Here is a 57,671-nt window from a genome sequence, read left to right on the forward strand (position 1 = left end):
GGGCCACCATGGCAGCGCCCTGGATGGCCTGGGAAAGCCCCATGCGGCGATCTCCAAGAATGAGATCGCCACACCCTCAACCATGGCGGTAGGTCCTCGCAAGGCCCACCTATCTGATCGGCATTGCCACTAGGTCCAGCGAACGGGCGGACGACTCACAAGCCCCGGCGTCCTGCTTGGGAAAGCTGGCGAGGACACGCTGGAGCGCGGCGTGGGCCGCCAGGACAGCGGGCCCATCCAACGTCGCGAGCGGGCGCAAGTCCGTGGGCCACTGGATGCCTGCGTCCGAAGCTCCGGCCACGACGCCCCCATCCGGCTTTGCAGGAGGCCCTGCATCGGGCTGAGAGGGCGTGCTTCCACCATCCGCCACGAGCGACACCAGCAGCAGGACGTGATGAGGCTTCAGCAAATGGCACCTCGCCAGTGGGAACGTTGCCTCATCAGCCCTACAGCCTGACCGCCCGCCCACCAGCCCGGCAAGTGCGCCCGGCCAGTCACGTCCTCCAGACCCAACTTCCCAGGTCAGGAGGCCCGCATGGCGGTCAAGAAGCAGTCCCGGTCCACGACGACAGGTCCACGGCGCGCCCCGCGTGCACAGAGCGCCCGCACCGCGCACGCCGCTCCGTCAGACACGGACAAGCTCCCGTTCGACATCGAAGAGGTCCTCCGCCGCGTGCGCCACGAGGTCCGCTCCTTCGCGGACGCCGCCATGTTCGAGCTCGCCGCGAAAGGCCACGGCTCCCTCTTCGAACAGCTCATCGCGTGCATCCTCTCCATCCGCACGCTCGATGAAATCAGCCTCCCCGCGTCCCTCCGCCTCCTCGGCCGCGCGCACACGCCCGAAGCCCTCTCGCGCCTCACCCCGGCGGAAATCGACGCCCTCATCCGCCCCGTCACCTTCCACGAAGGCAAGGCCCACCAGGTCCACGCCATCGCCGTGCGCACGCGTGACGAGTTCCAGGGCCAGCTCCCCGCGGATCCGGACGTGCTCCAGTCCTTCAAGGGCGTGGGCCCCAAGTGCGCGCACCTGGCGCTCGGCATCGCTTGCGGCCACGAGGTCATCAGCGTGGACATCCACGTCCACCGCGTCACCAACCGCTGGGGCTACGTGAAGGCCTCCACTCCGGAACGCACCCTCGCCGCGCTCGAAGCCGTGCTCCCTCGCCCCTACTGGGTGGAGCTCAACCGGCTCCTCGTCCCCTTCGGCAAACACGTGTGCACCGGCTCCCGCCCGAAGTGCTCCACCTGCCCCGTGCTCCCCTACTGCCGGCAGGAAGGCGTCACCTCCCACCGCTGACGACTACCGGTCGTGCCCCGCCCACTGCGTCGCCCTCCGCGCGAACCTCCGCCAGGGGTTCGTCCGGCCGCCGTTCTCCAGCGAAATCTCCTTCGAGTGCCGCACGTCCTTCTCCCAGCACGCCTCCAACTTCGCGGCGATCTCCCGGTCGTCGAACACCAGCGACCCTTCGCTCAACTTGTTGAGCGACAGCGAATCCAGGTTCGTGGAGCCCACGACGCACAGCCAGTCATCCACCAGCATCGTCTTCGAGTGCAGCATCGCCGGCTGGTACTCCCAGATGCGCACCCCCGCCGCCAGCAGCCGCTCGTACGTGGACCGCTGCGACGCTCTCACCACCGGCACGTCGTGGTTCGGGCCCGGGCCCATCACCCGCACGTCCACCCCCTGCCGGACCTTCACCTCCAGTTGCTCCAGGATGTCGTTGGGCGGCGTGAAGTACGCGTTGGCGATCCACAGCCGCTTCGTCGCCGCGGCCACCAGCAACCGCACCATCCGCTCCGCCTCGGTGATGCCCAGCCGACCGGCGCTGTCGATGAACGCCGCGCACCCGCCTCCGTCCGCCTTCAACTCCGGGAAGCACTCGCGCGGCAGGAACCCTCCGCCCGACTCAATCCAGTGCTTGGAGAACGTCACCTGGATGCGCCGCACCTCCGGCCCCTCCACCCGGATGTGCGTGTCGCGCCAGTTGTCCTCCTTCAGCCCGTCCCCTTCCCACACCTTCCAGATGCCGAAGCCGCCCGTGTACGCGACGCGCCCGTCCACCACGACGATCTTCTGGTGCGATCGGCTCAACAGCCGCCCCAGCACCTTGCCCGCCAGCAGCCGGTAGTAGTGCACCTCCACGCCCGCGTCCGTCAGCCGCTTTTCAATCTGCTGATCAAAGTCCTTGTCCCCGGTCGTCTCCTCGCTGCCCACCGGATCCACCACCACGCGGCACTGCACACCCGCGCGCGAGCGTTCAATCAACGCCTCCACGAACCGGTCCGACAGCTCGCACGGCCGCCAGATGTAGACGAGCATGTGCACGCTGTGCTTCGCCGCGCGGATGTCCTCCAACATCCGGTCGAAGACCTGGCTGTTCTCCAACAGGTGCATCCGGTGCCCGGGCGACAGCCCCACGCCCGTGGACTGGTAGAGCGCGAACGAGAAGCCCTCGGGTCCCGGTGGAAGTTCGAACGGGCCCTGCATCTCGTGCTTGCGCGTCTCGTCGCCGCCGTCGAACCCATGCGCCCCCGGCTGGGGCAGCAACTCGTCCATCAGCTCGCTCATGGTCCTGGCAACGTAGGGACGCCTGCCCTCCCCCGGGAGTCACCGCCCACCTCCTGCACCGGCCGGTGAACAGGACCCCATTCCGTCGTTGCCGGAGCCTTTCAGCGTGGCGACACTGCCCGGGTTCCGTTCCCTCGCCTGGAGAGTCCGCATGCTCGACGCCCCATCCCGCCCCTCCGCCCGGGAGCTGCTGTCCCTGTCCAGCCTCGCCCCGCTGGTCCCCATGCTGTACGTCGCCTGGACGGACGGCGAGCTGACGGGCGACGAACTCCGCGCCCTGGGCTCCGCCGCCCGCGCCCAGCCCTGGTTGGACCTCAAGTCCAGCTCCGTCCTGGCCCTGTGGGTGGATCCGCTGCGTCCGCCCCCGCCCCGCGAGCTGGCCCTCGTGCGCGAACACATCCGCGCCACCGCGGAGAAGCTGGCCACCAGCCAGCAGCAGAACCTGGCGGAGCTGGGCGTGCAGCTGGCCCAGGCGCTCGCGGGTGAAGCGCCCCTGAGCATCCCGCCCGCGGAGCTGGCCAAGGCCCTGGCCTCCATCGAGGCCACCCTGGGCGTGGACGGCAAGGAGGCGGTGCGCTCGCTGGTGCCCAGGGCGTCGCGCGTCCCGCACGCGGAGCCCCGCTCGCACACGTCGTCCTTCGACCCGGCGGCGATGACGGCCGTGCTGGACCGCACCTACGCGAACGTGCGCCAGCAGGTGCGCGGTTGGCTGGAGGACGCGGACTTCCGCTACAAGGAAGGGCTCGGCACCACCGCCTACCGCGACCAGGTCTTCGACTGGCTCAAGCACCTGGCCAATGACGGCCTGGGACAGCTCGCCTTCCCCAAGGGCCGCGAGGGCGGCGGCGACCTGGGCGCGTTCATCGCCGCGTTCGAGACGATGGCCTTCTTCGACCTGAGCCTCGTCATCAAGGCGGGTGTGCACTTCGGCCTGTTCGGCTCCAGCATCCTGTTCCTGGGCACCAAGCGGCACCATCAGCAGTACCTGCCCCGGGTCGCCTCGCTGGAGCTGCCCGGCTGCTTCGCGATGAGCGAGCTGGGCCACGGCTCCAACGTGCGCGACTGCGAGACGGTGGCCCGCTACGACGCGGCCACGGGCGAGTTCGTCATCCACACGCCGTCGGAGACCGCGCGCAAGGAATGGATTGGCAACGCCGCCCGCCACGCGCGCATCGCCACCGTGTTCGCGCAGCTGGAGGTGGACGGAGAACGGCTGGGCGTGCACGCGCTGCTCGTCCCGCTGCGCGATGAGCACGGCAAGGTGCTGCCGAACATCCGCATCGAGGACTGCGGCGAGAAGATGGGCCTCAACGGCGTGGACAACGGCCGGCTGTGGTTCGACCACGTGCGCGTGCCGCGAGACAACCTGCTCGACCGCTACGGACAGGTGACGGAGGCCGGCGAGTACACCTCCTCCATCACCGGTGACTCCAAGCGCTTCTTCACCATGCTGGGCGCGCTGGTGGCGGGCCGCGTGAGCGTGGCGTGCGCGTCCCTGTCCGCGACCAAGAGCGCGCTGACCATCGCCGTGCGCTACGGCGACCTGCGCCGCCAGTTCGGCCCCCAGGGCGCTCCTGAGGTCCGCCTGCTGGACCACCAGGTGCACCAGCTGCGGCTGCTGCCGCTCGTCGCCAAGGCGTACGCGGTGGACTTCGCGCTGGAGTACCTGGTGGACCGCTACGTCCACCGCACGGAGGACGACGCGCGCGAAATCGAGGCGCTCGCCGCGGGCCTCAAGGCCTACGCGTCGTGGAACGCCACCGCCACCATCCAGGAGTGCCGAGAGGCGTGCGGTGGCCAGGGCTACCTCACCGCGAACCGGTTCGCGTCACTCAAGGCGGACACGGACGTGTTCACGACCTTCGAGGGCGACAACACCGTGCTCATGCAGCTGGTCGCCAAGGGCCTGCTCACGGGCTACCGCCAGCGCTTCGAGGACGACCGCGTCTTCGCCGTATTGCGCCTCATCGTGGACCAGGCCGCCACGGTGTTCACGGACCGCAACCCCATCGCCGGCCGGCGCACGGACACGGACCACCTGCGCGACAGTGACTTCCAGCTGCGCGCCCTGCGCTTCCGCGAGGAGGCCCTGCTCGCGTCGGTGTCCAAGCGCATCCGCAAGCGGCTCACCGCGGGCGTGGAGGCCTTCGAGGCCTTCAACCAGGTGCAGGCGCACCTGCTGGCCCTGGCGCACGCGAGCGTGGAGCGCATCGTGCTGGAGCAGTTCCTGCGCGGCGTGGCGGACGTGAAGGACGAAGCGCTCAAGCCGGTGCTGGGGCGCATGGCGGACCTCTTCGGCCTGTCCTGCCTGGAGTCCGCCAGCGGCTGGTTCCTGGAGCACGGCTGGCTCACGGCCCCCAAGGCCCAGGCCATCCGCAAGGAGCGCGTGAAGCTGTGCGAGGAGCTGCGGCCGGATGCCGTGGGGCTGGTGGACGCGTTCGGGATTCCCGACACCTGCCTGGCGGCGCCCATCGGCCTGGGGCGGCTGGCGCCCGGCGGTGAACGGTTCGACGACACGGCGGCTGACAGCGCCCGTGCGGGCCCGGCAGATTCCCGCGCGTCATGAGGACCTGTGCGTCGTGGGTGGTGTTGGGGCTCGTGGGGCTCACCGGTTGCGCGACGGTGTCCCCGGCGGAACGGGCCCGTCAGATGGGCGAATCCAACAAGGAACGCGCCCGCCTGTTCACCGAGGAGATCTACAACCAGAAGCGCCTGGAGCGCCTCCCGGAGTACATCGCGGCCGACTACGTGGACCGCTCCGAGGGCGCCCCCCAGGACCTCCGCGGCCCGGAGGTGGTGCGCACCCAGGCGGAAGCCGGGTTCACCCTCTTCCCGGACCTGAGGTTCGAACTGCTCCACGTGATGGCGGAGGACGACTGGGTGATGGTGCGCTGGCGCGCGACGGGCACGGACACCCAGGGCCCACCCACCGCGGATGGCAAGTCCCGCCCGCTCACGTTCCACGGGGACTCGCTGTACCGGCTGCGTGAGGGCCGGCTGGTGGAGTCGTGGGACCTCACGGACCGGCTGGATCCGCTGCTCCAGCGCGGGTTCAAGGTCGTGCCGCCCGAATCCTGAAGCGTCCCGACCCGGGACACGCCAAACGGCCACGGGTCGGGCTCGACGCCGCTGGAGTCAGGAAAAACCGGGGCGTAGCGGGATGTCTCCCCATTGACACCTACGCACCGGACCCATCAGGGTCCGGGGATGAGGATGAACGCGGGACCCATGCGGGCCGCGGACAAGGCCCGACAGAAGGCCTTCCGCACGGCCTTTCCCTCCCACGGCCAGCGGCCGTCCTGGGGCGGCAGGTTGTTGCGCCTGTTCGGATGGGGCCTGCTCCTGCTGGGTGCGTTCCTGCTGGTCGTCGTCATCGACGGCTGGCGTTCGTTCGGCGAGGTGCCGGAAGGAGCGCGGCTGGAGCGGATGAAGCGCTCGCCGCAGTGGCTGGACGGAAGCTTCGAGAACCCGCAGCCCATCCTGAACAACTGGGAGCGGACGCTGTCGGACCTGTTCCACTCGAGCCCGGATAGCTCGCCCCGGATGCCGGTGGTGGTGGACCGCATCGACCCGAAGCGCTTCGCCACGCCGCCCGAGGACGGACTGCGCGTCACCTGGCTGGGGCACTCGTCCACGCTGGTGGAGGTGGACGGGCACCGCGTGCTCACCGACCCCGTGTGGGGCGAGCGCACGTCACCGCTGGGGTGGATTGGCCCGAAGCGCTGGTTCCCCGCGCCCATCGCGCTGAACGAACTGCCGCCCATCGACGCGGTGGTCATCTCCCACGATCACTATGATCACCTGGACTTCGCCACCATCGACGCGATGAAGGACTGGGACACCACGTTCGTGGTGCCGCTGGGCGTGGGCGCGCACCTGGAATACTGGGGCGTGCCGGCCAACCGCATCGTGGAGCTGGACTGGTGGGAGCGCACGAAGGTGAAGGGGCTGGACATCGTGTGCACGCCCGCGCGGCATGCGTCGGGCCGGTTCCTCCAGCAGAACAAGACGCTGTGGGCGGGCTGGGCGCTGGTGGGCTCCAAGCACCGCGTCTACTACTCCGGCGACACGGGCCTGTTCCCCGCCATGGAGGAGATTGGCGCGAAGCTGGGGCCGTTCGATTTGACGATGATTGAAACGGGCCAGTACGGCGCGGGCTGGCCGGACTGGCACCTGGGGCCGGAGCAGGCGGTGCTGGCCCACCGGCTGGTGCAGGGCCGGTTGATGCTGCCGGTGCACTGGGGGCTGGTGACGCTGGCGTACCACGGCTGGACGGAGCCGGTGGAGCGCTCGCTCGCGGCCGCGAAGCACGACGGCGTGGGCATCACCACGCCCCGGCCCGGGCAGGACTTCCTCGCGCTGACGCCGCCGCCCGTGGAGCGCTGGTGGCCCGACCGTCCGTGGAAGACGGCGGAGGAGGCCCCCATCGTGGCCAGCCAGATTCCGCCCAAGCTGCGGGAAGGACACCCGGCGCTGCCGTTGCTCCCGGTGCCCGCGGCCGTGAGTCCGCAAGCCGCGAAGCAGGCGACCCCGAAGACACCAGCAGCGCCGAGCGTGAATCCTCCCGCGCCGCCCGCGGCTCCGCAGGGCGCGAGTCCGACCGCCGCGACTCCGCCAGCCGCTCCGCCGAGCGCGGCTCCACCGTCGCCGGCTCCGCAAGGCGCGGGGACGCAGCCCGCAGTCCCAGCGACGGTGGTCACTCCTGTCCCCAGTCCACAGGGCACGGGAGCCGCGGTCGCGATTCCGCATGAGTGATGTACGGCGGGCCGCGCTGCACGGGGCCTTCAAGGCCACGGGCTACGTCGTGCGCCCGCATCCGCTCGTCGGAGACCGCAAGCACGTGCTGCGCGTGGATGCCTTGCATCCGGAGCTCGACGCCGCGCTCACCGCGCACCGCTTCACCACCTGGGCCTTCCTCACCGCGTGGAACCCGCGCGCGCACGCGCGTCCGCTCCGCACCAACGCGCGCCTCCAGCAACGGCTGCTCGCACTGCTCGAAGCCCGGGGCCACCCGAGCGTGTCCGCCGTGGGCGTGGCGGAGGACCGCCGCTGGTTCGAGGAGAGCCTCTTCGTCCCCGGCCTGTCCCGCGACGAAGCCCTGCGCTTCGGCCGCCTGTTCGACCAGGAGGCCGTGCTCTGGGGCGCGGTGGGCGGCGCCGCGGAGTTGGTGATGTGCCGGGAGCCCGCGCACTCCTGAGCCCGCGACAGGTGTCGGGCAGGTCACATCCGACGGGACGACACGCATTCGGGACCCGTCCCTCACCTCCACGCCACGAGACGATGCCAGGGTCCCCGCGCCTCGCCGGGCCCACCGCCTCCCTGTCCCAGGAGCCGTCTCGATATGCAGCCTTCTGTCCCCCGCACGCGTGATGTCGCGCGTCCCAGCGTCTTCCTCCTCGCCGGCGCTTTCGTCACCGGCCTGCTGCTCGCCTTCCACGGCGGCTGCGGCAACAACGAGTGCACCAACGCCTTCGACTGCCAGGAGCAGAACCCCGCGCCGGAAGGCCAGGGCTGGACCTGCGTGGACCACGTCTGCCAGGCCGTCACCTTCCCGCCCCCGGCCAACAACACCGACGCGGGCACCGGCGACACCGACGCGGGCACCGACGACGGCGGCACCACCGTCGCCGTGAAGATCATCGCCTTCAACGACTTCCACGGGCAGCTGGAGCCCGCGGCCGGCACCGGCGGACAGATTCACCAGGCCCTGCTGGCGGATGGCGGCGTGGACACCACCACCCGAGTGAACGCGGGCGGCGCCGTGTACCTCGGCCGCTACATCGCGGACCTGCGCACGAAGAACCCGAACTCCATCGTGGTGTCCGCGGGTGACCTCATCGGCGCCACGCCGCTGCTCTCCGCGCTCTTCCACGACGAGCCCACCATCGAGGCCATGAACGACATCGGCCTGGACATCAGCGCCGTGGGCAACCACGAGTTCGACGAGGGCGGCACGGAGCTCTTGCGTATGCAGTCCGGAGGCTGCCACCCGGTGGACGGCTGCCAGGACGGCACCGGCTTCACCGGCGCGAAGTTCAAGATCCTCGCGGCCAACGTCGCCACCGGCCCCACCAGCACGCTCCTCCCGCGTTACGACGTGCGCACCTTCGAGGGCGTGAAGGTGGCCTTCATCGGCATGACCCTGGAGGGCACGCCGAACATCGTCACCCCCACGGGCATCCGCGGCCTGGAGTTCAAGGACGAGGTGGAGACGGTCAACGCGCTCGTCCCGGAGCTCAAGGCGCAGGGCGTGAACGCCATGGTCGTCATCGTGCACGAGGGCGGCACGCCCGGCGTCGACTCGCTCTACAACGAGTGCAAGGGCATCACCGGCCCCATCGTGGAGATCGCGTCGAAGCTGGACCCGGCCGTGAGCGTCATCGTCAGCGGCCACACCCACCAGGCCTACAACTGCACGCTGAGCGGCAAGCTCGTCACCAGCGCCGCGTCGGTGGGCCGGCTCGTCACGGACATCGACCTGACGCTGGACGCGGCCACGGGCCAGGTCGTGAAGGCCCAGGCCCAGAACGTCATCGTCACCCGCACCGTGACGCCCGACCCGGAGGTCGCGGAGCTCATCACCCGCTACAAGGGCCTCACCACGCCGCTGGAGAACCGCGTCATCGGCTACATCGACCAGACGCTCATTCGCGGCAACATCCAGCTGGACCCCACCGGCCAGTCCACCATGGGCTTCGTCATCGCGGACGCGCAGCTGGAGGCCACCCAGGGCGCGACCGTGGGCGGCGCCCAGATTGCCTTCATGAACCCGGGTGGCGTGCGTGCGGACCTGCTGCGCGACCCGGCCGACCCCAACGACAAGGGCGCCGTCACCTACGGCGAGGCCTTCACCGTGCAGCCCTTCGGCAACAGCCTGGTCACCCTGACGCTGACCGGCGCGCAGATTGAGCGCCTGATGGAGCAGCAGTTCCAGCTCGCCAGCCCCCGCATCCTCCACCCCTCCGCGGGCTTCACGTATGCGTTCAGCGCGTCCGCGCCCGCGGGCGCCAAAATCGACCCCGCCAGCCTCCAGCTCAACGGCGTGGCCATCGACCCGGCGGCCAGCTACCGCGTCACCGTGAACAGCTTCCTCGCCCCCGGCGGCGACGGCTTCACCGTCCTCGCGGAGGGCACGAACCCGCTGGGCGGCGCGGTGGACTCGGATGCGCTGGAGGCCTACCTCACCGCGAAGAGCTCGGAGGCCACACCGCTCCCGGCCCCGGCGCTCGACCGCGTCACGCGTCTGCCGTAGCCATCACTGGGGGCCCGAGCCGCCCGTCGCGGGGCTCGATTCGCTGGGCAGGGAGGTCCTGGGGAGGGGCAGCAAGGAGGGGTTGATGTCGATGAGCCTCGACCCCGTCACGCGCTGCGCCAGCTCGTCGAAGTCCACCTCCAGGAACTTCCCGGAGCCCTCCTCCGGGAGCGCGAAGCGGACCCGCCAGTAGTTGGGGCGGATCCGCACCGCCTCGCCCGCTTCCGCCAGCACCATGCCGCTCTGCCGGGCGTACTCCGCGCCCGCGTCGACGACATTGCGCTCCCCCAACTCCTCCTGGACCGGCTGGGAGCTGGGGGGCACGGGAAGGCGGCCCGTGGGACCGGTGGCACAACCCACACCCGCCAGGAAGGCAGGCAGCAGAGCAGCGGCAAGGAGGCGGGGCAGCATGCCCCAACATTGGGCACCCCCCCGTCAAGCTGCACCGAGGGACGGCTTGCGAAGCCGCCACCCATCGAATGCCTGCCCGGAGCAGCGGCACGGGGCCTGCTCCTCCGGTCCCGCTGGAATGGAAGCTACTTGGGCGCCGGCACGCCCGAGGCGCGCTCCACGACCTCGTCGATGAGGCCGTACTGCCGGGCCTCCTCGGCGCTCATGAAGTAGTCGCGCTCGGTGTCCTTCTCGATGCGCTCGATGGTGTGGCCCGTGTGCTTCACGAACAGGCCATTGAGGTACGTGCGCAGACGGAGGATCTCCTTCGCCTGGATGTCGATGTCCGTCGCCTGACCCTGCGCGCCACCCAGCGGCTGGTGGATCATGATGCGGCTGTTGGGCAGGGCGTAGCGCTTGCCCTTGGAGCCCGCCAGCAGGAGCAGCGCGCCCGCGGAGGCCGCCTGGCCCACGCAGATGGTGGACACGGGGCACTTGACGTACTGCATCGTGTCATACATCGCGAGCGCCGCCGTGACGGAGCCACCGGGCGAGTTGATGTAGAGGTTGATGCCCTTGTCCGGGTCCTCGGACTCCAGGAACAGCAGCTGGGCGACGATGAGGTTGGCCACATCGTCGTTGATGGGCGTGCCCAGGAGGATGATGCGGTCCTTGAGCAGACGGCTGTAGAGGTCGTACGCCCGCTCGCCGCGGTGCGTGGTCTCAATGACGAAGGGGACGTTCATGGCCCCCGTACCCTAATCGTCCCCCTTCCCGCGCGCTCCCCCCTTCTTGCTGGAGCGTGCGCTGTCCCACGCTTTGACCCGAAGTGAAGCGGCTGCCCTTGTTGCCGGCGGGCAGCGCCCCAACACATCCCTCGCCGACATGCACCCACCGTCCGTGCGTCCGGCGTCTCTGTTGGGGGATGTCATGCGTTGGAAGCAGTCGTTGAGCACGTTGGCCGTCTTTCTCTTCTCGCTGGGCACGAGCACGGGCTGCGGGTCTCCGGCTCCCGCGTCCGGAGCCGAGCCGCTCCCCGCCGAGGAGGGCCCGAACGAGCCCCTCCCGCAGCCCGGCGATCCGCCGGTGAAGGAGGAGCCCGGCCCGGTGGTGCAGCAGCCGCCGCCGGTGAAGGAGGAGCCCGGCCCCGTCGAAGAGGAGCCCGGCCCCGTCGAAGAGGAGCCCGAGCCCGTCGAGGAGGTCATCGCCTCGCCGTTCCTGGTGAAGGACGTCACGCCCGGGCTCCTGGCCGCGCTCCCCGCCGCGCGGACGGAAGGGTACGTCCCGCTGGGGAACCGCTGGTTCTTCAGCGTGGACGACGGCGTCCACGGCAAGGAGCTCTGGAGCACGGACGGGACGCGGGAGGGCACGGCGATGGTGACCGACCTGCTGCCCGGCGCCGAAGGCTCCAACCCCGAGTCCCTCGTGCGCATGGGAGACCGGCTCTACTTCACCGCCCGGATGCTGCCGGGCCTGTACGCGCTGTGGAGCTCGGACGGCACCGCCGCGGGCACCCGGCGGGTGACCCTGCTGGGCAGCCACGCCCAGAACGTCGCCGTGGGCGATGGCGTCTTCATCTTCAAGGCGAAGGCCGAGGCCGGCTCCTCGTGGTGGAGCAACTCGTACAGCCTGTGGCGCTCGGACGGCACGCCCCGGGGGACCTGGCAGCTGGGGGAGTACGGCTTCTCGGACCGGGTCACCGCGATTGCCCCGGTCTGGGAGGGCGGCACGCTCGACTTCATCGTCCGGCTGTTCGACGGGGGCGCCCAGCTGTGGCGGACGGATGGCACGGCCCAGGGCACGCACCAGGTGATGGGCATGAGCGCCCCCTGGGAGCCCACGCTCATGACGCGGGTGGGCAGCCGCTACGTCTTCTGGGCACGCGGCAGTGAGACGGGCCCCTTCACCCTGTGGAGCACGGACGGGACGCAGGAGGGGACGGTCTCCCTGAAGTCCGTGCGCTGGAGCAGCTCCACGGAGGAGCAGCCGATGGAGCCCCTCACCGTCATCGGGGACACGGTCTACTTCCGGGGCTGGGACGCCGAAGCGGGCCAGGAGCCGTGGAAGACGGACGGCACCCCCGAGGGCACCGTCCGCATCGCGGACCTGCGGCCCGGCGCCGCCGACAGCCACCCCGTCTTCACCGCCACGTTCGCGGGCAGCGCCTGGTTCACCGCGCTCGAGGGGACGGACACCGTGCTCTTCAAGACGGACGGCACCCCGGAGGGCACCGTGCGCGTGACGCCCCCGGGCGCGCGGCTGGACGCCGAGGCGAAGCCCCAGGCCACGCCCTCGGGCGTCTTCTTCTCCGCCTTCAGCACCACCGGGGGAAACCAGGTGTGGCGCACGGATGGCACCGCCGGTGGCACGCTCCCGGTGAGCGCCGCGGATCCGCGGGGCCTGCCCTGGCTGGCCGGCTGGGGCGGGGACCGGATGTTCTTCACGTCCGCGGAGGGCGTGCTCCACGCGACGCGGGGGACGCCCGGCACGACGGACACCCTGGCGCCGCTGACCGCTGGCCAGGCGGGCTCCTTCGACGCGAGCTCCGAGGTCGTGGACGTGGACGGCACGCTCTTCTTCACCGTGCCCGTCCCCCAGGGCGCCGGTCCGTCCGGACGGGCGCTGTGGCGCTCGGACGGGACGGCCGGGGGAACGCAGCGGGTGGAGCACACCTCCGAGCACGAGCCCACGCACCTGACGCCGCTCAACGGCGGCCTGCTGTTCCTCGACGGGCGCGACCACACCTCGCTCTGGTGGTTGGACCGCGCGGGCAGTGAGTCGCGGCGGGTGGGAGACCTGGGGGGCAACGGCCCCCGGCTCGTCTCCACGGGGAAGCACGTCTGGTTCGTGCGTGGGCAGCACCCGGACCTGCAGGAGCTGTGGCGCACGGACGGCACGGTGGAAGGCACCCTGCGCGTGGTGGACCGCATCGGACGGGGCATCTACAGCGACATCCCGCCCGTGCTCCGGGCGGTGGGGGACACGCTCTACTTCACGACGGTCCAGGACGTCTGGACGCCGATGAACGACACGCTGTGGAAGTCGGACGGGACGCGCGAGGGCACGGTGCGCGTCCACTCCTTCGTGAACACCATCGGCTGGGATTCCATCCGGAACATCTGGCCCGCGGGCTCGCGCGTCTACTTCCACCTGATGGGGGACCCCTGGACCCACCAGGTGTGGGTCACGGAGGGAACGCCGGAGACGACGCGCTTCGTGGCGGAGCTGCCCTTCAGCAGCGTCCCCGGCTCCGAATCCGCGGTGCTGGGCGACACGCTGTTCCTGTCGCTTGGCGCGAATGTCCCGAAGCTCTGGAAGACGGACGGGCAGACCTCCGGGGTCGTGCGCGAGTTCAGCAAGGGCCCCACCACCGGGGGGCCTACGTCCCTCATCGCCCAGAACGGCCAGCTGCTGTTCTGGGCATCGGATGGCTCGAACGGCTATGCGCTGTGGAAGAGTGACGGCACGACGGCGGGCACGACGCCGGTGGAGAGCGCCCCACCGCCCGACGCCGCCGTTCGCGTCACGTCCCCCAGTCCCCTGGTGTCGCTGCGCCCGGGCGGACCGCTCCTCTTCACCGCGTCGGACAGCGACGCCGGCCTGGAGCTGTGGAGGACGGACGGCACGGCCCGGGGCACGAAGCGGCTGGTGGACAGGGTCCCCGGGACCCGGTCCTCGGCGCCCGCGCACCTGACGGTCGCGGGTGACCACCTCTTCTTCTCCGCGTGGACGCCCGAGTCCGGGCGCGAGCTGTGGGCCCTGCCGCGCCAGGCCCCCGAGGCTCCGGCTTCGCGATAGGCCCCGACCCCGGACGTGGAAGTGAAGCGAGGCCCCCGGCCCGGCGTGCCATCCGCGCCAGGCCGGGGGCCTCCTGCGTCGCGCACGAAGCCGCCACCGTGCGCTGCCTCACGTTTGCGCGAGCCCGGAGGAGTCGGAGAAAGCCTACCGATTCGCCGGAGTGTGTCTGTCAAACGCTCCGGCGGATTTGATAGGGATTGCCCCCGCCACGCTGGACCGGACACTCCAGGCCCAGCACAGAGGGGGATGCATGACGTTGAAGTCCGTGAAGCTGTTGCTGGCGGGAGTACTGGCCCTGGGGATGGCCTGCGGCGGGAAGAGCACGCCGGAAGGCCCGCGGGACGCGTACCCCGTCTGGGATGGACAGACGGGCGACCGTCCTGGAAAGAGGACGAGCGCGCCCCGCGACCTGATGGACCTGGGCACCACCCTCCTGTTCACCCAGGACGACGGCGTCCACGGCCGCGAGCTCTGGACGACGGACGGCTCCGCGCAGGGGACCGCGATGATGGTGGACCTGCTGCCCGGACTCCCGGGCTCCGAGCCAGACACCTTCACGAGGGCGGACGACGGCAGCATCTACTTCGTGGCCCGGACGACCTACGCCTCCGACACCGTGATTCCCCGAGGCGCGGACACCTTCGCGCTGTTCCGCACCCGGGGAACCTCTGAGAGCACCACCCTGTTGCTGGCGCTGCCCCACCGCCCGGGCTTCCTCGTCACCGCGAGCGGCGGCGTCTACCTGTCTGCGCCGGACTTCACGGACTCCGGCGAGGACGCGGCGTCGCTCTGGTTCAGCGACGGCACGCCCGGGGGCAGCCGGAAGGTGGCGCTACCACCCGACGCCCGCCTCTCCCTGAAGGACTCGAGCGCCGCGACGTTGGGCAACGCGGTGCTGGTCACCGCCCGGACCTCCGTTGGGGGCTGGCAGCTGGTGAGGGCGGACGGAACGATGGAGGGGACGCGGCGGCTGGCGCTCCTGCCCCCCTATGGGAACGTAGAGACTCCCCGGCGGCTCACGACGCTGGGCGGCCAGGTGATCTTCTGGGCGCAGGCCCTGGGAGGCCTTGGCAGGAGGGTCCTCTGGCACTCGGACGGAACGGAGGAGGGCACCGTCCCGTTCGCGGACATCGCCCCGGACCGCGACCAGGACAGCTTCTTCGTGCGGGACGGCATGGCGTTCTTCAGCGGAGAGGATCCGCTGACCGGCAGCGAGCCCTGGCGGACGGATGGCACGACGCAGGGCACCGCCCTCATCGCCGACCTGATCCCCGGCACCGCGGGCTCCCACCCCACCACGTTCACGCGCCAGGGCTTCTACGTCTACTTCACCGCGCGCACGGAGGTCGGGACGCGCCTGTTCCGCACCCTCGGGGCCGAGGAGAACACGACGCGCGTGAACGTCTGGGACGACGGCGCACAGCAGACGCCGCAGCCCACCGGGGGACGGATGGTCGCCACCGTGGACGCCCTGTTCTTCCTCGCCACCACTCAGGCGGACACGTCGCTCCGGCTGTGGCGCGTGGGAGCGACCACCGCCGGGGCGACGGCCGTGTCGGGGCCGCTCTCCGTGCCCATGAGCCTGGAGATACCGGCGCGAGGCGTCCTCTATCTCAGCAGCCTGGAGGACGGGCTCTGGACGCACAATGGCATGACAGGCCCCGCGACCCAGGTCGTGCCGCCATCTCCCCTGCCCGCGGATTCCTGGGAGGGAGCCACGGAAGCGGTGGACCTGGGAGGCACGCTGTACTTCACCCAGCGCGACCCCACCCGGATGGACACCTGGCGGCTGTGGAAGAGCGATGGCACGGCGGCGGGAACGGTCCAGGCGAAGACTCCCGTCGCGGGCGAGTTCAACCACGTGCCGCTGTCACCGGAGATGCTCACCGTCGTGAACGGGCAGCTCCTGTTCGCAGCCATGTCTCCGGAGCTCCAGGTGCCCTACTCCCTCTGGAGCTACGACCCGGCGTCCGGGAACGCCACGCGGCTCGTGACCTCGCTGGGCCGCTGGGTCACGGCGACGGATCCGCTGCTGTTCACCTCCCACCCCGTCAAGGTGGGACGCCAGGCGTACTTCATGGTCGCCGGGAAGGACGGTGGCAGCCCGGACGAGCTGTGGAAGACGGACGGCACCGAGGCGGGCACCGTGCGGCTGAAGGCCGGCCTCGCGCCCTACTTCGCGACGAACTTCATGCCCGTGGGCTCGCGGCTCTTCTTCTCGGTGAGCACGAGCATGAGTCGCGCGGAACTGTGGACCAGCGACGGCACCGAAGCGGGCACCGTGCGGCTCACGGCCCCGGAGTTCACTTCGCTCATCTTCGGAGGTGCCGCCATGGGTGACCGCCTCTTCTTCTGGACCGGGCAGGGCAGCGAGACGCTGGTGCTCTGGAAGAGCGACGGCACGCCCGAGGGCACGGTGCCCGTGGGCGCCATGCCCGGCGCCCAGCCGACCCCGGCGGATCCCGGCGTGGCCCTGGGGGACGCGTTCTATTTCCCCTGCGGCTTCGGCCAGGGCGTGCCCCAGCTGTGCCGGACGGACGGACAGGTCATGAACGCGATGACGGGCACGTTCGGGCCGGAAGGCACGCCCCTGAGGCCCAACCACCTGACGGTGCAGGACGACCACCTGCTCTTCTGGGCCGCGACCCCCACGAACGGCTACGCCCTGTGGCGCGCGGAGCCGGGAGGCGCCCCCACGCTGCTGATGCAGGCGCGGGCGGGGATGAGCGCGGTGGCCACGCCGGGCCCGCTCGTGCGGAGCAGGCCCGGAGGCCCCTTCCTCTTCGCCGCGTCGGACGGCACCTCCGGCCTGGAGCTGTGGAAGACGGACGGCACGCCCGGGGGCACGGTGCGCGCCGCGGACATCGCGCCGGGGCTCCTGTCCTCCGCACCCGGTTGGCCCATGGTGCCCTCCGGGGACCGCGTCTACTTCCCGGCCTGGACGCCCACCGAAGGCCGGGAGCTGTGGGCCCTGCCCATGCCGTGAGGCGAAGGGCCTAGAGGTTGCCGGTCATCTTCTCCGGCCGGACCCACTGGTCGAACTGCTCGGCGGTGACGAGCCCCAGCTCCACCGCCACCTCCTTCAGCGTCTTGCCCTGCTTGTGGGCCGTCTTGGCGATCTTCGCCGCGTTGTCGTAGCCGATGTGCGGGTTGAGCGCGGTGACGAGCATCAGGCTGCGCTGGAGGTTCTCCTGGAGGCGCGGGAGGTTGGGCTCGATGCCCACCGCGCAGTTCAGGCGGAAGCTGCGCATGCCGTCCGCGAGCAGGCGGCAGCTCTGCAGGAAGTTCTGGATGATGAGCGGCTTGAAGACGTTGAGCTCGAAGTTGCCGGACGCGCCGCCCAGGGAGATGGCCACGTCGTTGCCCATCACCTGGGCGGACAGCATGGTGAGCGCCTCGCTCTGCGTGGGGTTCACCTTGCCCGGCATGATGGAGCTGCCCGGCTCGTTCTCCGGGATGTTGATTTCCCCAATGCCCGAGCGTGGCCCCGAAGACAGCCAGCGGATGTCATTGGCCACCTTGAACAGCACCGCCGCCAGGCCCTTGAGCGCGCCGTGTCCCTGCACCAGCGCGTCGTTGGCGGCCAGCGCCTCGAACTTGTTGGGCGCGGTGACGAAGGCGTGGCCGGTGAGCTTCGCGATTTCCGCCGCCACGCGCTCGGCGTAGCCCGGGGGCGCGTTGAGGCCGGTGCCCACGGCGGTGCCGCCCAGGGCCAGCTCCAGCATGTGCGGCAGCGCGGACTCGATGTGGCCCTTCGCGCGGTCCAGCTGCGCCACGTAGCCGCTGAACTCCTGGCCCAGGGTGAGCGGGGTCGCGTCCTGCAGGTGCGTGCGGCCAATCTTCACGATGGACTGGAACGCCTGGGACTTCTGGGCGAGCACGTCGCGCAGGGCGACCAACTCCGGCAGCACGTGCTTCACCACGGCCTCCACGGCGGCCACGTTCATCGCGGTGGGGAACACGTCGTTGGAGCTCTGGCCCTTGTTGACGTCGTCGTTGGCGTGGACCTTGCGGCCCTCACCGCGCTCGCCGCCCAAGAGCTCCGAGGCGCGGTTGGCCAGCACCTCGTTGCAGTTCATGTTCGTCTGGGTGCCGCTGCCCGTCTGCCACACCAACAGGGGGAACTCCTCGTCGTGCTGGCCGGCGAGCACTTCATCCGCGGCCTTCACGATGGACTGGGCCTTCTCCTTGGAGAGGGAGCCGTTCTCCTGGTTCACGAGCGCGGCGGCCTTCTTCACCAGCACCAGCGCGTGCACGAGCGCCGTCGGCATGCGCTCGGAAGAGATGGCGAAGTTCTGGCGGCTGCGCTGGGTCTGCGCGCCCCAGAGCCGGTCGGCAGGGACTTCGATGGGACCAAAGGTGTCCTTCTCGATGCGAACATTCTTCGTGCTCACGGTGCGGCCTCCGCGCAAAAGGAACGATGTCCCGCGCGATTAACACCGCCGGACCGTCACGGCAGGGCAGAGTGACGACCCTGGCATGAGTGTCACTTCGTGAGCACCGCGGGCACCATCCGAGCCCTCTTCCTGGCCCAGGAGCGAGGCACGCCCATGCGCCGCGTCCCGGAGGCGCGGGCCGTGGAGCAGCACGGCTTCGAGGGCGACCGCCACCAGCGCAGGGCGGTGGGCCACAAGCGTCAGCTCCTGCTCCTGGACGAAGCGCAGCGCGCGGCGCTGGACGTGCCCGAAGGCGCGCTCAAGGAGAACGTGCTGGTGGAAGGGCTGCCCCTGGACGCGCTGCCACCAGGACAGCGCCTGGCGCTGGGAGCCGAAGTCGTGGTGGAGCTGACCGAGCCCTGCGTGCCCTGCTGGAAGCTGGACGCCCTGCGCCCCGGATTGCTGAAGGACAGCTGGGGCCGCAGGGGTCAGCTCGCTCGGGTGCTGAAGGCAGGCACCGTGCATGAAGGCGACACCGTGCGCTTGCTGGACGTGAACCCGGACGCCCCGCGCATCATCCGGCCGAAGCTGCCCTGAGCCATCACCGGCTCCAGAGTCGGCCCAGATTCAAGGGCACCGCGTCGAAGGGAACGGCATTCACGGTTCCACTGCCCAGATGCACCCCGTGCAGGCGCCACTGCCCGTCCTGGAGGCGGTGGATCTCCAACCCCATCGCCAGCGGGTCGATGAACCACAGCCACTCCACGCCCGCGCGTGCATAGACGCGCATCTTCGGACCCCGGTCCCACCGGTAGGTGGACGGTGACAACACCTCGCCAATCCAATCAGGAGCCAGGGAGAAGACAGGCGTGTTTGGAATGCGAGGCATCCGCTCGCGGCGCCATCCCGCGAGGTCTGGCACCAGCGCATCCCCCGTTCCCGCGAAGCGCAGCTCCGGTTCATACAGGATGACCCATCCACCGGGCCCATTGCTGCCCTCGTCGAACGGCCCATCCAGCCACCCTCCGAGCTTCGTCGCCGCCCTCGCGTGGGGAGACGCCGGCCTGGGACTGACGACCAGCTCGCCTTCGATGATCTCCCCCACCTTCGTCGGCGGCACGTCCTCCAGGACGGCGTACGACACCGACTTCCCCTTCCCACTCCCGTTTCCATCGCCCATGCGCGCAAGGATGCCCCCTACCCCTGACATCCTCAAGCCAGGGCCGACCCACACCTGAACGGGGAGGCAGGAAGACAGGCCCGTGCAGTGCTGCCTGCCCTGAACCCGATGAAAACAAGCTTAGTTTGAATTAAAAAATTCACACATACCCGGGGTGACGGCGCCATTGAGTCCGTGACACACTTTTCTCAATCGTTCTCACGGCTCCTGGGGATGCCTGCATGTCCATTCATTGGCTGGGTTTGGCGCTGGCAGCCTGGGGGCACCTGCCTCCGGACGGCGTCGCGCAGCTCCAGAAGGTGGATGGCGTGATGCCCCACCTGCGGCGTCTGGCGGAGGACCCGGAAGTGGTGCGCGCCCTCCGCGCCCAGAACGCTCACCGCACGCCGCTTGCCACCATCCAGCAGCTGGACGCGGAATGGATGGCGACCCCGGGCCTCACGCCCCACAAGCAGCGCGTGCTGGACGGCCCCTGCACGGGCGCGCTCCGCCGCCTGCGGGAGCGCCTGGGCCCGGCGATGGCGGAGGCCTTCGCCATGGATGATCAAGGCGCGCTCGTCTGCGCCAGCCGGCGCACGTCCGACTACTGGCAGGGCGACGAGGCCAAGTGGCGCCTCACCTACGCCCAGGGCCGCGGCGGCCCCGCGCTGAGGGAAGCCCCCTTCTTCGACGAGTCCACCCAGGCCTACGTCATCCAGGTGTCCCTCCCCGTCCGCGATGGCGCCCAGGTCATCGGCGCGCTCACCGTGGGCCTGTCCCTGCTCGACCTGTGACACCGACCGGTCCCGTTCCCAACCTGGATTCTCCTGCATGCGACTGCTGTCCGGATTGAAGTTGCGGGGCCGCCTCACGCTGTGGATCTGCCTGCTGCTCGTCGCGGCTCTCGTCCCCGCCGTCGGTGCTGGCGTCCACACCATCCGGCGCAACCTGGAGCAGCAGGTGCACGGCGTCCTCCAGGTGGAAGCGGACGGCCTGCAGGACCTCATCGAAGCCTCGCTGCACGAGCGCGAAGCGAACGCCCGCGCGTGGACCGAGGACGCCATCGTGCGCGGCGCGCTCCTCTTCGACACCTACGCCAAGAGCGACGCGGTGCTCGCCTCGCTGAACAGCCGGCACACCAGCTTCGCCGGACTGGTGCTGTTCACCCCCGACGGGCGCGCCGTCTCCGTGAGCCGGCCGGAGCTGCTCCAGGCCTTCGCCGGCCGCGAACAGGAGGTGCGCGCCGCGCCCTGGTTCCAGACCGCGCTGGAGGACCGGCTGGACCCCGCCGTCCTCACGGGCGCCCTCACGAAGAAGGACCCCTTCCTCGACCGTCCCGTGATGCCCCTGGCCCTGCCCGTGCTCAGCCCCATCTCCGGCACGCGGGTGGGCGTGCTCCTGGCCGCGTATGACTGGGGCCAGGTGGAGAAGGTGGTCGAGGGTGCGCTCCAGCGGGCCCAGGACCGGGGCCAGAAGAGCTTCACCCTGGAGGTCCTCGCCCCGGACGGCGCCAGCCTCTTCAGCGCCCGCGCGGAAGGCACGCCGAACCTCATGAACCCCGTGCGGGCCGAGGTCCACAACGGCACCACCCAGCGCTTCGCCGCCGGCCAGGACTGGCGCTTCGTGGCGGCGATGGAGTCGGACGAGGCCTTCCTGCCCCTGCGGCGCTTCCTGCAACTCAGCCTGCTCGCGGGGAGCGCGCTCCTGGGGGTGGCCGTCCTGGCCGCCTGGGCCCTGGCGCGAGGGGTGACGCGGCCCATCGCCACATTGAGCGCGCTGGTGTCCCGCGTGGTGCGCGAGGGCGACCTCACCCAGAAGGTGGAAGCCCACGGCCACCAGGACGAAGTGGGCGAGCTGGCCTCCGCCTTCTCCCGGATGATGGACCACCTGCACGAGTCCACCACCAGCCTCCAGCAGGCCACCCGCGTCCTGGGGCAGACGGTGAGCGAGCTCACCGAAGCCACCGAGCAGCAGGAGCGCAACCTCACCCGGCAGGGCACCGCCATCCACGAGACGCAGGTCACCGCGAAGGAGATTCAACAGACCTCGCAGCTGGCCGCGGAGCGCTCGCAGGCCGTGCTCGCGCTGGTGGCGCGGGCGCGTGAAGCCGGCGGCGCCGGACAGACGGCGCTCGGCGCCAGCCTGGACGGCTTCGAACAGCTGCGCGACCACGGCGCGCGCCTGGCGGAAGGCATCTCCTCCCTCAACGAGCGCACGCGCCAGATTGGCGGCATCACCCAGACGGTGAAGGACCTGGCGGACCAGTCCAACATGCTCGCCCTCAACGCGGCCATCGAAGCGTCGCGCTCCGGCGAGCACGGCAAGGGCTTTGGCGTGGTGGCGCGCGAAATCCGCAGCCTCGCGGACCAGTCCATCCAGGCCACCGGCCGGGTGCGCGACATCCTGGACGCCATCCGCGGCGGCATCCACGACACCGTGGCGCTGTCAGAAGAGGGCCAGCGCCGCTCCGAGGCGGGCCTGGCCCAGGTGCGCGAGAGCGGTCAGAGCCTGCGTGCGCTGACGGACATCATCCAGGACAACGCGTCCGCGGCCCAGCAGATCGCCGCCGCCGTCATCCAGCAGAACGCCGGCATCGCGCAGATTTTCGCCGCCGTCACGGACCTGTCCCGGATGATGGACGACACCCTCCAGGCCATGCACGGCACCCAGCGCATGACGCACGCCCTGCGCGGCGTGGCCGAGCGCATGGAGTCCGTGGCCGGCGTCTGGCGCGTCTAGCAGCGAAACGCGCCAGGGCACGGCAGCCACGTCAGACGCGCTTCTCCCAGCGGGGCGTGTCGTCGTCCACCGGCGTGTTCGCGACCTTGGACACCCAGTCCAGCGTCCCCTGCAGCGGGGCCCGGCCAAACGCCTTCGCCGGGATGAACGCCCAGAGCAGCAGGTAGAGCGCGGCGCTCATCCCCGCGGACGCGAACAGCATCAGCACGAACGCCACCCGCACCAGCGAAACGTCCACGCCCAGCTCGCGCGCCAGCGACGCGCAGACGCCCAGCAGCGCCCGCCCCTCGCCCCGGTGCATGGGCACCGTGCGCGCACGGCAGTGCGGGCAGCGCTGCGCCTCCCCGGACAGCTCCTTCGAACAGGCCCTGCAGCGTGTCGTGACGTCCATGAGGTGACCTCCCAGTCAGGCCCCCGCTTGGCACGATGGGGGTCCCATACCTACCTACGGAACCCACCGCCCGTGATTGCACCCGCCCCTCCGATGTCGTGATTCCGGGGGGTTCTGGCCGGCTGCGTCAGTGGATTTACAAATTTAATCCAGGCGATGTTGACAGCCTTACAGGCAAGCAGCTTCTAATTCACCAAGGCTTCCCTTCCCTAGACGGCAGGGACATCTTTCAGCCCGTTGGACCTCTTTTACAACGCATCTCGTCAGGAGCCGACATGGACGCGCGCACCTCCCAGAATCCCCCGGCCTTCGGCCCCGGCGTGACCGTGGAGGGCCCCTGGCACCCGGATTACGCGGAGGTGCTGACGCAGGAGGCCATGGCCTTCGTGGCGAAGCTGGTCCGCACTTTCGGTGAACGGCGGGAAGCACTGCTGGAGCGGCGCAAGAAGGTGGCGCAGGACTGGCGCAAGGGCGAGCGCCCACACTTCCTCCCGGAGACGGCGGACATCCGCAAGGGCGACTGGACCGTGTCCCCGGTGCCCGCGGACCTGCAGGACCGGCGCGTGGAAATCACCGGTCCGGTGGACCGCAAGATGATCATCAACGCGCTCAACTCCGGCGCCAGCGTCTTCATGGCGGACTTCGAGGACGCCAACAGCCCCACCTGGGACAACGTGGTGCGCGGCCAGCTGAACCTGCGCGACGCCGTGCGCAAGTCCATCTCCTTCTCCGCGGAGAACGGGAAGCACTACGCGCTGAATGAGAAGCACGCCGTGCTGTTCGTGCGCCCGCGCGGCTGGCACCTGCCGGAGCGCCACGTGCGCATCGACGGCAAGCCCATCTCCGGCTCGCTCTTCGACTTCGGCCTGTTCTTCTTCCACAACGCGCGCGAGCAGCTGAAGCGCGGCACGGGCCCCTACTTCTACCTGCCCAAGATGCAGAGCCACCTGGAGGCCCGGCTGTGGAACGACGTGTTCCACCTGGCCCAGAGCGAGCTGGACATCCCGCGCGGCACCATCAAGGCCACGGTCCTCATCGAGACGCTGCCCGCCGCGTTCGAGATGGACGAAATCCTCTACGAGCTGCGCGAGCACTCGGCCGGCCTCAACTGCGGCCGCTGGGACTACATCTTCAGCTTCATCAAGACGCTCCAGTCGGACGCGTCCGTGGTGCTGCCCGACCGCGGGCAGGTGACCATGGACAAGGGCTTCCTCAACGCCTACTCGCAGCTGCTCATCCAGACCTGTCACCGCCGGGGTGCGCACGCCATGGGCGGCATGGCCGCCTTCATCCCCATCAAGGGAGACGCCGCCGCCAACGACGCGGTGATGGCCAAGGTCCGCGCGGACAAGCTGCGTGAGGCGAAGAACGGCCACGACGGCACCTGGGTCGCGCACCCCGGTCTCGTCCCGTTGGCGAAGGAGATCTTCGACGCGCAGATGCAGGGCCCCAACCAGGTGGCCAACAAGCGCGAGGACGTGCGCATCACCGAAGCGGACCTGCTCAAGCTGCCCTCCGGCACGCGCACGGAGGAAGGCCTGCGCCACAACATCCGCGTGGGCATCCAGTACACCGCCGCGTGGCTGGGCGGCCTGGGCTGCGTGCCGCTCTACAACCTGATGGAGGACGCGGCCACGGCGGAAATCTCCCGCGCCCAGGTGTGGCAGTGGATCCACCACGAGGCCACGCTGGAGGACGGCCGCCAGGTGACGCCGGAGCTGTTCGGCAAGCTGCTCGCGGAGGAGATGGCGCGCATGGACCGCGAGGGCGCCACCGAGCGCTACGGCCAGGCGCACATGGAGAAGTCCCGCGCCCTCTTCGAGCAGCTGTCCACCGCGCCCGCCTTCGAGGACTTCCTCACGCTGCCGGCCTACGAGGCCCTCGACCCGCGGTCCTGACGCTTTTCCAAACGCAGCACCGAAGTCTTTTCAACCCTTCACTGTAGCCCGAGGAGTCCTGGCATGTACGACGCGACGCAGACCACTTCCGATGCCTCCCCTCACGCGAAGCTCCACGCGCAGCGCTTCGAGGGAATCAAGCGCACCTACACGGACAAGGACGTGGAGAAGCTGCGCGGCTCCATCCGCGTGAGCCACACGCTGGCGGAGATGGGCGCCCGCCGCCTCTGGGAGCTGCTCCACACGGACGAGTACATCAACGCGCTCGGCGCCCTCACCGGCAACCAGGCGGTGCAGATGGTGCGCGCGGGCCTCAAGGCCATCTACCTGTCCGGCTGGCAGGTCGCCGCGGACGCGAACTCTGCGGGCCAGATGTACCCGGACCAGAGCCTCTACCCGGTGGACTCCGTCCCCTCCGTGGTGAAGAAGATCAACAACGCCCTGCGCCGCGCGGACCAGATCGACCACGCGGAAGGCCGCAAGGACCGCAACTGGTTCGCGCCCATCATCGCGGACGCGGAGGCCGGCTTCGGCGGTCCGCTCAACGCCTATGAGCTGATGAAGGGGATGATCGAAGCGGGCGCCGCGGGCGTGCACTTCGAGGACCAGCTGGCCAGCGAGAAGAAGTGCGGCCACATGGGCGGCAAGGTGCTGGTGCCCACCAGCCACTTCGTGCGCACGCTGACCGCGGCGCGCCTGGCGGCGGACGTGATGGGCGTGTCCACGCTGCTCGTCGCCCGCACGGACGCGGACAGCGCCAAGCTCCTGATGAGCGACGCGGACGAGTACGACCACGCCTTCATCGACAAGGCGGCGGGCCGCACGGCCGAGGGCTTCTACCGCATCAAGGGCGGCCTGGAGTGCGCCATCGCGCGCGGCCTGGCCTACGCGCCGTACGCGGACCTGGTGTGGTGCGAGACCAGCACCCCGGACCTGGCGCAGGCCAAGGCCTTCGCCGAGGGCATCCACAAGAAGTTCCCCAACAAGATGCTCGCGTACAACTGCTCGCCGTCCTTCAACTGGAAGAAGAACCTGGACGACAGCACCATCGCGAAGTTCCAGCGGGAGCTGGGCGCCATGGGCTACAAGTTCCAGTTCGTCACCCTGGCGGGCTTCCACGCGCTGAACTTCTCCATGTACGAGCTGGCCCGTCAGTACAAGGACCGCGGCATGGCGGCCTACAGCGAGATGCAGCAGTCGGAGTTCGGCGCGGAGAAGAACGGCTACACCGCCACGCGCCACCAGCGCGAGGTGGGCACCGGCTACTTCGACCAGGTCGCCGAGGTGATTTCCGGCGGCAGCGCCAGCACCCTGGCCCTGCACGAGTCCACCGAGGCCCACCAGTTCTAGGCCTGGCGGATCAGGCTCGGACGCCCTGAAAAGGCACTGAAGGCCGTGGCGTTCCAGGGAAAATTCCCTGGGATTCCGCGGCCTTCGGCGTTCGCGAGGCGAAAGAGGCAACTTCCCCGGGGCTGGGGCGATAATGCAGGGAACGAACTTGAAGCCCCACAGGCACGCCTTCGGGTGCGCCGCGCAGACCGGGGCCTTTTGACGGGAGCCGCCATGAACCGCATCACGTCTCTCTCCGGTCCTCGGGTGCAGCCGACCGCGACGAACACCGCCTCCTCCGTGTCGGGCAGCCGCTTCGGCTCGCTGATGTCGGGTGCGGCCGCGCAGCCGAAGATGGGCGCGCAGCTGACGGGCGGTTCGGTGGTGTCGACGGCGCTGGCGCAGATGGGGGCCACGCCGCACGGCGGGCTGATGAACGCCTACACCGCGGGCGCCACCTCCACGCCGGTGAACGTCACGGGCAATCAGACCCAGCAGCAGCAGCAGGCCGCGGCCTCGCAGACGGGTGCGGAGCCCAAGAGCGAGGAGATGCAGGCCATCGAGGACCTGGCCGTCATGTCCGCGGTGTCCATGTCCCAGTCCATCCTGCACATGGGCGGAATGAAGCTGACCCTGGACCGCGAGTAGTCCCCGCGTTCCAAGGCCGTCCTTCACAGCATCTGCTTCACGTGAGCCCTGGGGGAGACCTCAGGGCTTTTTCTTGTCGCTGTCGTCGCTGTACTGGTCGCGGATGCCGTCGTGCCGGTTCTTCGTGTCGTTCCAGGGCTGATCCACGTCGGAGCGCTGCCCGCCGTTCTGCCCGGTGACGTCGTTGAGCTCCTCGGCGCGGCCTTCGGCGGGCACCCGGTCGCCGTGCTCCTCCGGGTCCTTCTGCTTGCTGGGGTCCAGCGGGATGCCGGCGCTCTTCTTGAGGTATTCGTCCTTGGGGTCCATGCCGTCATTCCTCCCTTGAGTCCTCAAGGTGGTGACGGAAGCGCCGTACCGGGAGCGGCCGGGCGGACAGGCCTCCCCTTCCTCAGTTGAGGTACTTCGGCTTCGCGGGCGCGGAGGGCGGCTGGGCCTTCATCATCTCCAGGCCCTGGCGGGTGAGGACGAAGCGGACGACGCCGGAGCCGCGCTCGGTCTCGATTTCGGCCTCGAAGGCGGGCCCGGCGATGCCGCCCAGGGACACGTCCTTGCGCAGGTTGTTCACGCGGCCGGAGAGCAGATCGCCGGCCACCTCTCGCGAACCCTCGCCGCGCGTGTACAGCTCGAAGGCGGCCTCGTGCAGCGTCATGGCCAGCGCCGGGGTGAGGGGCTGGGAGCTGAAGAGCACGGAGATGAGGAGCCAATAGGGCGTCTGTTCAGCCATCGCGGAGGGCAGTGTAGCGCCCGCGGCTAGCGGGCGCGCGGCTGTCTGCGAGCGGCGATGCCTTCCGCGAGCACACCCTGCGCCCTCCAGTGGCCATACAGGCGGCCCTGGGACGCGAGGAAGTCCAGCCGCTGCCGGGTGCGCTCGTCCATGCGGCCGGGGGCTGCGTCGCGGTACGGCGTGCCGGGCAGCGGCATGAAGGTGTGGCCGTGCACACGGGCGCCCAGGTCGGACAACCGCTGCATGAGGTCCAGCGTGGCGTCCACGTCCGCGGGCTCCTCGCCGGGCAGGCCCAGGATGAAGTCCACGTTGGGCACGAAGCCGCCCTCCACCGCGAGCCGCGCGGCGCGCACCACGGTCTCCACGTCGTGGCCGCGCCGGGTGGCCTGGAGGATGCGCTCGGAGCCGGACTGACCGCCGATGATGAGGTTGTCGTTGGCCACGTAGCGCTTGAGCAGCGCCAGGGACTCCGGCGTGACGTGCTCCGGGCGCACCTCCGAGGGGAAGGTGCCGTAGTAGATGCGCCCGTCAGGGGCCATGGCCTCCGTCACGGCGGCGAGCAGTTCCTCCACTGCGGCCAGGTTCACGGTCTCGTTGGGGGTGCCGTAGGACAGGGACGTGGGGGTGATGAAGCGCAGGTCGCGCCGTCCCGCGCGGCGCAGCTCGCGGGCCCAGTGGGCGATGTTGGCCACGGTGCGGTGCCGGAAGCGCGCCTTGGACATGAAGGGCGTCTGGCAGAAGCGGCAGGCGTAGATGCAGCCGCGGGTGATTTCGATGGCGCCGAACTTCACGTTCTTCGCGGCGAACGGAGGGAAGTCGTCCAGGCGCACGCCCTCGCCGTGGCCGTGCTGCACGAGCTTGCCGTCCTTGAGGTGCGCGGTGCCGTGCGTGGTGCGTGGGTCCTCGCCCTTGAGGACGCGGGACAGCAGGGCGCGCAGGATGTGTTCGCCCTCGCCCACGGCGATGAGGTCGAAGCCGGCCTGGAGTGTCTGGAGCGTTTCGGCGGTGGCGTGCACCCCGCCCGCGATGCAGAGGACGTCGCGGCCCTCCAGCCGTTCGCGCACCCAGTTCAGCTCCTCCACGGAGGGGCCAAAGCTGGCGGAGTAGAAGGACCACGCGGCGACGACGGTGTCGCCCGCGTCCGCGCGCTCGCGCACGGTGGTCAGCAGGTCCTCGCGGTTGCGAGGGAAGTGCATCGACACGTCCGCGAGCGCGGGGTCCGCCTCCACGGCGCCGGCGAGCACGGTGAAGGCGTACTTGCCGGGGTACTGGTAGCTCAGGACGAGCGAGACCTTGCGAGGCGTCTGCGACATGACGACCGCGGATGATGCCACAGCGCGGTCAGAGGAAGCGGCGCTCCCACTGCCGGACCTCGGCTTCGGGGAAGAGGCCCCATTCGCCCTGGTGCACGTAGAGCCAGGGTTCCAGCACGCGGGCCAGCTCGCGGTACGCGGGCAGTGTGTCACCGGCCTCCAGGTCCCCAGCTTCGGGGACGGGGCCCAGGGACACCACGGCGCGGTCCGGGGACAGGGATTCGACCTTGGTTGAAGGTGAGTGCAACCGGGACCGAAGTGCTTCCGCTCCGCCCAGCTCGTTGAGCACGGGCGGGCCCAGGAAGTTGAGCCACGCGGGGGGGCGGAGCTTCGTGCCCAGGTACAGGGACAGGCTGCCCAACCGGTTCAGGTCGAAGCCCGGGTGACGCCGGGTCACTTCACGCAGGCGCGACGTAAGGGTCCGGGGCCAGGCGCCCACTTCAAGCGAGAGCCCAGCGTGCCCTGAGCTCCATGGCAGCTCACTCCCCAGGTCGATGGCGAATGAGCGGATCCACTCCGGCCCGCGTTCGTCCAGGAACTCGATGGGCAGCCTGAACTCCAGAGCGCAGGTACTCTCCCGCTCCTCATTCTCGAAGCCAGCCACCGCTTTGCTCCGCCCCTGGTATTTGAAAGCGACGCCGGTCACGGAGTCGGGGCGCTCGATCAGCTCGACCAGTGCAGAGGTTGCCAGCAGCCGCTGCCGGACGACAGCCTCGCCTGCGGCGTCCACCGGCTGCCAGTCCCCCGAGGAGTCCACGTACCAGCCAGGCTGGCGCGGGCTGATGGCCTGACGGTAACGCTCCAGTGCTCGCAACACGGCCGGGGCCATCAACTCGTGGGGCTGCCGCATGTAGAACGCGATGCTGAGCCCCTCCCGCACAAGGGCCACCCACTGGCCGTCGATGTCGATGTCTTCACGAATCCTTGGGACTCGCCCGCTCATGGCGTAACTCCAAAGTTGGGAGACACCAGCTGGGGTGCCCCCTCACTCTTGAGTATCTGCTGATAGATCTCGCCCTGATCCTTTGAAGCGAAGGGGTGCCCGTCAGGATAGGGATCCCATCTAGGAAAGTTGCCTACCGGGCACGGGAACTTGAAGTCGTAGACGGCTTGGACATTCAGCGGGTTCCCCAAGGCGTGCAGCACCACATCCGGCGCGATGGTCCCCGTCAGCAGGAAGAACTGTCCTGCGGCCAGCCAGCGCGCCACCTCCTCCGGATCCAACCAACGCGTCCGGCCCGTCTTCGTATCGCGCAGGTAGCGCGGCTCCAGGCTGAACCGTCCCGCGTCCGTGCCGCCCAGTTCCTGCTGCACGCACGCCAGAGCCGCCTCGTGCTTCGCATTCCCCAATTGCACGGCGCGCGTCATCTCACGGCCGTTCGCGTCCACCACCCTCTCCTCACAGATCGCGCGAGTCGTCCGCCCTCCGGGCCCCAACATCCGTTCGTTCACGTCGAAGTTCGCCCGCTTCGCGCACTCCACCAGCACGCGCTCCACGCGGGCCACCTCCGCCGCTTCCCACAGGCGCATCACCGCCGCGGCCTGACCTGCCCGGGCCGCCGCGCGGGTCAGCCACGGCAGGATGGCGTCCTGTCCCACCTGGGCGGCGCACGCCGAATTGCGCAGACCCCCCGCCGTCGCGGAGTCCACCGCTATCTGGGAGTAGCTCCGGTGCCTGCGCATCTCCGGGCCCGCGCACGCGGTCCACAGCAAGAGGCAGCACAGCCACCACATCCAACGGGGAGGAGTCATGCCGAGCCTCCTCGCATGGATGCGCGGGCTCCTTCAACCCGACTCCCGCCCCGGACACACCGGAGCGGGAGGGTCCTTCACCTACGGATTCAGCTCCGGCGACGGCGAGCCCACATCAGGCCCAGCAGGCCCAGCAGCGAGAACGCGGCCAACGAACCACCGCTCGCGGAGCAGCCGCCGTGGAAGTTGGCGTCGCCCTCGCTCTCGTCCAGCGGAGACGGCTTCACGCCCGTGTTCGTGCCCGCGTCCACGGAAGTGCCCGCGTCCACCACGGGGTCCGGATCCACGGGCGAGCCCGCATCCACCACCGGATCCGGATCCACCGGGCTGCCCGCGTCGAACACCGGGTCCGGGTCCTGCGGCGAGCCCGCGTCCACGGTCGTGCCCGCGTCCACCGGCGTGCCGGCATCGACCACGGGGTCCGGATCCGGCTGCACCACCGGGAACACGTCCGCGCGGGTCGTCGCCTGGATCATGCCGTCGTGGTAGACGACGCCCACCGGCTTGATGGTGTCGTCCCGGTACAGGCCCAGCTTCAGGTAGTTGTTCTGGCCAGCGAACATCGTCTTGGCCTGGGTCTTCTTCAGCACCTGGACGCCGTTGTGCCACAGCTCCACGTAGCCCACGGACGCGTCCGGGGACCACTTCACGTGGAAGATGAACTCCTGCCACGCGCCGCGCTTGAGCGCCGTGCTCCACACCGTGCCGCTGTCGTTCAGCGTCAGGCGGATGACCTCGCCCTTCACGAAGAACTCCACCGGCGGCGACCCGCAGCACCCGTCGTGGTGCCACTGCGTGAAGAGCTGCCACGCGTCCACGCTGGGGAAGTCGTTCGCGAACATCACCTTCCAGCGGTACCAGTACTCCGAGCCCACCTTCTCGTTGCTCAGATAGACGAGCTCGTTGCGGTTGCCGCTGGAGTTGATGGGATCATCGCCCTGCTTCACCGTGGCCTTGAGCGCGTACTTGCCCTCCGACACCGGGCTCGTCACCACCTGGAGCCGGTCCGAACTCACCATCTGTTCCTTGCTGTATTGGGAACGGTTTCCCGTCTCGAAATCGCCCCGCCAGACGATTTCCGCCGCAGCGAGGCTCGGGAGCAGAACAACCACGAGCCAGAGGTGCAGTGCTTTCAATGCTGAATCCTTGGGGGAGGGGGAAGACTGGGTGCTTTGATGTCAAACTTCGACAAAGGTTGGCAGCAATCATTCCCTGTCTTCATTCCCTCGCCAAACCATTCCCAGACGCCTGACAACACAGCATGCAACCAGGCAGGCCCTCTCCTGGATTGAGACATGTTTCACGTCGGGGGCGGGCCGCCCGTACCCACCGAGCGGACGGCGGAGCGATGTCCTGAACGCAACGCGTCATTGACAGGGGAGCATCCAGGGGGCTGACGGGACGGGGGCGTGGTGTAAGGTCACGGGCCCTTCCGGCGCTCCCTTCCCGGGGCGCTCATCCGTGTGCCCCATGCTCGTACTGCGAGACGTCCAGAAAACCGATTTGCCCGGCCTGAAGCGTCTTGCCGCGGTGCTGAACACGGTCAACCTGCCGAACAACGAAGAGACGCTCGAGGCCATCATCGACAAGTCGGTGAAGAGCTTCGCCGGCAAGGTGAAGGACCCGTTCGAGCGCGAGTACCTCTTCGTGCTGGAGGACGTGCGCAACAGCCTCATCATCGGCACGTCGATGATCATCGCCCAGCACGGCACGTACGACGCGCCACACATCTACTATGAGGTGAGCGAGCGCGAGCACTACTCGGCCTCGCTGGAGCGGCACCTGCGGCACAAGGTGCTGTCCATCGCGTACAACTACGAGGGCCCCACGGAGATTGGCGGCCTGGTGGTGGACCCGCCCTACCGCGCGACGCCGGACAAGCCCGGCAAGCAGCTGTCCTTCGTGCGCTTCCTCTTCATCTCCATGCACCGGCGGCTGTTCCGGCCGCGCGTGCTGGCGGAGCTCCTGCCGCCGCTGCTCCCGGACGGGCGCAGCCTCCTGTGGGAGGCCTGCGGGAAGAAGTTCACCGGGCTCACCTACCTGGAGGCCGACCGGCTGAGCCGCCAGAACAAGGAGTTCATCAAGGAGCTGTTCCCCGCGTCGGACATCTACGCGTCGCTCTTCCCGGACCGCGTGCAGAAGGTGCTGGGCGAAGTGGGCCCGGCCACGCGCGGCGTGCAGCGGATGCTGGAGCGGGTGGGCTTCCGGTACGTGGAGCGCATCGACCCGTTCGACGGCGGACCGCACTTCGAAGCGAATACGGAGGACATCTCCCTGGTGCGCCGCTACCGCACGATGAAGCTGGCGGAAGAGGACTTCGAATTGGTGGGAGACGACGTGCTGGTCGCCGTCGAGCGCGAATCCGGCCGCAACCGCTTCCGCTCCGTGCGCTGCCAGGCCCGGCTGGACAACACCGTCATCCACCTGCCCGCTCGCGCCAAGGAGATCCTGGAAGTGAAGCCCGGCGCGAAGCTGTCCGTCATTCCGTTCGAGTAGCGCGCACCACGCGGAAGGCTCCGCGCAGAAGCGACAGCCAGCGCTCCCCGGCCTCCAGGGCGGGGCCCTCTGGCGGCACCAGCGCCAGCGCCAGGTGCGTGTCCGGGCGCACGGGGTCCAGGGACGTGGGGTCCAAATCCAGCGTCCCGCCGCCCCGCAGCGCCACCCGCACCCAGGCGTGCGGCCGGGCGGGGCCGCCGTCCACCACCAACAGCCCGTGCACCAGCCCCACCCGCTGGCCCTTCTCGCGCGCCAGGGACGCGTAGCGCAGGGCGTGGGCCAGGCAGCCTCCGGCCTCGCCCTCCCCGCCCCGGTTCCAGTCCGCCTCCGAGGGCCCCTTGTCCGGGAAGGCGGCGTGCACCTTCGCGGACAGGGCCCGCGCCGCCGCGGACGTCCACTCCGTCATGCCCTCAAGGCGCCGGGGGACGGCCGGCGCGCGTGGCCCGTCCCTCCGAGCCGGGACGAGCGCCAGGGACCCCGGGGCGTCTCCCTCCACCGGCAGGCCGTCCGAGAAGAGCTCCGGTGGCGGCTTCAGCCGTTCCCCGGGGGTGGCCCGGGTAAAGCGCGAGTCCCCCAACTCCAGCACCTGGAGCCAGCCCTCCCGGTCATAGGTGGCCCGGAAGGCAACCCCCAGCATCGTGCCCTCGGCGCGCGTGGGGCCGCGGGACGTGACGCAGTGAGGACCGATGCGCGTGGGGGAGGACAACTCCTCACGGGCCTCCACGCACCCTTCGGGCGGAGGGCCCCGCCATACCCAGAGCGCCTGGGGCATCACGTCGCGCTCGCGGTCGGTGTCCGTGATGTGCCCCCTGCCGTCCACGTGGATGACGGCCGAGCGCCCCAGCACGCCCGCACGGCCCGAGCGCAGGTGCAGGTGCTCGCTGTCATACGTGAAGCTCCCCGGCTCCAGCGTCAGGGTGACCGTACCCACCGGCACGCCGCGCCACGCGAAGATGAACCGGGCCCGCGACGCCTCCGTGCGGACCGGCGCCGGGTTTCCGGCCTCGGGGCCCGTGCTGGCGGGGTTTACAGGGAGCGCCAGCATGGCGATGGCGATGAGGGCCTTCATGTCTCATGAAGCATGCGTCGAAATTGGGACCGGCGCGAGAAGGCGGGTTAGCGTCCACCCCGTCCATGGGCGCCAAACGATACCTCTTCTCGTTCGGGCTGGTGGCAGCCCTGGTCTCCGCACTCATCCTGGGCTTCGTGTTGTTCTGGGTGACGGGCAAGCCGGATGACACGGCTGGGTGGGCGGTGCTGCTGCTCGGCGTGCCGTTCCTCTGGCTCATCGGCAGCTACCTGTCGTGGTTCCGCTTCGCGGCCATGCGGCGGCGCGAGCGGCGCGACCTGATGTCCCGGCTGGCGGAAGGCGACCTCACCACGCCCATCCACACCGGCTTCGAGGGCCAGGAGGACCTGCGCCGCCTCATCCTGTCCCTGCGCCGGGCCATGTCCCAGGTGCAGCGCGTGACGAGCAACCTGCACCGCACCGGCAACGGCGTGAGCGAGCAGGCCCGCATGCTGCTGGAGGCCGCGCGCCGTCAGGGAGGCGCCGTGGAGCGCACGCTCACCGCAGTGGGCGGCAACGGCACCAGCCTCCAGGTGGCCATCAAGCGCGTGCAGCACATTGAAACCTTCGCGCACGAGACGACGGGCGCCCTGCTGGAGATGACCGAGCGGCTGCACCAGGTGGTGGACGGACTGGAGACCGTCAACGACTTCAGCCAGCGCACCAGCGGTCTCACCCAGGCGATGACGGAGCGGCTGACCCACATCGCCGCGTCCGGCGACGAGCTGGGCCGCTTCGCTTCGGAGGCGGAGGACTTCGTCGCGCTGGTGGAGGGCGGCATCGACGCCGTGCGCCGCCGCGCCACGGAGACCAACAGCATGGCCATCGCCGTCACCGCCACCGCCCAGCGCGGCGAGGCGCTGGTGGGCGACAGCGTGCAGGGCATGTACCGGGTGGAGGAGACGGTGCGCAAGGCGGCCGAGCTGATGGAGATGCTCGGCACGCGGTCGCTGGAGATTGGCCGCATCGTGGACGTCATCCAGGAGATCGCCGACCAGACGAACCTCCTGGCCCTCAACGCCGCCATCATCGCCGCGCAGGCGGGCGAGCACGGCCGTCCCTTCGGCGTGGTGGCCAACGAAATCCGCAGCCTCGCCGAGCGCACCACCCGCTCCACGCGCGAGATTGGCACCATGGTCACCGGCATCCGCGACGCGGTGGAGACCGCCGTGGCGCTGGTGCAGGAGGGCCGCGAGCAGGCCACCGCGGGCGTGGCCCTGGGCGACCGCGCCTCCGAGGCCCTGAGCGAGATCCGCTCCATCACCCAGCGCACCTTCGCCGCCGTGGAGGCCACGGTGATGGAGACGCAGCGGCTGGAGGCGCAGGGCGCCACCGTCGTGGAGGCCAGCAAGCGCGTGGCCCGGCGCGTGGAGGACATCACGCGCATGGCCATCGAACAGTCCGGCAACGCGCGGGACCTGGTGCGCCAGATTCAGGAGATGTCGCGCGTGGGCCAGAGCGCCGGCCAGAAGGCCGAGGCCCAGGCTCGCACCGGCCGCGACCTGTCCGAAGCGGTGATGCGCCTGAGCGCGGCCATCGAGGAACTTCGCGCCGCGCACCAGGTGCTCACCCGGGGCGACGCGTCCATCCGTGAGGAAGTCGCGCAGGTGCGCGAGGACGCGCGCCGGGTCATCCGCATTGGCGACGGGTTGGACCGCACGGTGGACCAGCTGGGCCACGAGACGGCGAGCCTGGAGGCGGAGGTGTTCCGCTTCCAGCTGCCCCGGGCCCGCGTGGGCGGCACGCTGAGGGTGGGCCTGCATCAGTCGGGCTCGCTGCGCGCGCGGCAGACGGTGGATCCGCTGTTCGCCGTGGAGAACCAGATGGCGGAGCTGACGGCGTGCCTCTTCTCCTGCCTGGTGCGGCTGGAGGACGGCATGCTGGTGCCCGACCTGGCCGAGCGCTGGGACGCGGATCCTTCCGCTCGCCGCTACCGCTTCTACCTGCGCCGGGGCGTCACCTTCCACGACGGCGCCCTGCTCACCGCGCAGGACGTGAAGCGCCACCTGGAGCGGCTGATGGATCCGGCGCTGCGCTCGCCAGACCGCAGCCTGCTGGAGGACGTGGAGGGCGCGCGCGAGTACGCCAGCGGAATGGCTCGCGAGGTGACGGGCATCGAGGTCCTGGACGAAGGCACGCTGGAGATTCGCCTGCGCGAGCCCAAGGCGTTCTTCCTCCAGCTCATGGCGCTGACCGCCACGGCGGTGGCGAAGCTGGACCCGACGGGGAAGCTGGTGGGCACGGGGCCGTTCCGCGTCGTGGGCATGCAGGCGGACCGGATGGTGCTGGAGCGCAACGCCACCTACTGGCGCGGCGGGCTTCCGCTGCTGGACCGGTTGGAGTTCGTCCTCACGGAGACGCGTCCGCAGGCGGTGCGGCAGTTGTTGGACGGGCAGGTGGACCTCGTGTCGTTCCTGCACGTGGAGCACACGGAGGCGCATGGGCTGGACGCGCATCAGGTGGTGACCAGCACCACGCCCTCCACGGCGTTCCTGGGCCTCAACCTGAACGAGGCGCCGTACAACGACGTGCGCGTGCGGCGGGCGCTGCGCGCGGGCATGGACATCCCGAGCGTGGTGGAGCAGTTCCACCCGGGCGCGCGCGCGGCCCGCACCTTCACGCCGCCGGAGCTGCTGGACGGGGCACAGGAGCTGGGGCCCACGCCGGTGCCGGACCTGACGCTGGCGGAGCGCCTCCTGCGCGAAGCGGGCGTGCGGCGGTTGCAGCTCACCCTGCACCACGCGGTGGGCCGCGACACGTCCGCCGAGGACGCGGTGCTCTTCCGTCCGCTGATCCAGGCGGGGCTGCTGGAGCTGCGCCACGAGCAGATGCCGCCGGAGGAGTACCTGGCGCGCCTGCGCGAGGGGAAGGTCCCGGCGTTCCGCACGCTGTGGCTGGCGGACTTCCCGGACCCCGACGCCTTCCTGCACTTCCTGCTCAACTCCAGCGCGCAGACGGTGTACCCGCTGGGCTACCGCAACCCGGAGCTGGACCGGCTCACGGCGGAGGCGCGCGTGTCCATCGACCCGGAGCTGCGCTCGCAGCTCTACAAGCGCGCGGAGATGCTGGCGCGCGAGGACTGCCCGCTCATCCCGCTGTACCACGACCGCACGCACGCGGTGGCGGTGGCCTCCGTGCAGAACCTGCGGCTGCACCAGACACCGCCGCAGGTGCGCTTCGAGGACCTCTGGGTGGACCCGGCCGCGGGCGGTTAGGGCACGGCGCGGCGTGTGCCTGCGGGGCTGCCATTGCGCTGGGGCCAGCCTCGGGATTCGGCGCGTCCGCCGAGAGGATAGGACTCCAGCATCCAGACGCCGTCACGGCGCAGGGCCACGTGCAGCAGGTCTCCGGCGAACACCGCGCCCGCCACCTCCACGCGGCCTGGCAGCGAGCACTGATTGAGCTTGTTGCCGAAGGCGATCCATTCGAGCCACGCCTGGCGCTGACCGTTCGGCAGCTCCGCGTCCGCGAGCACGCCCACGGTGTTCTGCTCCAGCAGCGCGGCTTCGTGGAATGCACCAGGCAGCAGCGGCGAGGGCAACACGTCCACCTCCGAGAGGAACTGGCCGTCGTCGGAGCTGAAGGAGCGCAGCACCGTGCGCAGCTCCGCGCCGGTGCAGGGAGTTCCGTCCGTGTGGTCGCACGCGAACGCGAACGCATGCCCGGTCGCGCCTCCGGGGGACATGAGCACGGGCTCGGCCAGGGGCGACAGCGTGCGTGTGCCCGCGTCCCAATCCAGCGCGGTGAGCACACCTCCATCCGTGTCCACGAAGGCCTGCGTGCCTACGAGCAACCGTCCCGATGCGAGCGCCAGTGACGACGCTCCACCTGGGACACTTGCATCGAGCGGTTCGAGGCTCAGTGATGCGATGCCTCCGTCCTCGAGCGCATCACCGAACGCCATGAGTGTCCCGCCGTCCGTGACCGGAGCAGCCGGTGCCTGGTCCGTGAAGGCCAGTCGGCCATCCCACGGCGTGTAGAGGTACGCGCCGCGCGCGTCGTCCACGGCGAGCCTCGCCGCTCCGCCGCCGTCCTCCTCCGGCCCCATCGCCAGCGGCACGCCCGCGTCCGCGCTCAGCAACACCAGCCGGGAGCGCAGCGGCTCCGTGCCCGCGTCGTCGCTCCACGTCACGTACGTCAGCACGTCCCCTTCCTTCGTGAGCGCCACCCTGCCCGCTCCCGTTGTGCCGGGCACGACCTCCGGGGTTCCTCCATCCAGCGCCGCATCGGCGAACGCCAGCGACGTGCGCCAGCGCAGCTCGCCCACGCCTCGCGGCGCGTATGCCTCCAGCGCTTCCGGCGCGAGCACCACCACGCCCGCGTCCGACGCCGCGAGCAGCGTCCTCGCGCCCTCGTCCTCATAGGGCGACTCGTAGCGCAGCAGTCCGCTCTCCGTGTACGCGGCGAGCCAGCAGCCCGCGTCCTCACCGCACACCGACGCGTAGACCGTCCCATCGTCCACCAGCAGCACCGGTCCGCCGTCCTCCGCGACGGGCATCCCGCCCAGCTCCGCGCTGAAGATGGACTCCAGGTCTCCCGCGTCCGGGCGCATGCACTCGCCCGCGCTGCATTTGCCTTCATCCTGGCATGGCGTGGCCGGCGCGCAGACGAAGCCGTCCGGCGGCGTCACCGACCGGCATGTGCCGCCAAGGCAGACCCGCGCCGCCTTGCAGCTCACCGCGCCGCAGGGGCTGAAGTCCGCCACGTCCACCTCCTTGCAGCCCGAGTTGCGGTCGCATACGCCCACCTTGCAGGGGTTGCTCGGCACCGGGCACGCGACGTTCGCCGTCACGCAGCCCTGCGTTGGCGAACAACTGTCCACCGTGCACGGGTTGTCGTCATTGCACGTGCGCGGCTGCCCCGCGCAGACGCCCGCCTGGCAGCGGCCGTTCTCCTGACAGCGGCTGCTGGGGATGCATGACGCTCCGTCCGCCTGCGGGGACTCGATGCACAGGCCGGAGTCCAGGTCGAAGCGCGAGTCATGGCACTCGCTCCGCGGGATGCACGCCAGCGGACGCACGCCCACGCCGGTGAGCTTCACCTTCGCCGTGGTGCGCCCCGCGGTGAGCACCAGCTCCCCCTCCACCGGCGTGCTGCCCGCGGAGAACAGGATGTCCACGGTGCCCGTGCCGCTGCCCGCCACGACAATCTGGGACACGACGACGAAGAAGGGCGCGTCCGTCACCGCGTCCACCGTGACGCCCGCGCGGCCGGTGGCCACCAGCGTCAGTGAACGGCGCACCTGCGTGCCCTCCAGCACCCGGCCGAAGTCCACGACCTCGACCTGCGACCGGAAGCTGGCGCTCGCACCGCCCACGTTGGGGTCGTCGCCACAGCGGCAGCCTCCCACCAGGGCGAGCAACAGGAGCAGCCACCAGCGAGCACGGATGCGGGACATGCCCCCGACTCAACCGCGCCACCCCGGGCCCGCGCAACGTGCGCCCCACCCTGGCGGGTCGTCCCCGCACATTTTCATGCCCGACCGGGCTCGCTACGGTTCCACGGCCGACTCACGCCGTCGCGTCAGCGCCCGCACACCGAACGCCAGCGCCGCCACCACGAGCAGCCCGATGACCGCGTACTGGTAGCGCGACACCAGCACCGTCAGCCGCTCCAGGTTGCCGCCCACCGCCATGCCCAGCGCCAGGATGAGTCCGCTGTGCGCCAGCGCGGAGATGGAGCCCAGCACCAGCGCGTTGAAGCGCGGCATGCGCGCCGCTCCCGCCGCGATGAAGATGACGCCCCGGATGCCCGGCAGGAACCGGTTCACCAGCAGCAGCCACGGCCCCGCGTGCCGCATCCGCGCCTGCACCTGCTCCAGCCGCGCGTGCGTGAGCCCGAAGAAGGAGCGCCCCGGCTGCTCCTCGAAGCGCTTCGCCAGCCACTGGCCCACCGCGTAGTTGATGAACGCGCCCACCACGCTGCCCGCCGTCACCACCGCGAGCACCAGCCACCACGGCTTCACCCCGCGCACGGCGTAGACGCCGCCCATGAGCACGATGGTGTCCCCAGGGAACGGCGGCACCACGTACTCCAGCATCGCCGCCACGCCGAGCACCAGGAACCCGAACGGCCCCAGCGCCCCAATCAGCTTGTCGACGTGCTCGATCCACATCCGTGCGGTGCCCTCCAGACCCGGAAGCCCTCCGCGCGAGACTTAAGTCGTCTCCCCTCCCGGCGGAACCCGTGGTCTCCACCAGCCGCGCGGCGGTGAACATGCGCGGAAGCGGACGTCAGGCCTGCCGGGGCGAAGCCGCGGGCGTCGGAAGCACCGTGCCGCCGTACTGGCTCGCCGCCAGCGTGCCGCACGCCGCGCCAATCTCCTTGCCGCCCGAATAGCGCCGCGCGATGGGCGCCTTCAGAATCTGCAGGTGGTCCCGGAACGCGCTCAACTCCTCCGCCGTGGGCGGCAGGTACTTGCCCGTCGGATCCGTCACGTCGATGAGGTCCACCTTGATGGGGATGCCCTCGAACGCCGCCTTCAGCGCCTCCGCGTCCTCGCGCTCCAGGTTGAAGCCCTGGATGGCCACGTAGGCAATCATCGCCCGCTCGCGCCGCGCCTCGCTGTACTCGCGGATGGCTTGAATCAACTCCGGCAGCGGGTGCGTCTTCTCGATGGGGAGCACCTTCGCGCGCTTCTCCGGGATGGCGCTCGTCACGCTGAACGCCAGGCGGAACGGGTGCCCTTCCTTCGTATAGCGGCGAATCGCGGGCACGTGCCCCGCCGTGGAGAACGTGATGGCCGTGCCGGAGATGGAGAACCCCGCCGGGTGCGACAGGATCTGCGCCGCGCGGATGGTCTCCTTGTAGTTCAGCAGCGGCTCGCCCATCCCCATGAACACCACGCCGCCCACGCGCCGGTCCGCCTCCGCGCGCACCTGCATCACCTGATCCAGGATCTCCCAGGTCTGGAGATTCCGCTGGAAGCCCAGCTTGCCCGTCATGCAGAAGTCGCACGCCAGCGCACAGCCCACCTGGCTGGACACACAGACGACGTACTTCTCCTCGAAGATGGGGATGCGCACCGCCTCGATGCGGCCGCCCAGCGGCGACTCGAAGAGGTACTTCACGAAGCCGTCTTCCGCCTGCCGCCGCTCCACAACCTTGAGGGACGGCATCTCCGCCTGGGCGCGGAGCAGGTCCGCGACCCTGCGCGGCACCTGGGGCGCCAGCGCGACGGCATCCACCGTGGGACGGGCGTGGGCGAAGACGCCCGCGAACACCTTGCGCACCGCGGTCGCGGACGGCTGGGCCGGCGCGAGCGCTGCTTCCAGCTCCGGCAGCGACAGTTGTTTCAGGTTCACGAGCAGGACTTGATCTTCGAGCGCAGGAACTCGGTCAGCTTCGCTGACACTTCCCGAGGCATCTTCAGCGCCATGGCGCGCTTGCACAGGCCGGGAGTCGCCCGATAGGTGCTGAGGAATTCCTCGCAGGGCTTACAGCCCGACAGGTGCTCCTGCAGGTGCCGCGCCTCCTCCTCGGGCATTTCGCCCTCAAGGAACTCAAGCAGGAGGTTGATGGAATCTTTGCAGGTATACATCCGAACCTCGGCTGGCTGCGGCTCCCCTCGTTCCTGTTCGAAGATGCCGAGGCGCCCTGGGGGTTTCACACCCCGCGATTGTCCCGGTTGTAGAACAGGTCGATGGCTTCTCGCAGCGCGAGCCGTGCCCGGTGCAGGCGGCTCTTGATGGCGGGGATGGAATCCCCCGTCACCTCTGCGATCTGTTCGTAGCTGAGGCCATCCACGTCTTTCAAGAGGAAGACTTCCCGGTAGCCCTCCGGCAACCGGTCGGCCGCCTGCTGGATGGCCTGCCCCAGCTCCGCGTCCAGCGCCTTCTCCTCGGCGTCCCGGCTCCAGTCCGAGACGGGGTAGTCCGCCAGGGTGCCCCGCTCCGTGAATTCAGGGGTCTGGAGCTCGGACTCGGCCGCCTGGGCCACCCGCCGGTGACGCAGGCGCATGAGGGCGTGGTTGGCCGCGATGCGGTGCACCCAGGACCCGAAGGCCGCCTCGCCCCGGAAGTCCTTCAGGTGTTGGTAGGCGGACAGGAAGGTGTCCTGGGTGATTTCCGCCGCGTCCGCTTCCGAGCGCGTCATCCGCAGCGCCAGGCCGTACACCCGGTCCTGGTGCAGGCCCACGAGGGCCTCGAAGGCGGACACGTCACCGTCCTGGGCCCGCATCAGGAGCCGCCGGTCTTCTTCCTGCCGGTCTTCTTCCTGGGGAGCCTCGTGGGACATGACGTTTCCCACCCAACCAGTCGAAAGGTTCCGCGTCAAGGCCGACGGCGAGGCCGCCGGGAGACGAAGCGGCTGACGTGTCCACTGTCCCGGTCCCACAGCCGGAAGGGTTCAGCGGCCCACGCCCCGGCGTACTCCACGCCAATACGAGGCCCCCGCTCCACCCGCGCGTCCGGCACCGGCGTCCCCAGCGACAGGTACAGCCCCTCCGAGTCCAGCTTCAGGCCGTTATGGTTCAGGTTCACCCCCATCACCCGGCACAGCTTCCCCGGCCCGTCCGTCCGCTCGCCGGGCGGGATGCCCTCCACCGGCTCCACACCCCGCACCAGCACCGCCGCGGCCACCCCGGGCGCGTCCGTCACCACGTTGAAGCAGTGGTGCATTCCATAGATGAGGTAGACGTACGAGCGCCCCGCCGGCCCGAACATCACCTCCGTGCGCGACGTGCGGCCCTTGGACGAATGACACGCCAGGTCGTGCTCGCCCAGGTAGGCCTCCACCTCCACGATGCGGCCCACGCGCCGGCCCCGGACGCCGTCCACCACCAGCAGGGTGCCCAGCAGGTCGCGCGCTACCTCCAGGGTGGGCCGCGCGTAGAAGGACAGAGGAAGGGGGCTCATGGGCGAGGGGCTTGTCCGGGCGCGGAGGATGATGGCGGAAGGCCTCATGCACAACCCTCCGAAGGGGCTGGTTTCCTTCCGCCGGCCCTGTGCGGATCCAGGCCCGACTGTTGCGTTTCAAACCATCCCTGAAGTACGAATCCACCGACACGCTCAGCGAAACGGGGAGCCATCCCCCTCGCGGGCATCGGGCCTTGGAGAGGGGCGAGCCAGTCCTGGAAGCGCCAAGCCACCCGACCCATCGGGCGTCCCCGGCCGCTTCCTGCCCCCTGGGGATACCGCCCCCCCACCGCAAAGGACTCCCCGCAACCATGAAACAGGCGAACCTCCTCCTCGCGACCCTCCTCTCGCTAGGCTTCGGCGACGCGCTCGCGGCGACGCCGGCCCCCAAGGTCGAACCCGCCGCTCCAGCGGAGGCCGTGCCCTCCGGCGCGCCGACCTGGTGCGACGGCGTGACGGAGAAGCTCTCCTCCACGCCCGACTCCCTCGAGCTGGCGTCGGGGTACTTCAACGGGATGACGCTGGGGGAGATGCGCGACCTGGTGCTCTACAGCTGCGAGAGCCCTGGCGACGAAGGGCGCCGCGCGTGGGTCCAGGCGGTGCGGCAGAGCCTGAGCAACCAGCATGGCCTCACGCTCGCCGACAACGAGCGGCTGATGAAGCTGGCCGCGAAGACGTATGGACAGGGCGGGCGCTACCAGGCGCCCAGCATGAATGACAACCCCGTCTGCCAGAAGCTGGCCCCCATCACGACCGGCCCCGAGAACCTGCGCCTGATTCGCTCGCTCGAGCGCATCGGCGTGGGCTGCGGCGACTGGAACACGCAGGAGAATCGCTCGGTGCTCGGCTCGCAGCATCGCCGCGAGGAGCCCGCGGTCTGGGTGGTTGACTACGAGGGTGGCTTCGACAGCGAGCTCGCGAAGGCCGTCTTCGTGAAGTCCCAGATGACCAACTTCCGCGCCCTGGGCGAGTCCACGCGAAAGGACCTGCGCTACTACCGCAACTGGGTCAACGCGTCCGGCGTCACCCTGGATGACGCGGCGTTCCGGCGGCAGCTCGCGGCCATGGACCTGCCCGAGGAGGCGGAGATGCGGGCGGTGCTGACCTTCCGCGGCGCCATGGCGGAGTTCGCGGAGCGCCAGCGCTTCATCGAGGACGCCGCGAAGAAGGACAAGGCGGTGGCCGCCATGTTCTTCAAGGGCCCCGAGGCCGCCCGCGCGCAGTGGGCCAGGGAGGCCGCCGCGAACAAGGCCGTCTTCGAGTCGGTGCTGGCCCTGGAGGCGAAGCGGACGGACACGCCCGGAGGGATGACCGGCTGCGCCAGTCAATTGTTCCCGGCCTTCCAGGGCTGGGCGCGAGACCACGCCAAGGCGAACCCCTCCACCTCCGTGCAGGAGATGACGATGGGGGGCTATCTCGGCTCCTCGCTCGCGTACGGCCTCACCCTGTGTGGCCTCAACGACAAGGAGGCGCCCGTGATGGAGCGGGTCTTCGAGTACTACCTGAGTCGGACCCTGGTGCAGCGCGGTCCCATCTCCGCCTCGGTCCAGGGCATGGTCAATGGCGCCAACGAGAGCCGCGGCACGAGCGGCCTCACGGACCTGGCGAGCCCCGCCGTGCAGCTCCCGAGCCTGGGGATGAGCGTGCACACCGAGGACTCGCCGATGGACCCGACCCGGCTGCCCAGCGGCGTCGTGGCGAAGGTGACGCCCAAGGGAAACCAGGTGCTCATCACGTTCAAGAAGGAGACGCGCAAGGAGCCGGTGTACGAGTGCTTCGACACGAAGGAGATCTGGTACGTCACGCCCGGAGGCAACGTGCGGTACCGGAGGGCCTGCAAGAAGGTGAGTGATCAGACGGTGACCGGGGCTCCCGCGCCGCTCACCGTGCCGCGCTTCGCTGCCGGGGGCATCAAGCCGGGCAACCTGATGCGGTTCTGGAAGTACACCAACGGCGAGAGCGCAGGCAGCGGCTGGCCGGTGGAGGTGTTCGCCGACGGCAGCCGCAAGCGCCGGGTGAACCTGCTCGGCGCACAGCTCTGAGGCGTTCGCGCCACCCCGTCCTGAGTCCCTGGCGGGGTGGTGCTTCGAGCAGTACCGCGAGGTGGACAGAGCCCCCCAGGAGACGAGCAGAGAAGCCCCCTCCATGACCGAAGAGACCGACTCCACGCCCAACGGTGTCCCTCCCGCCTGCACGCCGAAGGAGGCGCCGCTGTTCGTTGGCCCGGAGGGTGTGTTCGGGCTCTTCGCCGGGTACTTCCCGTTCCTGTACGGCCTCGTCCCCCTCATCGGCCTGCTCGAAGGGAACGTGAGCGCCGGGGAGCTCGCCCTGGGCTGCGTCGCGCTCGGGGTCGGCGGGTACGGCATCGTCTGGGATCGCAAACGGGTCCGTCGTTCGAAGCGATTGCGCGCCGCCATCGACGCCGCCATCCCGGACGAAGACCGCATCGCGGAGGACCAGGTTCTGCCCACGCTCGCCCGCGCCTTCTCGGGGGCTGTCGTGCCAGCGACGCCGCAAGGCCTGATGGACTCGCTCCGAAATCCGGAACAGGGGCGCGCGCCCGAGCGCCACGAGCGAGTGTGCGTCACCAGGGATGGCGTCGAGCTCACCATCTACTTCAAGAGCTTCCAGGCCTCATCCGGCGAGTTCGATGACCGGGGGCCTGGGATGATTCATCTCCTGGCCTACTGGCGGGTCCAGGCCCGGGTCGCGACGGAAGTGGAGTTCCGCCTGTCGCCGCGCGAGATGGCGGAACCGTTCTCCTTTCGCTGGGACCCGGTCTGGGAGCCCGGCCCGCGAACGTTCGAGGCGCTCTTCCAAGTCGAGGACCCCTCGGGATGGGTGCGGACGCAGCTCCCCGCGGAGGTCCGCGCGCTGCTGCTCCAACGAACGGCGTTCGTCGTGCGGTGCACCCACGGCCGCGTGGAGTGCATGTGGCCCCAGACCGTCGTCGGCGTGACGCGCTCCCGCTTCGAGGACGCCGCGCGCATCGTCTCCATGATTGCGCGCCAGTTGGGGGCCGACACGGCCAGCCAGCGCGACGTGGGGACATGACACACCCGGTCACGCCCCAGCGAGTCCGGGGCGGGGCTCACGGCAGGGGGGACGCCGCCGAGGTCGGCCTGGACTTCGCCCCCCTTCCGAAAGGCGCCGCGCCCCGTCCAACTTTCACCAGACAACCTCCGCGAGCCAGACAAGCAGGCACGGGTGAACACCCGGGCGACGGCAGTTCACACCGGCCCGGGGCTGGGGCAGATTGTGCCGCACCATGTCCACTCCTGGCCGGCTCTCCGGTCTCCTGCTGCCCCTCTTCTCCCTGCGTTCGCGAACGGACTTCGGCATCGGTGACTTCGGTGCCATGGACGGCCTCTTCTCCTGGATGAAGGCCGCGCGTCAGCGCATGCTGATGGTGCTGCCGCTGCTCCCCACCGCGCCCGGCGACCCCAGCCCGTACGCCACGCGGTCCGCGTTCGGTCTCAACCCGCTGTTCATCGACCTGGACCAGGTGCCGGAGTTCCAGGCCACCGGCGGCGAGGGCTCGCTCAGCGACGCGCAGAAGCAGCAGCTGGCGGAGGCCCGCGCCGCGGCGCGCGTGCGCTACGACCTGGTGTTCCCGCTGAAGGACGCCGCGTTCGCGCGCGCCTTCGACCACTTCGAGAAGCACGAGTGGGCCCCGCGCACGCCGCGCGCCCAGGAGTTCCAGAAGTGGCGCGAGGCGCAGGGCGAGTGGCTGGAGAGCTACGCCCTCTTCACCGCCATCAGCGAGAAGGAAGACCGCCGTCCCTGGTGGCAGTGGCCCGAAGGGCTGCGCACGCGCCAGCCGGACGCGCTGCTCGCCATCCAGAAGGAAGGCATGGAGCGCCGCGTGCGCTACCACGCCTGGCTCCAGTGGCTGGCCGAAGCGCAGTGGAACCAGGTCCGCGCGCAGGCGAAGGCGAAGGACGTGCTGCTGTGCGGGGATGAGCCCTTCATCATCGGCCAGGACAGCTCCGACTGCTGGGCCCACCCGGACATCCTGCGCCGCGACGCGCGCCTGGGCGTGCCTCCGGACGACTTCTCCGCCACGGGCCAGGACTGGGGCCTGCCCTACTTCGACTTCGCCGCGATGGAGAAGGACGACTACGCGTGGCTGAAGAAGCGCGCGGCCAAGGCGGCCAGCTACTACGACCTGCGCCGCGTGGACCACGCGGTGGGCTACTTCCGCCAGTGGATCCGCGACGAGAAGAACCCCACCGGCTACTTCGTCCCCGGGGACGAGCCCACCTGGCGCCGCCAGGGTGAGAAGCACTTCCGGCTCCTGTCGGAGGGCGCGGGCATCGTCGCCGAGGACCTGGGCGTGATTCCCCCGTTCGTGCGTCAAATCCTCGCGGACCTGAAGCTGCCCGGCTACCGGGTGCTGCGCTGGGAGCGCGACGACAACACCTACCGCGACCCGCACCAGTTCCCCGTCGTGTCGCTGGTCACCACCGGCACGCACGACACGGAGCCGCAGGCGGAGTGGTGGGAGCAGGCGCGCGACGACGAGCGCCAGAACGCCGCGCGCGCGTGGCCTGAGTTCCAGGGCGTGGCGGTGACGCGCGAGTTCACCCCGGACATCCACCGCGCCACGCTGGCCGCCGCGCTCAACGCGGGCTCGGACCTGTGCGTGCTGCCGTGGCAGGACGTGCTGGGCACCCGCGACCGCATCAACCTGCCCGGCACCATGGGCGACGCCAACTGGGCCTACCGCATCGCGCAGGACACGGATGCGCTGCTCACGGAGCCGCAGACGAAGGACGCCGCGGAGCGCCTGGCGTGGCTCACCGCCTCGTCGCGCCGGTAGCCTGAAGCATCCGCCCCCGGGGACCGCTGCCCCGGGGTTCGAGGACGACGGCCGCCTACTGCTGGCCGTTTTCCTCGATGCACTTCACCTGGCCAGGGAAGCCGTCGAACACGGCGCAGCGGCGGCCCGCCTTCGCGCACTCCAACCGGTCGCAGATGTTGTCCACGACGCACAGGGGCGGCGAGCGGCCGAACTCCAGGAACAGCTCCGCGCAGAAGCGGAGCGGATCCGCGCATCCGACCGAGCCACAGTAGGGCGTGTCGGCGAGGTTCTCTCCCTCCTTGAGTTGGACCACTTCGTCTTCGCTCACGCCGCAGCCGGTGACCAGCACCAGCGTGGCCGACAGCAAGAGTGCGATTCGCCGGACCATAGGGACCCGAATCTGACGCACCCCGGGCCCGGTTGCACGCGCCACGGCGGGGCGCGGGGGCTGGCGGACACTGACCCCGTCCCCGAGGTCGCGGAATGCGACATTCGCCGCACAAAGAAACATTGCGAAACGCGTCAGGGGCTGGCCTTCCAGTAAGAAACGTGACGTGGCCGACGTCCGACTCCTCCGATTCCGCTCCGCCGTGCCCCTCGCGCTGACCGTGCTGCTGACGGCGTGCGCCACCACCTCCACTCAGCCCACCGGCCCGAAGGTGAAGTCCCTGGACATCGAGGGGACGAAGAAGGTGGACGACGGGGACATCAAGGACCGCATCCTCACGTCCTCCACGCCCTGGTACGCGTTCTGGCCCTTCGGCAAGGTGCACTACTTCGACACCAACGCGTGGCAGGCGGACCTGCGCCGCATCGAGCGCTTCTACCAGGCGGAGGGCTTCTACCAGGCGCAGGTGGAGTCCAACGAGGTCATCCCGGACGGCGACAAGGCCGTGCGCCTCAAGGTGGTGGTCAACGAGGGCGCGCCCACCCTCATCGACCGCATCGAAACGCACGGCCTGGAGCCCCTGCTCCAGGGGAAGGACCAGCCCTCGCTGCGCGAGCGGGAGCGCATCCTGGAGGAGCTGCCGGTGAAGACCGGCGACGTGTTCCGCGAGGAGACGTGGGCGGCCACCAAGGACCTGGTGCTGCAGCGGCTCAAGAACCTGGGGTACGCGGAGGCCGAGGTGGGCGGCGAGGTGCGCGTGGACGTGGCCACGCAGAAGGCCGTGGTGGACCTGCAGATCGCCCCGGGCCTGCGCTACCGCTTCGGCAACATCTTCATCGCCACGGACGCGAACCCGCAGGTACCGCCCCGCCGCATCATCGAGCAGGCGCAGGGCGCGGTCATCAAGGGCGCCTACTTCAGTGAAGCGGCGCTGGCGGAGGCGCAGGCTCGCGTCTTCCGCATGGGCGTCTTCGGCGCGGTGAAGGTGAACCGGGGCGCGCCGGACCGGCAGAACGCCACGGTGCCGGTGGTGGTGGACGTGCGCGAGTCGCCCTTCCACTCGCTGCGGCTGGGCGGCGGTATCGGCGTGGATGCCGCGCGGCAGGAAGGCCGCGTCCTGGGCGAGTGGACCAACCGCAACTTCCGCGGCGGCCTGCGAAGGCTCACCCTGCGCGGACGCCTGGGCTACGCGTTCATCCCCAACGTGCTGGCGAGCCTGCGCAACGACGAAGGCTCCGCTGAGGCCCCCATCTTCAGCTTCACCACGGAGTTCGAGCAGCCGCGCTTCCTCTTCCGCGACGTGGCCCTGCAGGCCTCCGTCACCGCGGAGAAGGGCCTCCAGCAGGCCTATTCGTTCTACGGCGGCTACCTCAAGACGGGCGTCATCTGGACGCCCCACCCGTCCTTCTCCGTCTTCCCCTCATACAACCTGCAGCTCTACCGGCTGACGGGGCAGGTGAGCCTGGACGAGAGCGTCCCGCCCATCATCCTGGGCTGCCCGAACACGGCGGGGCGGTGCGACCAGGCGCTGAGCTTCCTGGAGGTAGCGTTCGCCTGGGACCGGCGCGACGACCGCACCGAGCCGCGCGACGGCTACTACCTGGGCTTCTCCATCCAGAAGGGCGGCGGCCCCTTCTTCGGGCAGTACGACTACGTCCGGCTGTTGCCGGACCTGCGCTACTACCACTCCCTTGGAGACAAGAAGGACCTGACGCTCGCGGTGAAGCTGCGCGCGGGCACGCTGAACCCGGCGGGCGGCGGCCAGAGCTCCATCGTCACCCGCTTCTTCTCCGGCGGCGCCACCGCGATGCGCGGCTTCAACGGCCAGCGGCTGTCCCCCATGACGCCGCTCGCGCCCACCTACAAGAAGGACGACGACGGCAACGTCCTGCTGGACGCGAACGGCAACCCCATCCTGGATTCCTGGGACACGGTGCCCGTGGGCGGCAACAGCCTCTTCGAGAGCGCCGTGGAGCTGCGCTACATGCTCACGGACAGCCTGATGCTCGCCATCTTCTATGACTCCGGCCTCGTGGGCACGGAGGCGCTGTTCGGCAAGAACGCCCCCAAGCTGTTCGGTCCCGAGCACTACCACGCGCTGGGCGCCGGCCTGCGCTACCTCACGGTGGTGGGCCCCATCCGACTGGACATCGCCAGGCGCTTGAACATCGGGCGGGGATTGCCCGTCAGCGATCCCGGATACATCTATCCGTCCTCTGGTGGATGCCTGGGCTTCGGACGCAAGTTCGACAAGACCTCGACGTCCGCCGAGGCAGCGTACGCGGGTGCCCCGGAAGGGCTCTGCGCGGTCCATATCTCCATCGGAGAGGCGTTTTGAGCGAACCCACGACCCCCGCCTCCACCGCCCCGCCCCACCGGCGCAAGCGCTGGGGACGGCGGCTCCTGTGGGGCCTGCTCGGCTTCCTGGGACTCATCGTCCTGCTGGTGGCGGGCGTGCTCGTGTACGCCACCAGTCCCGGGGGTTCCGCCCGCATCGCCCGCTTTGGCGTGGACCTGGCGAACAAGCAGTTCGCCGGCCGGCTGGAGCTGGGCGGGTTCGACCTGGACCTCAACGGCGCGGTCCTCACCGGCATCAAGCTCTACACACCGGAAGGCGACCTGGCGGCGGAGATCGCCCGCGTGGAGGCGCGGCTGAACCTGTCTCCATTGCTGGGCCAGCATGTGGACCTGACGAAGGTCCGCATCGAGACGCCCCGCCTGTACCTGGTGCAGGACGAGCGCGGCCTCAACCTGATGCGCGCGCTGGAGCCCCGGGAGCCCAAGCCCGAGGAGCCGCCCACTGAGAGCAAGAGCGCCCTGCGCATCCACCTCAAGGACTTCGAGCTGAGCCACGGCTACGTGGACTTCCGGCAGGAGCTGCCCGACGGCGGCGAGCGACAGGTTCGCCTGGAGGAGCTCGGCGCGAAGGGTGAAGGCCACTACGCGCTGGCGGACATGGACTTCGCCGCGGACCTGCAAGCCACCGGCGGCCTCACCCTTCCGCTCAAGGGCCCGGTGCGACTGGTGTTGAAGGGACAGGGCAAGGACGTGGTGCGCCAGGTGGACGCGCAGCTGGGGCTCGCGGGCATCGAGGCGGACCTGGGCGCGAAGCAGAGTGGTGAGACAGCCGCGGCCGTTGAGCTGCGCCGGCTGGCCGTTCCTCCCGAGCCGGTGAAGGCCTTCGTGCCCGCGTATCCGTTGGTGGTGCCCATCGAGGCGAAGGGCACCGCGTCCATGGACGGAGACCTCGCGAAGGCCCAGCTGGGCGCGTCCGCGGGCAAGGCCACGCTGGACCTCACGGGCGACGTGAACCTCAAGACGTTCCGCACCTCGGAGACCACCGTGAAGGCGCGCGGGGTCAACCTGGCGGAGCTGATGGAGAACGGCATCCCCACCAACATCGCCGCGGACCTCATCGCGCACGGCGGTGGCGACAGCGTGGAGACGCTGGACGGCGACGTGGCCCTCACGGTGACCCCGTCCGAGTTCCGGGGGCAGTCGGTGGGCCCCATCGAAATGAAGGCCAGCGCCAAGGACGGCCGCTACAACGTGGCCAACCTGCGCGTGATGATGCCGGGCGCGGCGTTCGTCGCGTCTGGCGAAGGCACCTCGAAGGCGCTGGAGGCTCGCGGCAGCCTGTCCGCGGGCAACCTGAAGCTCCTGTCTCAGGCGCTCGACAAGCTGCTGCCCGGCGGCACCGTGCCGCCCATGTCCGGCAGCGGTTCGCTGGAGCTCCAGGTGAAGGGGCCGCCGCGCTCGCCGGGGGTGAAGGCGGACGGCAACTTCGTGGCGCTGAACTACGGCGACATCGCCATCCAGGACCTGTCGCTGAAGGCGAGCGTGCCGGACGTCACCCGTCCGCTCACCACCGACGCCACCGTCCTGGTGAGCGAGCTGAAGACCGGGGGCAAGACGTTCCGCGACCTGTCGCTGGCGCTCACCACCGGCGAGAACCGCGAGCTGAAGGCCAGCGTGCGCGTGGACGGCGACGCGAAGCTCGCGCTGGGCGTGGAGGGCACGGTGGACGAGGACAACGAGGGGCTGGCCATGCGCGCCTTCTCGCTGTCCTGGCCGGAGGCCACCTGGACGCTCCAGCAGCCCACGCACCTGGCCTTCGGTGGCGGGCGCATCGCGCTGGCTCCGCCGCTGGCGCTCGCGTCGGGGCCGCAGACCTTGAAGATCGCCGCGGTGAAGGACGGCGAGCGCGTGGACGCGCGCATCGACCTGGGCGCCTTCGACTTGTCGAAGCTGCCGCGCATCGCGGTGCCGGAGGACCTGGGCCTGGGCGGCACGCTGTCCGGACATGTCGCGGCGAAGGGCCGGATGGCGCGGCCGGACGCGGACGTGGACCTCACCCTCGCGGATGGCAAGGCGCGCGGCTACGAGGGCCTGGGGCTCCAGGTGAAGGCGCGATACGTGAAGGACCGCGCCACCGGCACGCTGGGCGCGGAGCTGAACGCGGCGCGCGTGTCCTCGAAGTTCGACGTGCCCGTGCAGGGTGTGCTGCGCCGGCGCAACGAGCCGCTGTCCCTGACGGTGAACCTGGAGAAGCTGGACGTCGCGGAGGTGCTGAAGCTGGCGAACCAGCCACCCGGCCCTTCCGGTCAGGTCACCGGCACGCTGGTGGTGGACGGCTCCGCGAAGGACCCTCGCCTGGACCTGAAGGTGGTGGGCGCGGACCTGCGCTACCCCGGCCGGCCGGAGGCCCTCTTCGCGAAGGCGCTGGGCTTCGAACTGCACGCGAACTCCGACGCGAACGACGCCACGCTGAGCGCGCGGATGGACGTGAAGGGCGTGGCGCCGCGGGCCTACGTCCTGGTGAAGACGCCCTTCACGCTGGGCGGCGTCATCGCGAACCCGCCCACGCCCGCGCAGGCGCTGGAGGCGCCGCTGCACCTGGAGGCGCTGGTGGCGGAGCTGCCCTTGACGCTGCTCCAAGGCGCGGAGGGCGTGGACAAGCCGGGCGGCACGGTGACGCTGAAGGCGGACGTGAGCGGCTCCGCGCTCGCGCCGCAGGGCCGCGTGGAGATGCAGGCCAAGGGCGTCACCGCCAACGGCCTGCCGCCCCTCAACGGCACCGCGCTGGCGCTGGCGGGCACCGAAGACGTGAAGCTGACGCTGGACGTGCAGCGCCCCAATGGGCCGCTGGCCACGCTGGAGGCGCGTGTGATGGCGCCGCTGGCCGCGCTCCAGGACCGCGAGGTGGTCAGCCGCGTGCCCTTCCGCATGAAGGGACGCGTGGGGCCCGTGCCCCTGAATGAGATTCCCGGCATGGCGGTGGAGCCGGCGCAGGGCAACCGCGGGCCGCAGGGCGTGCTGTCCATGGAGCTGGTGGCGCGCGGCACGCCGGAGGCCCCGGAGCTGGAGCTGAACGCGGGCATGCAGGGCCTGGGCGTCGCGCAGACGGCGCTGGGCCAGGCGCGGCTGCACTACTCCTACTCCCAGGCGAAGTCCCTCTTCGACGCGATGCTCACCGCGCCCGGCGGCGGGTCGCTGCTCCTGGGCGGCACCATGGACCTGGACCTGTCGCTGCCCGCGTTCCAGTCCGCGCAGGGGCCGGCGAAGAAGGCGGAGCGGGCGCCGGTGGAGGTGTCGCTGCGCGCGCGCCGCTTCGACCCGACGTTCCTCTCCGGCATCTCCCCGTATGTGCGCTCGCTGGGCGGCCTCATGCAGGCGGACGCGAACCTGGGCGGCACCGTGGGCGCGCCGACCTTCAAGGGCGACCTGCAGTGGAAGGACGGCCGGCTGGGGCTGCAGGGCTTCGGCGAGTACCACGACATCCAGCTCGCGCTGAACGCGTCGCAGGAGCGCATCGACCTCAAGAAGCTCACCGCGAAGTCCGGCAACGGCACGCTGGAGCTGACGGCCACCGCGAACCGCCAGGGCAAGAGCGGCGAGTTCGTGCTGGAGGGCAAGGGCCACACCAAGAACCTGCCCATCGTGGTGGAGGACCAGCTCATGGCCCTCGTGACGCTGAACCTGTCCATGAAGGGCAGCCTCACCGAGCGGCTGGTGAACATCAGCGACCTGTCCATCCCGGAGGCGCACGTCGAACTGCCGGAGGCCAAGCGCAAGGACCTGCAACCCCTGGAGCGCCCCGTGGACGTGGTGATGGTCCGCAACGGCGTGCCGGTGGACAAGCGCAAGAAGAAGGAGAAGGCGCCCACGCAGGTGGCCACGTCGCCGAAGGCGGAAAATCCGCGCAACGCGCCGGACTCGCCCGGCATGCCCGGCAACCCGGAGTCGACGCTGGGCAGCGGCGGCGCGGGCGGCCCCACGTCACAGGCGGAAGCGGAGGCCCTGGCGGAGGAAGGCGAGGACGAGGGCCCCCCGCAGCGTCAGTTCTGGGTGAACATCAACGCGCCTCGCAACCTGTGGGTGCGCGGCACGGACCTCAACGTCCAGCTGGGCCTGTCCGAGGGCTTCCGCGTCGAATACGCCAACGAGGCGCGCATGTTCGGCGAGGTGATGGTGCTGCTGGGCCGCGTGGACGTGCTGGGCCGCCGCTTCGACGTGCAGCGCGACAGCCAGGTGCGCTTCACCGGCCCCGTGATGATGCCGTACATCAACGTCACCGCCGAGCACCGCAACGACAACGCGAACGTCACCGTCTTCGTCACCGTGCGAGGCCAGGGCAAGGAGGTGACGCTGAAGACGACGAGCGACCCGGCCCTGCCGGAGTCTGAAATCTACACGCTGCTAGCCACCGGCCGGCGCACGCTGGAGCGCGGCTCCGGCGCGTCCATGAACGCGAGCGCGCAGGCCGCGTCGGTGGTGGGTTCGTTCGTCGCCAACGAGGCGCGCAAGGCCATTGCCGCGAAGCTGCCCCTGGACGTGCTCTCCATCGAAGCGGGTGACAGCGGCATCGCCGGCACCAAGCTGGAGGTGGGCACGTACGTGACGGACAAAATCTACGTGGGCTACACCGGCCGCGTGGGCGCCAACCTCCAGAAGGGCGAGAACGCCAACGCCGTGCGCTTCCAGTACCTCTTCAGCCCGCGCTGGAGCCTGGAAGGCATGTACGGCGACGCGCGCTCCGGCGGCCTGGACCTCATCTGGACCAAGGAATACTGACCGCCCGGACGTAGCGCGTCCGGGCGGCGGTGGACTGCCCTACAGCGAATACGCCGCGTAGCACGTGCCCATGGGCCCCACGCCCGTGGAGCCCGCGCCCGGCGCGTCCCGCCACGTCCCTTCCGCTCCGCACTGCTGCCAGAGGGTGCTGCTCACCTGCACGCAGGTGCGCAGGGGCACGCTCCTGCCCAGGCGCGTGGAGGCGCAGAACGGGAAGGACACGTTGCAGTTGGACGGCTTCGCGGTGGTGCCTCCAATGAAGACGCCCTGCGAGCACTGGCGCCACAGCGCGTCCGACGAGCTCTGCACGCATGAGCCTTCCGGCACCGTGGCGTCCACCGTGCCGGAGAAGCAGCCCTCCGTGGAGTTGAGCGTCCACGCGTACGCCGTCTTGTAGCGGTTGTAGATGGACGCCATCAGCGACGAGCCGCCCACCGTCGTGCGGCCGCACTGGATGGCGTACGCGCCCACCCAGGGCGTGTACGTGTAGAGCGCCGCGGTGGCGTGGTTCACCGGCTTCACCGAGCACGGGTCCGACGTGGACTTCGTCACGCCCGTCTTCCAGCCGGAGATGGTGGCCCGGCCCGCCTCCAGGTCGGTGAGGTAGCCGCGCATCTTCTTCGCACCGCACTCCACCTGCTTGCCGAAGCCCACGTATTGCGCGTCACAGCCGCTGCCGTCCGGACAGCCACAGCCCGTGGCCTTGCTCAGGTTGGTGGACGTGCCGCTCTGGATGAGGCTGGACTCGCCCTGGATGCGCGCCAGCATGTAGAGCGGGCTGATGTTGCTCGCGCGCGAGCGCTCCACGATGAGCGTCGCCGCCGTCTTGCCGTAGGCCGGGTCCGTGTAGCCCGCCAGGTACGAGCCCTGCTGCTGGAGGAACGCCTGCACCTGCGCCGGCGTGATGCCCGCCCCACCCGTGACGTCCGAGTCCTCCAACAGGCGGTGCATGTCGTACTTCGTCGTCGCCTCCTGGAGCACCTGCCCGGTCAGCTCGTCGATGACCGGCTCGGGGGTTTCTTCCAGGGGACCGCAGCCGGCCGCCAGCAGCGCGGGTACCAGCAACACGCACAAACGGAGCTTCATCACGCACACCTCGGGGGGAAGGCCGGCCGTGGGCCGGTGGGGCGAGCGTGACTCAAGACTTTCCGGCAAGGCTAGGAAAAGCTCCCAGCGGCGAGGGGCATGGGAGGACGGGGGCGGAGTAGAGTTCTGGACATCATGCGGACCCCTGCCCTGTTTCGTCGGAAGTGTTGGCCGTTCCTCGCCGCGGGCCTGCTGGCCGTGGCGGGCTGTTCGGATTCGAGTGAGCCGGGGGGTGAGCCCGGGCCGGGCACGGATGGGCCCGGGGTGACGCCGGGCGACGGCTCGGAGTGCCTGGGCGCGAAGTTCCTCACCACGCTGGGCAAGAGCACGGTGCTGGTGGGCGCGCAGATGGAGGACGACACCGCGAAGGCCGCGCCCTTCGACGTGCGCTACCTCTACATCGCGGCGGGCCTGTTCGATTCGAAGGACGCGTGCAACTCGTGCGCGTCCGGGTGCACGTCCGACGGCGCGTCATGCTCCAACAGCGGTGGCGGCTGCGGGTGGTGGGGCTGCTGGCAGTACGACCAGGAGCCGCCCGGTGCCTACGTGCGCGACTTCATCAAGGCCGCGCAGACGAACGGGCAGATTCCCTTCATCACCTACTACGAGGCCTTCCAGGCCAGCGGCTACACGGAGGGCGAGCAGCAGCTGAAGGCGCTCAACGACTCGGCGTTCCTGGGGCGCTACCTCGCGGACTGGCGCTTCCTGCTGAAGCAGGTGGGCCAGGAGAAGGCGCTGCTGCAAATCGAGCCGGACATGTGGGCCTATCTCCAGTTCTTCCCCAAGGACGGCAAGGCGCAGTCCACGCCGGTCGCGGTGAAGGCGGCGAACCCCACGGACTGCGGCAGCCAGGAGAACAACGGGGCGGGCCTGGGCAAGTGCATGATCGCCATGGTGCGCAAGTACGCGCCCAACGCGAAGGTGGGCCTGCACGCGAGCGCGTGGGCGACGAAGACGGACGTGTCCCAGAACACGGATGCGTCGTTCGACGTGGCAGGCGAGGCGAACAAGGTCGCGGACTTCCTCCTGTCCGTGGGCGCGGGCGACACGGACTTCGTCACGGTGGAGGCGTCCGACCGCGACGCGGGCTGGTACGAGAAGACGACGGGCAGCGCGGCCTGGTGGGATCCGGAGAACCGCAAGCTGCCGCACTTCCACCAGGCCTTCACCTGGGCGAAGGCCGTCTCCACGCGGCTGGGCAAGCCGCACATCTGGTGGCAGCTGCCGGTGGGCAACATGTCCCTGCCCAACAGCAACCAGAAGTGGCGCGACAACCGCGTGGACTACTTCCTCACGCACCCGGGCGAAGTGGCCGCGGCGGGCGGCGTGGGCATGCTCTTCGGCGCGGGCAACTACGAGCAGACCACGCCGGAGTCGGACGGCGGCAACCTGGTGAAGCGCGTGAAGGCGTACAAGGACGCGGGTGGCCAGGCCGCGTGCGTGAAGAACTGAGCCGGTGAGTGGTGCCGTGCGCCCGGCCTCCATGCCGGGCGCACGCGCCAGGTCAGGCCCGGGCCCGCGTGCGCCTGGAGGCCGGGGCCTTCTTGGAGGCCGGGGCCTT

44 protein-coding genes (1 of these 44 running past the window's edge) are annotated in these 57,671 nt (G+C 70.0%); 22 read left to right on the top strand and 22 right to left on the bottom strand.

What is annotated here, in order from left to right; genetic code table 11:
• Positions 1-535: 535 nt before the first annotated feature.
• Positions 536-1,297 (top strand): endonuclease III, encoded by a 762-nt coding sequence (gene nth, locus D7Y11_RS08765; RefSeq protein ID WP_121753432.1) that lies wholly within the window; start codon positions 536-538, stop codon positions 1,295-1,297.
• A 3-nt stretch (positions 1,298-1,300) separates the two neighbouring features.
• Here the strand turns inward: nth and D7Y11_RS08770 are convergent, their stop codons facing one another.
• On the bottom strand, positions 1,301-2,569 hold the full coding sequence (locus D7Y11_RS08770; protein WP_126933469.1) for a phosphatidylserine/phosphatidylglycerophosphate/cardiolipin synthase family protein: 1,269 nt from the start codon (positions 2,567-2,569) through the stop codon (positions 1,301-1,303).
• A 151-nt stretch (positions 2,570-2,720) separates the two neighbouring features.
• Between D7Y11_RS08770 and D7Y11_RS08775 the strand changes: the two genes are divergently transcribed.
• The 5 genes from D7Y11_RS08775 to D7Y11_RS08795 all read left to right on the top strand — a co-directional run bounded on the left by D7Y11_RS08775 (position 2,721) and on the right by D7Y11_RS08795 (position 9,821).
• Positions 2,721-5,135 (top strand): acyl-CoA dehydrogenase, encoded by a 2,415-nt coding sequence (locus D7Y11_RS08775; RefSeq protein ID WP_126933470.1) that lies wholly within the window; start codon positions 2,721-2,723, stop codon positions 5,133-5,135.
• Complete coding sequence (locus tag D7Y11_RS08780) at positions 5,132-5,647, top strand: ester cyclase (RefSeq protein ID WP_120575283.1); 516 nt, start codon at positions 5,132-5,134, stop codon at positions 5,645-5,647. The genes D7Y11_RS08775 and D7Y11_RS08780 overlap by 4 nt, the downstream gene beginning before the upstream one ends.
• Before the next feature lie 135 nt (positions 5,648-5,782).
• Complete coding sequence (locus D7Y11_RS08785) at positions 5,783-7,324, top strand: MBL fold metallo-hydrolase (RefSeq protein ID WP_283243194.1); 1,542 nt, start codon at positions 5,783-5,785, stop codon at positions 7,322-7,324.
• Positions 7,317-7,766, top strand: coding sequence for a DUF3293 domain-containing protein (locus tag D7Y11_RS08790; RefSeq protein WP_121752649.1), 450 nt, complete (start codon positions 7,317-7,319; stop codon positions 7,764-7,766). Before D7Y11_RS08785 ends, D7Y11_RS08790 begins: the two co-directional genes overlap by 8 nt.
• A gap of 144 nt (positions 7,767-7,910) precedes the next feature.
• Positions 7,911-9,821, top strand: a complete 1,911-nt coding sequence (locus D7Y11_RS08795) for a bifunctional UDP-sugar hydrolase/5'-nucleotidase (protein ID WP_126933471.1) — start codon at positions 7,911-7,913, stop codon at positions 9,819-9,821.
• 3 nt (positions 9,822-9,824) lie between these two features.
• On the opposite strand, the gene D7Y11_RS08800 is transcribed toward D7Y11_RS08795, so the two are convergent.
• Positions 9,825-10,145, bottom strand: coding sequence for a hypothetical protein (locus D7Y11_RS08800; protein ID WP_233596712.1), 321 nt, complete (start codon positions 10,143-10,145; stop codon positions 9,825-9,827).
• A gap of 212 nt (positions 10,146-10,357) precedes the next feature.
• Positions 10,358-10,957, bottom strand: coding sequence for an ATP-dependent Clp endopeptidase proteolytic subunit ClpP (gene clpP / locus D7Y11_RS08805; protein ID WP_014399808.1), 600 nt, complete (start codon positions 10,955-10,957; stop codon positions 10,358-10,360).
• A gap of 184 nt (positions 10,958-11,141) precedes the next feature.
• Between clpP and D7Y11_RS08815 the strand changes: the two genes are divergently transcribed.
• Positions 11,142-14,009, top strand: a complete 2,868-nt coding sequence (locus D7Y11_RS08815) for an ELWxxDGT repeat protein (RefSeq protein WP_158641909.1) — start codon at positions 11,142-11,144, stop codon at positions 14,007-14,009.
• 250 nt (positions 14,010-14,259) lie between these two features.
• A complete protein-coding gene (locus D7Y11_RS08820) occupies positions 14,260-16,995 on the top strand; it encodes a hypothetical protein (protein WP_126933474.1) in 2,736 nt (911 codons plus the stop codon).
• A gap of 10 nt (positions 16,996-17,005) precedes the next feature.
• On the opposite strand, the gene fumC is transcribed toward D7Y11_RS08820, so the two are convergent.
• Positions 17,006-18,403, bottom strand: coding sequence for a class II fumarate hydratase (fumC, locus tag D7Y11_RS08825; RefSeq protein WP_120575290.1), 1,398 nt, complete (start codon positions 18,401-18,403; stop codon positions 17,006-17,008).
• Between the two features lie 99 nt (positions 18,404-18,502).
• Here fumC and D7Y11_RS08830 point away from each other — a divergent pair, with 99 nt between their 5' ends.
• Positions 18,503-18,982, top strand: a complete 480-nt coding sequence (locus tag D7Y11_RS08830) for an MOSC domain-containing protein (RefSeq protein ID WP_233607243.1) — start codon at positions 18,503-18,505, stop codon at positions 18,980-18,982.
• A gap of 4 nt (positions 18,983-18,986) precedes the next feature.
• Here the strand turns inward: D7Y11_RS08830 and D7Y11_RS08835 are convergent, their stop codons facing one another.
• Positions 18,987-19,529 carry a Uma2 family endonuclease gene (locus D7Y11_RS08835; protein ID WP_233596714.1) on the bottom strand — a complete coding sequence of 181 codons (543 nt, stop codon included), beginning with the start codon at positions 19,527-19,529 and terminating at the stop codon, positions 18,987-18,989.
• 257 nt (positions 19,530-19,786) lie between these two features.
• On the opposite strand from D7Y11_RS08835, the gene D7Y11_RS08840 reads away from it, so the two are divergent.
• Positions 19,787-20,338 carry a PDC sensor domain-containing protein gene (locus tag D7Y11_RS08840; RefSeq protein WP_126933475.1) on the top strand — a complete coding sequence of 184 codons (552 nt, stop codon included), beginning with the start codon at positions 19,787-19,789 and terminating at the stop codon, positions 20,336-20,338.
• A gap of 37 nt (positions 20,339-20,375) precedes the next feature.
• Positions 20,376-22,283 carry a methyl-accepting chemotaxis protein gene (locus D7Y11_RS08845; protein WP_126933476.1) on the top strand — a complete coding sequence of 636 codons (1,908 nt, stop codon included), beginning with the start codon at positions 20,376-20,378 and terminating at the stop codon, positions 22,281-22,283.
• 31 nt (positions 22,284-22,314) lie between these two features.
• Here the strand turns inward: D7Y11_RS08845 and D7Y11_RS08850 are convergent, their stop codons facing one another.
• A complete protein-coding gene (locus D7Y11_RS08850) occupies positions 22,315-22,674 on the bottom strand; it encodes a PspC domain-containing protein (RefSeq protein WP_120575294.1) in 360 nt (119 codons plus the stop codon).
• Positions 22,675-22,949: 275 nt separating this feature from the next.
• Between D7Y11_RS08850 and aceB the strand changes: the two genes are divergently transcribed.
• The 3 genes from aceB (at position 22,950) to D7Y11_RS08865 (ending at position 26,549) form a co-directional block, all read left to right on the top strand.
• Positions 22,950-24,572, top strand: a complete 1,623-nt coding sequence (aceB, locus tag D7Y11_RS08855) for a malate synthase A (RefSeq protein WP_126933477.1) — start codon at positions 22,950-22,952, stop codon at positions 24,570-24,572.
• A 63-nt stretch (positions 24,573-24,635) separates the two neighbouring features.
• Positions 24,636-25,922, top strand: a complete 1,287-nt coding sequence (gene aceA / locus D7Y11_RS08860) for an isocitrate lyase (RefSeq protein WP_120575296.1) — start codon at positions 24,636-24,638, stop codon at positions 25,920-25,922.
• Between the two features lie 213 nt (positions 25,923-26,135).
• The gene (locus D7Y11_RS08865) at positions 26,136-26,549 is read left to right on the top strand and encodes a hypothetical protein (protein ID WP_120575297.1); all 414 of its coding nucleotides are present in this window, start codon (positions 26,136-26,138) and stop codon (positions 26,547-26,549) included.
• 60 nt (positions 26,550-26,609) lie between these two features.
• Here the strand turns inward: D7Y11_RS08865 and D7Y11_RS08870 are convergent, their stop codons facing one another.
• The 6 genes from D7Y11_RS08870 to D7Y11_RS08895 form a co-directional block, all read right to left on the bottom strand.
• Positions 26,610-26,855, bottom strand: a complete 246-nt coding sequence (locus D7Y11_RS08870) for a hypothetical protein (RefSeq protein ID WP_120575298.1) — start codon at positions 26,853-26,855, stop codon at positions 26,610-26,612.
• An 82-nt stretch (positions 26,856-26,937) separates the two neighbouring features.
• Positions 26,938-27,273, bottom strand: a complete 336-nt coding sequence (locus tag D7Y11_RS08875) for a hypothetical protein (RefSeq protein WP_120575299.1) — start codon at positions 27,271-27,273, stop codon at positions 26,938-26,940.
• A gap of 26 nt (positions 27,274-27,299) precedes the next feature.
• On the bottom strand, positions 27,300-28,586 hold the full coding sequence (locus D7Y11_RS08880) for a TIGR04013 family B12-binding domain/radical SAM domain-containing protein (RefSeq protein ID WP_126933478.1): 1,287 nt from the start codon (positions 28,584-28,586) through the stop codon (positions 27,300-27,302).
• A 28-nt stretch (positions 28,587-28,614) separates the two neighbouring features.
• The gene (locus D7Y11_RS08885) at positions 28,615-29,529 is read right to left on the bottom strand and encodes a type VI immunity family protein (protein ID WP_169819625.1); all 915 of its coding nucleotides are present in this window, start codon (positions 29,527-29,529) and stop codon (positions 28,615-28,617) included.
• Positions 29,526-30,338, bottom strand: coding sequence for a hypothetical protein (locus tag D7Y11_RS08890; protein ID WP_121752640.1), 813 nt, complete (start codon positions 30,336-30,338; stop codon positions 29,526-29,528). Before D7Y11_RS08890 ends, D7Y11_RS08885 begins: the two co-directional genes overlap by 4 nt.
• 89 nt (positions 30,339-30,427) lie before the next feature.
• Entirely contained in the window at positions 30,428-31,357 is a 930-nt protein-coding gene (locus D7Y11_RS08895) for a polysaccharide lyase (protein ID WP_306770427.1), read from the bottom strand.
• A 451-nt stretch (positions 31,358-31,808) separates the two neighbouring features.
• Here D7Y11_RS08895 and D7Y11_RS08900 point away from each other — a divergent pair, with 451 nt between their 5' ends.
• Complete coding sequence (locus D7Y11_RS08900) at positions 31,809-32,834, top strand: arginine N-succinyltransferase (RefSeq protein WP_120575303.1); 1,026 nt, start codon at positions 31,809-31,811, stop codon at positions 32,832-32,834.
• Here the strand turns inward: D7Y11_RS08900 and D7Y11_RS08905 are convergent.
• Positions 32,818-33,903 (bottom strand): lasso peptide biosynthesis protein, encoded by a 1,086-nt coding sequence (locus tag D7Y11_RS08905; RefSeq protein ID WP_126933480.1) that lies wholly within the window; start codon positions 33,901-33,903, stop codon positions 32,818-32,820. The two genes, D7Y11_RS08900 and D7Y11_RS08905, sit on opposite strands and share 17 nt — an antisense overlap.
• A gap of 65 nt (positions 33,904-33,968) precedes the next feature.
• Between D7Y11_RS08905 and D7Y11_RS08910 the strand changes: the two genes are divergently transcribed.
• The gene (locus D7Y11_RS08910; protein WP_120575305.1) at positions 33,969-37,118 is read left to right on the top strand and encodes an ABC transporter substrate-binding protein; all 3,150 of its coding nucleotides are present in this window, start codon (positions 33,969-33,971) and stop codon (positions 37,116-37,118) included.
• Here D7Y11_RS08910 and D7Y11_RS08915 read toward each other — a convergent pair.
• The 6 genes from D7Y11_RS08915 to D7Y11_RS08940 form a co-directional block, all read right to left on the bottom strand.
• Positions 37,115-39,301 (bottom strand): hypothetical protein, encoded by a 2,187-nt coding sequence (locus D7Y11_RS08915; protein WP_126933481.1) that lies wholly within the window; start codon positions 39,299-39,301, stop codon positions 37,115-37,117. The two genes, D7Y11_RS08910 and D7Y11_RS08915, sit on opposite strands and share 4 nt — an antisense overlap.
• Before the next feature lie 93 nt (positions 39,302-39,394).
• The gene (locus D7Y11_RS08920) at positions 39,395-40,018 is read right to left on the bottom strand and encodes a DedA family protein (protein ID WP_120575307.1); all 624 of its coding nucleotides are present in this window, start codon (positions 40,016-40,018) and stop codon (positions 39,395-39,397) included.
• A gap of 118 nt (positions 40,019-40,136) precedes the next feature.
• Positions 40,137-41,207 (bottom strand): radical SAM protein, encoded by a 1,071-nt coding sequence (locus tag D7Y11_RS08925; RefSeq protein WP_120575308.1) that lies wholly within the window; start codon positions 41,205-41,207, stop codon positions 40,137-40,139.
• Complete coding sequence (locus D7Y11_RS08930; RefSeq protein WP_014399836.1) at positions 41,204-41,443, bottom strand: anti-sigma factor; 240 nt, start codon at positions 41,441-41,443, stop codon at positions 41,204-41,206. The genes D7Y11_RS08925 and D7Y11_RS08930 overlap by 4 nt, the downstream gene beginning before the upstream one ends.
• Before the next feature lie 65 nt (positions 41,444-41,508).
• The gene (locus tag D7Y11_RS08935; protein ID WP_120575309.1) at positions 41,509-42,138 is read right to left on the bottom strand and encodes an RNA polymerase sigma factor; all 630 of its coding nucleotides are present in this window, start codon (positions 42,136-42,138) and stop codon (positions 41,509-41,511) included.
• 35 nt (positions 42,139-42,173) lie between these two features.
• Complete coding sequence (locus D7Y11_RS08940; RefSeq protein ID WP_126933482.1) at positions 42,174-42,758, bottom strand: DNA-3-methyladenine glycosylase; 585 nt, start codon at positions 42,756-42,758, stop codon at positions 42,174-42,176.
• Between the two features lie 311 nt (positions 42,759-43,069).
• Here D7Y11_RS08940 and D7Y11_RS08945 point away from each other — a divergent pair, with 311 nt between their 5' ends.
• The 3 genes from D7Y11_RS08945 (at position 43,070) to D7Y11_RS08955 (ending at position 47,580) form a co-directional block, all read left to right on the top strand.
• The gene (locus tag D7Y11_RS08945) at positions 43,070-44,800 is read left to right on the top strand and encodes a hypothetical protein (RefSeq protein ID WP_121752635.1); all 1,731 of its coding nucleotides are present in this window, start codon (positions 43,070-43,072) and stop codon (positions 44,798-44,800) included.
• Between the two features lie 103 nt (positions 44,801-44,903).
• On the top strand, positions 44,904-45,812 hold the full coding sequence (locus D7Y11_RS08950) for a hypothetical protein (RefSeq protein ID WP_120575311.1): 909 nt from the start codon (positions 44,904-44,906) through the stop codon (positions 45,810-45,812).
• Between the two features lie 214 nt (positions 45,813-46,026).
• Positions 46,027-47,580, top strand: a complete 1,554-nt coding sequence (locus D7Y11_RS08955; protein ID WP_121752634.1) for a 4-alpha-glucanotransferase — start codon at positions 46,027-46,029, stop codon at positions 47,578-47,580.
• Positions 47,581-47,635: 55 nt separating this feature from the next.
• On the opposite strand, the gene D7Y11_RS08960 is transcribed toward D7Y11_RS08955, so the two are convergent.
• Complete coding sequence (locus D7Y11_RS08960; RefSeq protein ID WP_126933483.1) at positions 47,636-47,950, bottom strand: hypothetical protein; 315 nt, start codon at positions 47,948-47,950, stop codon at positions 47,636-47,638.
• 166 nt (positions 47,951-48,116) lie between these two features.
• Here D7Y11_RS08960 and D7Y11_RS08965 point away from each other — a divergent pair, with 166 nt between their 5' ends.
• Both D7Y11_RS08965 and D7Y11_RS08970 read left to right on the top strand, forming a co-directional pair.
• Positions 48,117-50,288: an outer membrane protein assembly factor gene (locus tag D7Y11_RS08965; protein ID WP_233607244.1), complete on the top strand. Its 2,172-nt coding sequence runs from the start codon at positions 48,117-48,119 to the stop codon at positions 50,286-50,288.
• Complete coding sequence (locus D7Y11_RS08970; protein WP_126933484.1) at positions 50,285-55,024, top strand: translocation/assembly module TamB; 4,740 nt, start codon at positions 50,285-50,287, stop codon at positions 55,022-55,024. The genes D7Y11_RS08965 and D7Y11_RS08970 overlap by 4 nt, the downstream gene beginning before the upstream one ends.
• 39 nt (positions 55,025-55,063) lie before the next feature.
• Here D7Y11_RS08970 and D7Y11_RS08975 read toward each other — a convergent pair whose 3' ends face one another.
• The gene (locus tag D7Y11_RS08975) at positions 55,064-56,110 is read right to left on the bottom strand and encodes a hypothetical protein (RefSeq protein WP_121752632.1); all 1,047 of its coding nucleotides are present in this window, start codon (positions 56,108-56,110) and stop codon (positions 55,064-55,066) included.
• A 135-nt stretch (positions 56,111-56,245) separates the two neighbouring features.
• Here D7Y11_RS08975 and D7Y11_RS08980 point away from each other — a divergent pair, with 135 nt between their 5' ends.
• Positions 56,246-57,562 carry a hypothetical protein gene (locus D7Y11_RS08980; protein ID WP_233607245.1) on the top strand — a complete coding sequence of 439 codons (1,317 nt, stop codon included), beginning with the start codon at positions 56,246-56,248 and terminating at the stop codon, positions 57,560-57,562.
• 52 nt (positions 57,563-57,614) lie between these two features.
• Here the strand turns inward: D7Y11_RS08980 and D7Y11_RS08985 are convergent, their stop codons facing one another.
• Positions 57,615-57,671, bottom strand: the final stretch of a protein-coding gene (locus tag D7Y11_RS08985) for a DNA alkylation repair protein (RefSeq protein WP_121752630.1). The gene runs 738 nt beyond the window's last position; only the last 57 of its 795 coding nucleotides appear in the window; its start codon lies off the right edge, out of view; it ends in the stop codon at positions 57,615-57,617.

The sequence above is a fragment of the Corallococcus sp. AB018 genome (assembly GCF_003986945.1).
GTDB lineage: Bacteria > Myxococcota > Myxococcia > Myxococcales > Myxococcaceae > Corallococcus > Corallococcus exiguus.

Coding starts and splice junctions, on each gene's coding strand:
- D7Y11_RS08945 (WP_121752635.1), top strand. CDS start 43,070: ATGAAACAGGCGAACCTCCTCCTCGCGACCCTCCTCTCGCTAGGCTTC.
- D7Y11_RS08960 (WP_126933483.1), bottom strand. CDS start 47,950: ATGGTCCGGCGAATCGCACTCTTGCTGTCGGCCACGCTGGTGCTGGTC.
- D7Y11_RS08865 (WP_120575297.1), top strand. CDS start 26,136: ATGAACCGCATCACGTCTCTCTCCGGTCCTCGGGTGCAGCCGACCGCG.
- D7Y11_RS08920 (WP_120575307.1), bottom strand. CDS start 40,018: ATGTGGATCGAGCACGTCGACAAGCTGATTGGGGCGCTGGGGCCGTTC.
- D7Y11_RS08895 (WP_306770427.1), bottom strand. CDS start 31,357: ATGGTGAGTTCGGACCGGCTCCAGGTGGTGACGAGCCCGGTGTCGGAG.
- D7Y11_RS08815 (WP_158641909.1), top strand. CDS start 11,142: ATGCGTTGGAAGCAGTCGTTGAGCACGTTGGCCGTCTTTCTCTTCTCG.
- D7Y11_RS08940 (WP_126933482.1), bottom strand. CDS start 42,758: ATGAGCCCCCTTCCTCTGTCCTTCTACGCGCGGCCCACCCTGGAGGTA.
- aceA (WP_120575296.1), top strand. CDS start 24,636: ATGTACGACGCGACGCAGACCACTTCCGATGCCTCCCCTCACGCGAAG.
- D7Y11_RS08790 (WP_121752649.1), top strand. CDS start 7,317: ATGAGTGATGTACGGCGGGCCGCGCTGCACGGGGCCTTCAAGGCCACG.
- D7Y11_RS08875 (WP_120575299.1), bottom strand. CDS start 27,273: ATGGCTGAACAGACGCCCTATTGGCTCCTCATCTCCGTGCTCTTCAGC.
- D7Y11_RS08910 (WP_120575305.1), top strand. CDS start 33,969: ATGGGCGCCAAACGATACCTCTTCTCGTTCGGGCTGGTGGCAGCCCTG.
- D7Y11_RS08775 (WP_126933470.1), top strand. CDS start 2,721: ATGCTCGACGCCCCATCCCGCCCCTCCGCCCGGGAGCTGCTGTCCCTG.
- D7Y11_RS08840 (WP_126933475.1), top strand. CDS start 19,787: ATGTCCATTCATTGGCTGGGTTTGGCGCTGGCAGCCTGGGGGCACCTG.
- D7Y11_RS08935 (WP_120575309.1), bottom strand. CDS start 42,138: ATGTCCCACGAGGCTCCCCAGGAAGAAGACCGGCAGGAAGAAGACCGG.
- D7Y11_RS08785 (WP_283243194.1), top strand. CDS start 5,783: ATGAACGCGGGACCCATGCGGGCCGCGGACAAGGCCCGACAGAAGGCC.
- D7Y11_RS08905 (WP_126933480.1), bottom strand. CDS start 33,903: ATGAAGGCCCTCATCGCCATCGCCATGCTGGCGCTCCCTGTAAACCCC.
- nth (WP_121753432.1), top strand. CDS start 536: ATGGCGGTCAAGAAGCAGTCCCGGTCCACGACGACAGGTCCACGGCGC.
- clpP (WP_014399808.1), bottom strand. CDS start 10,957: ATGAACGTCCCCTTCGTCATTGAGACCACGCACCGCGGCGAGCGGGCG.
- D7Y11_RS08975 (WP_121752632.1), bottom strand. CDS start 56,110: ATGAAGCTCCGTTTGTGCGTGTTGCTGGTACCCGCGCTGCTGGCGGCC.
- D7Y11_RS08900 (WP_120575303.1), top strand. CDS start 31,809: ATGCTCGTACTGCGAGACGTCCAGAAAACCGATTTGCCCGGCCTGAAG.
- D7Y11_RS08870 (WP_120575298.1), bottom strand. CDS start 26,855: ATGGACCCCAAGGACGAATACCTCAAGAAGAGCGCCGGCATCCCGCTG.
- D7Y11_RS08880 (WP_126933478.1), bottom strand. CDS start 28,586: ATGTCGCAGACGCCTCGCAAGGTCTCGCTCGTCCTGAGCTACCAGTAC.
- D7Y11_RS08780 (WP_120575283.1), top strand. CDS start 5,132: ATGAGGACCTGTGCGTCGTGGGTGGTGTTGGGGCTCGTGGGGCTCACC.
- D7Y11_RS08915 (WP_126933481.1), bottom strand. CDS start 39,301: ATGTCCCGCATCCGTGCTCGCTGGTGGCTGCTCCTGTTGCTCGCCCTG.
- D7Y11_RS08980 (WP_233607245.1), top strand. CDS start 56,246: ATGCGGACCCCTGCCCTGTTTCGTCGGAAGTGTTGGCCGTTCCTCGCC.
- D7Y11_RS08950 (WP_120575311.1), top strand. CDS start 44,904: ATGACCGAAGAGACCGACTCCACGCCCAACGGTGTCCCTCCCGCCTGC.
- D7Y11_RS08890 (WP_121752640.1), bottom strand. CDS start 30,338: ATGACTCCTCCCCGTTGGATGTGGTGGCTGTGCTGCCTCTTGCTGTGG.
- D7Y11_RS08770 (WP_126933469.1), bottom strand. CDS start 2,569: ATGAGCGAGCTGATGGACGAGTTGCTGCCCCAGCCGGGGGCGCATGGG.
- D7Y11_RS08850 (WP_120575294.1), bottom strand. CDS start 22,674: ATGGACGTCACGACACGCTGCAGGGCCTGTTCGAAGGAGCTGTCCGGG.
- D7Y11_RS08820 (WP_126933474.1), top strand. CDS start 14,260: ATGACGTTGAAGTCCGTGAAGCTGTTGCTGGCGGGAGTACTGGCCCTG.
- D7Y11_RS08845 (WP_126933476.1), top strand. CDS start 20,376: ATGCGACTGCTGTCCGGATTGAAGTTGCGGGGCCGCCTCACGCTGTGG.
- D7Y11_RS08795 (WP_126933471.1), top strand. CDS start 7,911: ATGCAGCCTTCTGTCCCCCGCACGCGTGATGTCGCGCGTCCCAGCGTC.
- D7Y11_RS08885 (WP_169819625.1), bottom strand. CDS start 29,529: ATGAGCGGGCGAGTCCCAAGGATTCGTGAAGACATCGACATCGACGGC.
- D7Y11_RS08955 (WP_121752634.1), top strand. CDS start 46,027: ATGTCCACTCCTGGCCGGCTCTCCGGTCTCCTGCTGCCCCTCTTCTCC.
- D7Y11_RS08930 (WP_014399836.1), bottom strand. CDS start 41,443: ATGTATACCTGCAAAGATTCCATCAACCTCCTGCTTGAGTTCCTTGAG.
- aceB (WP_126933477.1), top strand. CDS start 22,950: ATGGACGCGCGCACCTCCCAGAATCCCCCGGCCTTCGGCCCCGGCGTG.